Source organism: Veillonella criceti, assembly GCF_900460315.1.
GTDB classification, from domain to species: Bacteria; Bacillota; Negativicutes; order Veillonellales; family Veillonellaceae; genus Veillonella_A; species Veillonella_A criceti.
On the sequence record NZ_UHIO01000001.1, the window covers coordinates 895,172 to 952,842 of the forward strand.

At 37.1% G+C, this 57,671-nt stretch carries 70 protein-coding genes and 1 tRNA gene (2 of these 71 running past the window's edge); 6 read left to right on the top strand and 65 right to left on the bottom strand.

Features of this window, described 5'->3' with window-relative positions; translation table 11 throughout:
* The 48 genes from lpxB to DYE54_RS04215 all read right to left on the bottom strand — a co-directional run.
* Positions 1-170, bottom strand: partial view of a lipid-A-disaccharide synthase gene (gene lpxB / locus DYE54_RS03985; RefSeq protein WP_115310024.1) — the start only. 994 nt of this gene lie to the left of the window's left edge; 170 of the gene's 1,164 nt are visible here — the first part of the coding sequence; the start codon lies at positions 168-170; the stop codon falls past the left edge of the window.
* Between the two features lie 13 nt (positions 171-183).
* A complete protein-coding gene (locus DYE54_RS03990; RefSeq protein ID WP_115310025.1) occupies positions 184-1,005 on the bottom strand; it encodes an LpxI family protein in 822 nt (273 codons plus the stop codon).
* A 241-nt stretch (positions 1,006-1,246) separates the two neighbouring features.
* Complete coding sequence (locus DYE54_RS03995; RefSeq protein ID WP_245935686.1) at positions 1,247-1,756, bottom strand: hypothetical protein; 510 nt, start codon at positions 1,754-1,756, stop codon at positions 1,247-1,249.
* 104 nt (positions 1,757-1,860) lie between these two features.
* Positions 1,861-2,727 (bottom strand): Rha family transcriptional regulator, encoded by an 867-nt coding sequence (locus DYE54_RS04000; RefSeq protein ID WP_115310027.1) that lies wholly within the window; start codon positions 2,725-2,727, stop codon positions 1,861-1,863.
* Between the two features lie 360 nt (positions 2,728-3,087).
* Positions 3,088-3,600, bottom strand: coding sequence for an N-acetylmuramoyl-L-alanine amidase family protein (locus DYE54_RS04010; RefSeq protein WP_115310029.1), 513 nt, complete (start codon positions 3,598-3,600; stop codon positions 3,088-3,090).
* Positions 3,601-3,646: 46 nt separating this feature from the next.
* The gene (locus DYE54_RS04015) at positions 3,647-4,597 is read right to left on the bottom strand and encodes an Abi family protein (RefSeq protein ID WP_218564753.1); all 951 of its coding nucleotides are present in this window, start codon (positions 4,595-4,597) and stop codon (positions 3,647-3,649) included.
* Between the two features lie 183 nt (positions 4,598-4,780).
* Positions 4,781-5,116 carry a hypothetical protein gene (locus DYE54_RS04020; protein WP_115310031.1) on the bottom strand — a complete coding sequence of 112 codons (336 nt, stop codon included), beginning with the start codon at positions 5,114-5,116 and terminating at the stop codon, positions 4,781-4,783.
* A gap of 11 nt (positions 5,117-5,127) precedes the next feature.
* Positions 5,128-5,454 carry a hypothetical protein gene (locus tag DYE54_RS04025; protein WP_115310032.1) on the bottom strand — a complete coding sequence of 109 codons (327 nt, stop codon included), beginning with the start codon at positions 5,452-5,454 and terminating at the stop codon, positions 5,128-5,130.
* A 9-nt stretch (positions 5,455-5,463) separates the two neighbouring features.
* A complete protein-coding gene (locus DYE54_RS10215) occupies positions 5,464-5,727 on the bottom strand; it encodes a hypothetical protein (RefSeq protein WP_174900337.1) in 264 nt (87 codons plus the stop codon).
* A gap of 10 nt (positions 5,728-5,737) precedes the next feature.
* Complete coding sequence (locus tag DYE54_RS04035; protein ID WP_115310033.1) at positions 5,738-6,370, bottom strand: hypothetical protein; 633 nt, start codon at positions 6,368-6,370, stop codon at positions 5,738-5,740.
* The gene (locus DYE54_RS04040) at positions 6,363-6,752 is read right to left on the bottom strand and encodes a hypothetical protein (RefSeq protein ID WP_115310034.1); all 390 of its coding nucleotides are present in this window, start codon (positions 6,750-6,752) and stop codon (positions 6,363-6,365) included. The genes DYE54_RS04035 and DYE54_RS04040 overlap by 8 nt, the downstream gene beginning before the upstream one ends.
* Positions 6,746-11,101, bottom strand: coding sequence for a phage tail protein (locus tag DYE54_RS04045; RefSeq protein WP_115310035.1), 4,356 nt, complete (start codon positions 11,099-11,101; stop codon positions 6,746-6,748). The genes DYE54_RS04040 and DYE54_RS04045 overlap by 7 nt, the downstream gene beginning before the upstream one ends.
* Complete coding sequence (locus DYE54_RS04050; protein ID WP_115310036.1) at positions 11,101-11,550, bottom strand: NlpC/P60 family protein; 450 nt, start codon at positions 11,548-11,550, stop codon at positions 11,101-11,103. Before DYE54_RS04050 ends, DYE54_RS04045 begins: the two co-directional genes overlap by 1 nt.
* Positions 11,550-12,401 (bottom strand): DUF2163 domain-containing protein, encoded by an 852-nt coding sequence (locus DYE54_RS04055; protein WP_115310037.1) that lies wholly within the window; start codon positions 12,399-12,401, stop codon positions 11,550-11,552. The genes DYE54_RS04050 and DYE54_RS04055 overlap by 1 nt, the downstream gene beginning before the upstream one ends.
* Positions 12,398-12,964 (bottom strand): DUF2460 domain-containing protein, encoded by a 567-nt coding sequence (locus DYE54_RS04060; RefSeq protein WP_115310038.1) that lies wholly within the window; start codon positions 12,962-12,964, stop codon positions 12,398-12,400. The genes DYE54_RS04055 and DYE54_RS04060 overlap by 4 nt, the downstream gene beginning before the upstream one ends.
* The gene (locus DYE54_RS04065; RefSeq protein ID WP_115310039.1) at positions 12,964-16,230 is read right to left on the bottom strand and encodes a tape measure protein; all 3,267 of its coding nucleotides are present in this window, start codon (positions 16,228-16,230) and stop codon (positions 12,964-12,966) included. The genes DYE54_RS04060 and DYE54_RS04065 overlap by 1 nt, the downstream gene beginning before the upstream one ends.
* Entirely contained in the window at positions 16,223-16,414 is a 192-nt protein-coding gene (locus DYE54_RS10320; protein WP_245935687.1) for a hypothetical protein, read from the bottom strand. The genes DYE54_RS04065 and DYE54_RS10320 overlap by 8 nt, the downstream gene beginning before the upstream one ends.
* Before the next feature lie 131 nt (positions 16,415-16,545).
* Positions 16,546-17,004 (bottom strand): hypothetical protein, encoded by a 459-nt coding sequence (locus DYE54_RS04075; protein ID WP_115310041.1) that lies wholly within the window; start codon positions 17,002-17,004, stop codon positions 16,546-16,548.
* Positions 16,997-17,509 (bottom strand): phage tail tube protein, encoded by a 513-nt coding sequence (locus DYE54_RS04080; RefSeq protein WP_115310042.1) that lies wholly within the window; start codon positions 17,507-17,509, stop codon positions 16,997-16,999. The genes DYE54_RS04075 and DYE54_RS04080 overlap by 8 nt, the downstream gene beginning before the upstream one ends.
* Positions 17,510-17,520: 11 nt before the next feature.
* On the bottom strand, positions 17,521-17,919 hold the full coding sequence (locus DYE54_RS04085) for a hypothetical protein (RefSeq protein ID WP_115310043.1): 399 nt from the start codon (positions 17,917-17,919) through the stop codon (positions 17,521-17,523).
* Complete coding sequence (locus tag DYE54_RS04090; RefSeq protein WP_115310044.1) at positions 17,916-18,302, bottom strand: hypothetical protein; 387 nt, start codon at positions 18,300-18,302, stop codon at positions 17,916-17,918. Before DYE54_RS04090 ends, DYE54_RS04085 begins: the two co-directional genes overlap by 4 nt.
* Positions 18,303-18,311: 9 nt before the next feature.
* Positions 18,312-18,731 carry a hypothetical protein gene (locus tag DYE54_RS04095; protein ID WP_115310045.1) on the bottom strand — a complete coding sequence of 140 codons (420 nt, stop codon included), beginning with the start codon at positions 18,729-18,731 and terminating at the stop codon, positions 18,312-18,314.
* 18 nt (positions 18,732-18,749) lie between these two features.
* Positions 18,750-19,586, bottom strand: coding sequence for a phage capsid protein (locus DYE54_RS04100; protein ID WP_115310046.1), 837 nt, complete (start codon positions 19,584-19,586; stop codon positions 18,750-18,752).
* The gene (locus DYE54_RS04105; protein ID WP_115310047.1) at positions 19,586-20,266 is read right to left on the bottom strand and encodes a hypothetical protein; all 681 of its coding nucleotides are present in this window, start codon (positions 20,264-20,266) and stop codon (positions 19,586-19,588) included. The genes DYE54_RS04100 and DYE54_RS04105 overlap by 1 nt, the downstream gene beginning before the upstream one ends.
* A 124-nt stretch (positions 20,267-20,390) precedes the next feature.
* Positions 20,391-20,675: a hypothetical protein gene (locus DYE54_RS04110; RefSeq protein ID WP_115310048.1), complete on the bottom strand. Its 285-nt coding sequence runs from the start codon at positions 20,673-20,675 to the stop codon at positions 20,391-20,393.
* Positions 20,675-22,141 (bottom strand): structural protein, encoded by a 1,467-nt coding sequence (locus DYE54_RS04115; protein WP_115310049.1) that lies wholly within the window; start codon positions 22,139-22,141, stop codon positions 20,675-20,677. The genes DYE54_RS04110 and DYE54_RS04115 overlap by 1 nt, the downstream gene beginning before the upstream one ends.
* 3 nt (positions 22,142-22,144) lie before the next feature.
* On the bottom strand, positions 22,145-23,485 hold the full coding sequence (locus tag DYE54_RS04120; protein WP_115310050.1) for a hypothetical protein: 1,341 nt from the start codon (positions 23,483-23,485) through the stop codon (positions 22,145-22,147).
* Positions 23,486-23,496: 11 nt separating this feature from the next.
* Entirely contained in the window at positions 23,497-24,741 is a 1,245-nt protein-coding gene (locus DYE54_RS04125) for a PBSX family phage terminase large subunit (protein WP_115310051.1), read from the bottom strand.
* Positions 24,734-25,162 carry a terminase small subunit gene (locus DYE54_RS04130; protein ID WP_115310052.1) on the bottom strand — a complete coding sequence of 143 codons (429 nt, stop codon included), beginning with the start codon at positions 25,160-25,162 and terminating at the stop codon, positions 24,734-24,736. Before DYE54_RS04130 ends, DYE54_RS04125 begins: the two co-directional genes overlap by 8 nt.
* Positions 25,163-25,193: 31 nt before the next feature.
* A tRNA-Ser gene (locus DYE54_RS04135) sits at positions 25,194-25,281 on the bottom strand.
* 46 nt (positions 25,282-25,327) lie between these two features.
* Positions 25,328-26,185 (bottom strand): LPO_1073/Vpar_1526 family protein, encoded by an 858-nt coding sequence (locus DYE54_RS04140; protein WP_115310053.1) that lies wholly within the window; start codon positions 26,183-26,185, stop codon positions 25,328-25,330.
* Positions 26,154-26,405: a hypothetical protein gene (locus tag DYE54_RS04145; protein ID WP_115310054.1), complete on the bottom strand. Its 252-nt coding sequence runs from the start codon at positions 26,403-26,405 to the stop codon at positions 26,154-26,156. The genes DYE54_RS04140 and DYE54_RS04145 overlap by 32 nt, the downstream gene beginning before the upstream one ends.
* Positions 26,406-26,596: 191 nt before the next feature.
* Positions 26,597-27,034, bottom strand: coding sequence for a hypothetical protein (locus tag DYE54_RS04150; RefSeq protein WP_147285258.1), 438 nt, complete (start codon positions 27,032-27,034; stop codon positions 26,597-26,599).
* Positions 27,035-27,045: 11 nt separating this feature from the next.
* Positions 27,046-27,222, bottom strand: coding sequence for a hypothetical protein (locus DYE54_RS10130; RefSeq protein ID WP_172460552.1), 177 nt, complete (start codon positions 27,220-27,222; stop codon positions 27,046-27,048).
* The gene (locus tag DYE54_RS04155) at positions 27,219-27,671 is read right to left on the bottom strand and encodes a DUF3310 domain-containing protein (RefSeq protein WP_115310056.1); all 453 of its coding nucleotides are present in this window, start codon (positions 27,669-27,671) and stop codon (positions 27,219-27,221) included. The genes DYE54_RS10130 and DYE54_RS04155 overlap by 4 nt, the downstream gene beginning before the upstream one ends.
* 200 nt (positions 27,672-27,871) lie before the next feature.
* The gene (locus DYE54_RS04160; protein WP_115310057.1) at positions 27,872-28,162 is read right to left on the bottom strand and encodes a hypothetical protein; all 291 of its coding nucleotides are present in this window, start codon (positions 28,160-28,162) and stop codon (positions 27,872-27,874) included.
* A gap of 17 nt (positions 28,163-28,179) precedes the next feature.
* The gene (locus DYE54_RS04165; RefSeq protein ID WP_218564754.1) at positions 28,180-28,599 is read right to left on the bottom strand and encodes a dCTP deaminase/dUTPase family protein; all 420 of its coding nucleotides are present in this window, start codon (positions 28,597-28,599) and stop codon (positions 28,180-28,182) included.
* A gap of 10 nt (positions 28,600-28,609) precedes the next feature.
* Positions 28,610-28,780: a hypothetical protein gene (locus DYE54_RS10135; RefSeq protein WP_172460553.1), complete on the bottom strand. Its 171-nt coding sequence runs from the start codon at positions 28,778-28,780 to the stop codon at positions 28,610-28,612.
* Positions 28,767-29,135 carry a RusA family crossover junction endodeoxyribonuclease gene (locus DYE54_RS04170; RefSeq protein WP_115310059.1) on the bottom strand — a complete coding sequence of 123 codons (369 nt, stop codon included), beginning with the start codon at positions 29,133-29,135 and terminating at the stop codon, positions 28,767-28,769. Before DYE54_RS04170 ends, DYE54_RS10135 begins: the two co-directional genes overlap by 14 nt.
* Positions 29,128-29,310, bottom strand: coding sequence for a hypothetical protein (locus DYE54_RS04175; protein WP_115310060.1), 183 nt, complete (start codon positions 29,308-29,310; stop codon positions 29,128-29,130). The genes DYE54_RS04170 and DYE54_RS04175 overlap by 8 nt, the downstream gene beginning before the upstream one ends.
* Positions 29,311-29,319: 9 nt before the next feature.
* Entirely contained in the window at positions 29,320-29,700 is a 381-nt protein-coding gene (locus tag DYE54_RS04180) for a single-stranded DNA-binding protein (protein ID WP_115310061.1), read from the bottom strand.
* Positions 29,697-30,398 (bottom strand): ATP-binding protein, encoded by a 702-nt coding sequence (locus tag DYE54_RS04185; protein ID WP_147285259.1) that lies wholly within the window; start codon positions 30,396-30,398, stop codon positions 29,697-29,699. Before DYE54_RS04185 ends, DYE54_RS04180 begins: the two co-directional genes overlap by 4 nt.
* Positions 30,286-31,188, bottom strand: coding sequence for a Lin1244/Lin1753 domain-containing protein (locus tag DYE54_RS04190; RefSeq protein ID WP_115310063.1), 903 nt, complete (start codon positions 31,186-31,188; stop codon positions 30,286-30,288). The genes DYE54_RS04185 and DYE54_RS04190 overlap by 113 nt, the downstream gene beginning before the upstream one ends.
* A 70-nt stretch (positions 31,189-31,258) precedes the next feature.
* The gene (locus tag DYE54_RS04195; protein ID WP_115310064.1) at positions 31,259-32,134 is read right to left on the bottom strand and encodes a recombinase RecT; all 876 of its coding nucleotides are present in this window, start codon (positions 32,132-32,134) and stop codon (positions 31,259-31,261) included.
* 3 nt (positions 32,135-32,137) lie between these two features.
* On the bottom strand, positions 32,138-33,079 hold the full coding sequence (locus DYE54_RS04200) for a YqaJ viral recombinase family nuclease (protein ID WP_115310065.1): 942 nt from the start codon (positions 33,077-33,079) through the stop codon (positions 32,138-32,140).
* 83 nt (positions 33,080-33,162) lie between these two features.
* Positions 33,163-33,342: a hypothetical protein gene (locus DYE54_RS04205; protein ID WP_115310066.1), complete on the bottom strand. Its 180-nt coding sequence runs from the start codon at positions 33,340-33,342 to the stop codon at positions 33,163-33,165.
* 4 nt (positions 33,343-33,346) lie between these two features.
* On the bottom strand, positions 33,347-33,649 hold the full coding sequence (locus DYE54_RS04210) for a helix-turn-helix domain-containing protein (RefSeq protein ID WP_172460554.1): 303 nt from the start codon (positions 33,647-33,649) through the stop codon (positions 33,347-33,349).
* 107 nt (positions 33,650-33,756) lie between these two features.
* Positions 33,757-33,972, bottom strand: coding sequence for a hypothetical protein (locus DYE54_RS04215; RefSeq protein WP_115310068.1), 216 nt, complete (start codon positions 33,970-33,972; stop codon positions 33,757-33,759).
* A gap of 524 nt (positions 33,973-34,496) precedes the next feature.
* Here DYE54_RS04215 and DYE54_RS04220 point away from each other — a divergent pair.
* Positions 34,497-34,862, top strand: a complete 366-nt coding sequence (locus tag DYE54_RS04220; protein ID WP_172460555.1) for a DUF2513 domain-containing protein — start codon at positions 34,497-34,499, stop codon at positions 34,860-34,862.
* On the opposite strand, the gene DYE54_RS04225 is transcribed toward DYE54_RS04220, so the two are convergent.
* Both DYE54_RS04225 and DYE54_RS04230 read right to left on the bottom strand, forming a co-directional pair.
* Positions 34,837-35,016, bottom strand: coding sequence for a hypothetical protein (locus DYE54_RS04225; RefSeq protein WP_115310070.1), 180 nt, complete (start codon positions 35,014-35,016; stop codon positions 34,837-34,839). The genes DYE54_RS04220 and DYE54_RS04225 overlap by 26 nt on opposite strands.
* A gap of 67 nt (positions 35,017-35,083) precedes the next feature.
* Positions 35,084-35,281 carry a helix-turn-helix domain-containing protein gene (locus DYE54_RS04230; protein ID WP_115310071.1) on the bottom strand — a complete coding sequence of 66 codons (198 nt, stop codon included), beginning with the start codon at positions 35,279-35,281 and terminating at the stop codon, positions 35,084-35,086.
* A gap of 145 nt (positions 35,282-35,426) precedes the next feature.
* Here DYE54_RS04230 and DYE54_RS04235 point away from each other — a divergent pair, with 145 nt between their 5' ends.
* From DYE54_RS04235 to DYE54_RS04255, 5 genes are all read left to right on the top strand, one after another.
* Positions 35,427-35,825: a helix-turn-helix domain-containing protein gene (locus tag DYE54_RS04235; protein ID WP_115310072.1), complete on the top strand. Its 399-nt coding sequence runs from the start codon at positions 35,427-35,429 to the stop codon at positions 35,823-35,825.
* An 11-nt stretch (positions 35,826-35,836) separates the two neighbouring features.
* On the top strand, positions 35,837-36,103 hold the full coding sequence (locus tag DYE54_RS04240) for an ImmA/IrrE family metallo-endopeptidase (protein WP_115310073.1): 267 nt from the start codon (positions 35,837-35,839) through the stop codon (positions 36,101-36,103).
* Between the two features lie 26 nt (positions 36,104-36,129).
* Positions 36,130-36,759 (top strand): hypothetical protein, encoded by a 630-nt coding sequence (locus DYE54_RS04245; protein ID WP_115310074.1) that lies wholly within the window; start codon positions 36,130-36,132, stop codon positions 36,757-36,759.
* Positions 36,760-36,970: 211 nt separating this feature from the next.
* On the top strand, positions 36,971-37,957 hold the full coding sequence (locus DYE54_RS04250; protein WP_115310075.1) for a virulence RhuM family protein: 987 nt from the start codon (positions 36,971-36,973) through the stop codon (positions 37,955-37,957).
* A 134-nt stretch (positions 37,958-38,091) separates the two neighbouring features.
* Complete coding sequence (locus DYE54_RS04255) at positions 38,092-39,174, top strand: tyrosine-type recombinase/integrase (protein ID WP_115310076.1); 1,083 nt, start codon at positions 38,092-38,094, stop codon at positions 39,172-39,174.
* A 171-nt stretch (positions 39,175-39,345) separates the two neighbouring features.
* Here the strand turns inward: DYE54_RS04255 and lpxA are convergent, their stop codons facing one another.
* The 15 genes from lpxA to DYE54_RS04330 all read right to left on the bottom strand — a co-directional run.
* On the bottom strand, positions 39,346-40,158 hold the full coding sequence (gene lpxA / locus DYE54_RS04260; RefSeq protein WP_115310077.1) for an acyl-ACP--UDP-N-acetylglucosamine O-acyltransferase: 813 nt from the start codon (positions 40,156-40,158) through the stop codon (positions 39,346-39,348).
* A 197-nt stretch (positions 40,159-40,355) separates the two neighbouring features.
* On the bottom strand, positions 40,356-40,781 hold the full coding sequence (gene fabZ / locus DYE54_RS04265; RefSeq protein ID WP_115310078.1) for a 3-hydroxyacyl-ACP dehydratase FabZ: 426 nt from the start codon (positions 40,779-40,781) through the stop codon (positions 40,356-40,358).
* Position 40,782: 1 nt separating this feature from the next.
* Entirely contained in the window at positions 40,783-41,619 is an 837-nt protein-coding gene (gene lpxC, locus DYE54_RS04270) for a UDP-3-O-acyl-N-acetylglucosamine deacetylase (protein WP_115310079.1), read from the bottom strand.
* A gap of 134 nt (positions 41,620-41,753) precedes the next feature.
* Complete coding sequence (locus tag DYE54_RS04275; protein ID WP_115310080.1) at positions 41,754-42,659, bottom strand: lysophospholipid acyltransferase family protein; 906 nt, start codon at positions 42,657-42,659, stop codon at positions 41,754-41,756.
* 8 nt (positions 42,660-42,667) lie between these two features.
* A complete protein-coding gene (gene lpxD / locus DYE54_RS04280) occupies positions 42,668-43,699 on the bottom strand; it encodes a UDP-3-O-(3-hydroxymyristoyl)glucosamine N-acyltransferase (RefSeq protein ID WP_115310081.1) in 1,032 nt (343 codons plus the stop codon).
* Positions 43,700-43,736: 37 nt separating this feature from the next.
* A complete protein-coding gene (locus tag DYE54_RS04285; protein WP_115310082.1) occupies positions 43,737-44,234 on the bottom strand; it encodes an OmpH/Skp family outer membrane protein in 498 nt (165 codons plus the stop codon).
* A 15-nt stretch (positions 44,235-44,249) separates the two neighbouring features.
* Entirely contained in the window at positions 44,250-45,236 is a 987-nt protein-coding gene (locus DYE54_RS04290; RefSeq protein WP_115310083.1) for a hypothetical protein, read from the bottom strand.
* Between the two features lie 51 nt (positions 45,237-45,287).
* A complete protein-coding gene (locus tag DYE54_RS04295; RefSeq protein WP_115310084.1) occupies positions 45,288-45,797 on the bottom strand; it encodes an OmpH/Skp family outer membrane protein in 510 nt (169 codons plus the stop codon).
* 58 nt (positions 45,798-45,855) lie between these two features.
* The gene (locus DYE54_RS04300; protein WP_115310085.1) at positions 45,856-47,130 is read right to left on the bottom strand and encodes a hypothetical protein; all 1,275 of its coding nucleotides are present in this window, start codon (positions 47,128-47,130) and stop codon (positions 45,856-45,858) included.
* Between the two features lie 2 nt (positions 47,131-47,132).
* Complete coding sequence (locus DYE54_RS04305) at positions 47,133-49,274, bottom strand: BamA/OMP85 family outer membrane protein (protein WP_115310086.1); 2,142 nt, start codon at positions 49,272-49,274, stop codon at positions 47,133-47,135.
* Positions 49,275-49,360: 86 nt separating this feature from the next.
* A complete protein-coding gene (locus DYE54_RS04310; RefSeq protein WP_115310087.1) occupies positions 49,361-50,038 on the bottom strand; it encodes a hypothetical protein in 678 nt (225 codons plus the stop codon).
* A gap of 291 nt (positions 50,039-50,329) precedes the next feature.
* The gene (locus DYE54_RS04315) at positions 50,330-50,962 is read right to left on the bottom strand and encodes a sigma-70 family RNA polymerase sigma factor (protein WP_115310088.1); all 633 of its coding nucleotides are present in this window, start codon (positions 50,960-50,962) and stop codon (positions 50,330-50,332) included.
* A 19-nt stretch (positions 50,963-50,981) separates the two neighbouring features.
* Complete coding sequence (locus DYE54_RS04320) at positions 50,982-55,292, bottom strand: translocation/assembly module TamB domain-containing protein (protein ID WP_115310089.1); 4,311 nt, start codon at positions 55,290-55,292, stop codon at positions 50,982-50,984.
* 112 nt (positions 55,293-55,404) lie between these two features.
* Entirely contained in the window at positions 55,405-56,856 is a 1,452-nt protein-coding gene (locus DYE54_RS04325) for a TolC family protein (protein WP_115310090.1), read from the bottom strand.
* A gap of 17 nt (positions 56,857-56,873) precedes the next feature.
* A protein-coding gene (locus DYE54_RS04330) for an MlaD family protein (RefSeq protein WP_115310091.1) crosses the window boundary here: on the bottom strand, positions 56,874-57,671 show its 3' portion. 507 nt of this gene lie beyond the right edge of the window; only the last 798 of its 1,305 coding nucleotides appear in the window; the start codon falls outside the window, past its right edge; its stop codon occupies positions 56,874-56,876.

Here is a 57,671-nt window from a genome sequence, read left to right on the forward strand (position 1 = left end):
ATATAGCCTAATTGTTTTATATCATACATAATCTGGACTCCCGCTTCAGCCATGCGCGAACCGCCCATACCAAACATGGAAACCTCAGGATATGCGTTTTTTAACGCCTTCGCTACGCTAGCTGCATGAGTGTCACCTGATGCCTCACCAGCCGAAAACATGACTTTCATCCGAACCTCCAGACTATTCTTCGTCAGGCCCTTCTACGGCACAAATAATCAAACCCTTTTCATTCGCAAGTTTCAACACTTCTTCTTGCTCTACGAAAATAGTGCGTTCTGCTTCCATAGCCAAGACTTTACAATTTCCTTCTAACATAGAGTGAATGGTTTGTAAGCCCACAGCAGGCACATCAAAACGTACATCTTGTCTAGGCTTCGCTGTTTTAACAACAACTGCTTCACCACGACCTAAGGTACCACCGCGTTTAATACAAGCGTCTGTTCCTTCAATGGCTTCAATAGCCATCACAGCCAGGTCTTTCACAACTACGGTTTGCCCTATATCAAGGCCGCCCATCTGTTTAGCTACTTCAAAGCCAAATAGAATATCAGCCATTTGCTCTTTAGAAGGTTTTGCCTTTGTCAATACGCCGGCTTTAGGCATTAACGGTTTCATGTAAATAGTTTGATCCACTACCTGAATTCCTTCTTTAGCCAATTCCTCTACTAGTGTAAGCATAATCGTATCATCTTTACGATTCCGCAATTTTGTCAGTAAACGAATCGTTCGTAAATCAGGCATAACCAAGCCTTTAAACAAAATTTCTTTCGTCACTTTACCAAGCATAGTAACTTCTGTAATACCTTCTTTATGAAGCGTTTTAAATATTTTATCGATTTTAGCTACATTAATCTCATAAAAAGCATGCGCTTCCGTTGCCAAGGCAGGCTCCGTATTTGGAATTACTGCAATGACCACGACTTCATAGCCTTCTGATTGAGCTGCTCGTAAAAATTCCAACGGCAATTTACCTACGCCAGCTAATAATCCGACTTTTGCCATCATTTCCTCCTAGTGTTTTTGGTTCTATTTATAGACACACTACACTATATTATACAACGTACTATGTTTATAGGTCTACTTTTATATAAAAATGAGCAATAATGCGTATTGGCCATCTTTTGTATCTTGAATTTAAGTCTACAAAAAAGACTGTTTTCTGTATATTTTTTGACGTATTTTTGCCGTCAAAGCAAAACAGAGGTAGCACGAATGCCACCTCTGTAGGCTTTTATATTATACATTACCACTGTGTCACTGTATAGAGTACAGTCGCTCCTTTAATCTTACCATCACCTTTAAAGTGCGCCATGCCCTCAAATTTACCCGCCTGATAGCCAACAGTAGCGTACGATTTATCGTCAATCACAGTAAGACCTGCTTTGATTTTGTGAGTTTTATTTAGATTGATTTTATAAACATCAACCTTTTGTTGTTGCTCGTTAGGTGTAATAACCGTCCTGTCACTTTTAGCGGTAACCACAGCAGGCAAGGACTCACTTTTATTATTAATCGCTTGCTGTGTTTGTTTGGTCGCAGTCACAATGTCAGGAGCCTGTACATAATATGTAACTATAGGCTCTTTGACTTGCTGTATCTCACGTTGGATTTGCACTGCCGTCGCAGGTGTAACATCGATGGTTTTAGACAAGGCCTTGGTATCTTGCAATGCAGTAGTAGGTACTACTTGAGGTTGTTGCTTATCAACTTGTAGTTTATATCCAACTGCTAACACAATCAAACCAACTACCACCGCTACACCTATTATATATAATAACCTTTTATTGTTAGCCATTATCTCACCTCATTTTAATTATATGAAAATAAAAGACGCCCCTAAGAGCGCCTTTTATAGATTTAAATTATTTTATTAATACCAAACATATCACTTGACGATGAATATAGTAATTTTAATATATTCTCACCATATCGTTCGTGATCTCTTTTAGTTCTTCTAATATCAATTAACTCATCCAATAATACATCAACAGCAATTAGTTTTCTTTTAAGCTCATTTATCTTTGCTATTATTTTTTCGCTTCGAATAGAAATTAATTCGTCCGTATCTAATGCCAATGCTTCTTGTTTATCAGCAACTATTAAATCTCTATACGGTTTAAAATAATCTCCAAAACTTTTCTGTAATTCTTTAGTCCATAAATCTAATTTTTTGACTAAAATTATTGCGGAATAAGACGGTATCAATGTCATGGATGATGTTACACAATTTTTTAAATTATTAAGTTCTTTATACTTTCTTAAATCTTTTCCCGTCAATATCCAATATTCAAGGTTAAATTTTTTCAAGAACCAATTAACATTACCTTGGGGAACACCTGTTATTTGCCAAAAATCCCTGGTAGTCATTACTTTCTCTTTGCCCCATTTTGTATGACGTAAGGTAATATTAGAAGGTGTATTATTTAATTCTTCTTCCATTTCATGAAAACGATTAATGTATGTGGCGGTAAATATAGCTCCCTTTTTGCCAGTCATCTTATGAGCTAAAAATTCACAGCCCTTCTTGGTGATTTGGTAGCATTTAAGACTTCGCCCAATCTTATCTTTGTAGGTGCTTTCTTGCCAAAAGTCATTGAGGGGAATTTTACCCTCAATAAGATAATCACCATAACGCCTAATATCTTTTAATAAATCATTGTGAGATTTATTAATCATACTAGCAACTTCACGACTGTCTAAAGTTAAAATTTCTGTTAAGTTCATAGTATTCACTCCTTGTTCAAAAGGGTTTCCAACTATGATATAATATTTCATAGAAGGAAACTTCTGCATAAAACACTTACTTTTATCTTTGCGGGATGGGGTAAGTGTTTTTTTTATTTATCGGAAGATAGTACTAAATCAATTCCTCTTCGTATAACCTCTGTACGAGATATAGAGTGTTTATTAGCAAATTCAACTAATTTATCATTAGTGTCTTTATCCACTCTGACTTTAATGTCTATACTTTTAGGATTATCTGACTTAGGTCTCCCTATTTTCGGACTCATTATATCACCTCACTTTATGCGTTCCGATAAATCAATTATATTTTACGGAACACAAAAAGTCAAGAGGATTTATTCATGCAATCCAATAATCGGTAATACCTCGTGCAATTGCTCGTACAATCTTATCTAATTGTTGCTCTAGCAATGCTAAATCATCCATATTGTCTATAAATGCCATCTCAACGAGTACAGCCACCGCATCAGTGTTATTTAATACATATAAATCACCAGTTTTGCAACCACGATCTATTGTAGGCACACTACGTATAATTTGCGATTGGATAAAGCCTGCCAATCGCTGGCCGTTAAATGACTTGTAATAAGTCTCAGTGCCTCTTGCCTCAGTGTTAAACGCATTGCAGTGTAAACTTACAAATAAGTCAGCGCCCCACTCATTACTCTCAGAACAGACTAATGCTAAGCTGTCATCCTGTAGTGACCTAACTTCAAGACCTGCAGTCTGTAAATAGCCAGCTAACAGTTTACCTGCTTTAGCAACAATGTCACATTCACGGACTCCTGTTACCGGGTTGATAGCTCCACTATCATATACTCGGTCGTGGCCGGGGTTTATAAATACTTTCATAGTTTACCTCCTATTAGGGTATAAAAAAAGCACTCTAAAGAGTGCTCTATTCTAAAATATATTTTATTATATTCTTTGCATCTTTCAAACTTCGAAAGCCTAATAAATGGGCCCTTTCTTCTGAGTCTCTACACAAACTAAATATTCCAGACTTTATATTTTTCCACCTATAATTAGGATTAATCGTATTAACCATATGAATTACTATACATAATACTATAGATAATCTATCAGTTGGATATGTTTGTTTTCCGTCTCTCGATGTTCTTAGATATAAATATGACATCCATTTTTTGCGATATTTTGGCTTAGTTTTCAATTTTACATCAATTAAATTTCCGTTATGAGCACATATGTTTCTAATGAAACTCAAACATTTCATCCACGATAAAAATTCTTCCGATGTTGTATTATATTTAGCAACTATATCTGATAATAAGCTAGAATTCAATAAATCTAATATTATAACTAGTTCCCCGAAAGTTAATAAATCAATTCCCAACCAAATAGTTGGAAACCCATCTTTATTTAAATTTTCTTTTCTAGAAAATTCTGGAGAATTTTGTCTTTTCATTGATTTAAGCAAACTAACTTTAAACTTATATTGCTTTTCTTCTACTTCGAATGATGAATACTTTTCTCTATGAACCCATTGATAAAATAATAAATAGCCAAAAGGTCCATATTTTAATCCAAGTTTATGTGACAACTCAGTTTTTACTGAAACTTCTATCTTTTCTATTGCATGTAATAAATGAAGTCTTAAATTCTTATCCTGATAATATCGCATAAGAACTTCACTAAACTTTATTCCCTCATATGATACAAAAACTTTATTCTGTATCTTTTGCGTTTTAGCAAAAGGATGCGCAAATTCTTTTAGTTTATAGTAATTTATATGTTTCAGCTTTTCAATATCTTTATCTAAAACTTCCATGCCTCGCTGTTTAAACAAGTCTGCCAACGCTTCAAATGTCAACGGTTTCGGATATTCCATCATTTTCTCCTATAAAAAAACCCCTACGCTCAGAATAAATCTGCTCACTAGGAGAGGTAGGGGGATTGTCTTTATACATATACTATCATACTACAAATTAAAAGTAAAGTTTATTTAAATATAGGCGCACTTTATTTAAATATAGTTTTACCTCCTTATCTAATAATTAAGCCACTCTAGAAATTAGAGTGGCTTTTTGTCATTATCTTCTAATTTATCGGGTATTCCATTGTGATTTTTATCAATCCAAAGAGCCAAAAATCCTACAATAGCGGTAAGTACCGTCGGGATAAAAAAGTGGTCAACTATTTTAATACCGACATCAATAACTCGCCCTGTGTCATCACTAACAGTACCTTTATAAAACGCCATAACATAAGCCATAATGACTACTAAAATAGGCACTAGCAATAATCCTACTAGTGCCCTTGTTGCTAACACCCCTGTCGGCTTAATATTAGCAATCCGTATGTTGTTGTATACCCTTTTTACTTTATCAATAAGTACCTGTTTATCCATATTAGGTCCCCCTATTGATTTTTAAAAAATACATCTTCAATACGTGTAACACGATGCTCTACGCTATCAATGCGGTGATGCGCTGATTTAGCACTACTATTAATTGACTCCATAGCAATGCGGATTGATTTTACTTCATCGCTCACTTTTGTGACTTCGCTATCAATCTTTTCTAGTTTTTCACCTGTATTTTCAGCTTGAGAGTTTAGCGGATTTACAATAAAATGTCTAATCCCAACCCCTACAATGCCTAACACCGTGACAAGCAATCCAAACATCGATGCATAATAATCGGGTCGTGTAAATACACTAGGTGGTCCAATTGTAATTGTTTCCATAGGCAACTCCTATTCTTCGGTTTCAGTTGTTTCGCTTTCTTCTTTGTGTTCTGTGCCAATCGGTGCTACGACTGGTATAACCTGTGTTTTAGATAGTGGACTAACCTCGATAGTCACCTCTTGCCCGTAATCAATACTATTGGCTTCATTGTCATCATTCGTTGAAATGGTAAACATATCTCCTGTTTCACTGTTAATAAATGTAAATACTGTTAAAGCCTGCCCATTTTGTGGGTATGTAATTTTACCGTTAGTTACAAATGTTCGTTTCATTTTTACCTCCTTAAAATAACTTTCCTACTATCACCGAAGCAGAGTTACTCATTTGTCCCCCAAAATATTCTACAGTTTTTATTGTAGAAATATTAATTTGATTCCCATCAAAAGATATTTTTGGATGATGTGTTCCGTTGCCGTCAACAATCCATCCAGTAGGAATTACTATAATGTCACTACCATCATCTGGCACTTTATAGCTCCCTCCTAAAGAGTCATTATTAAACGCCTTTAATATTTTAAGGCGTTTCCCAATATAATTACTAGAATAAACAATTCGAGTCTCTTTATTATATACTTCTATACCAACGCCTGATTCAGATTTATACGGATACCCAAATACAACTAAGTTTTCTTTATACGATGAACACCCTCCAGTTATAATTTCATTTAACGAAACTGCTCCAGTATAATAATTTCCATAATTAGCAAAACTCCCTTTTTTAGTTTTCTTATTAATTTTATAGCCACAAACCATAGGCAAATCAAAATCATTATGAGTTTTTATATCATGAAAAATTGTACTCCCGCCAATATTAACAGTTCTCCAAATATCAATATCTAGTAAATATAACCCTTGAGTCTCATCATTAATTAAAACTTTATTGTCATCATTAATTATCTCGAAATAATTACTCATAATAGCCTCCTATCAATACGTTAAGTGGAGCTCCCTCATCATTATTAGATGGAGCATTCCACCACTTAAACACAAGACCATCGACACGACAATTTATAGACCGCCCTGCAAAACTAGAGTTTTTCCATTGACCAGAACTCATAACTAAATAAGTCAATCTATTAATCTTATATTTAGAATAAGAATAATCCTTTTGCCCGCTTCCGTAACAAGATAATGTTTCGAAGAAAAATACTTTATTTTCCTCTACTTCTGATTGCAAAACCCCTTGTTCATCAAACACCTGTAACCCCTGTGGCATATCCCGACCTCTCTTTCTTTGTTTTATAAAGTAAATCACAGCAATAATAATAGCGACAATCAAACTAATTGTAATTACCATATGCCCATCCTCACTCTCAATCGATTGTTATCGTCAAATACTTGGATTAAATTATCACTAATCTCAACACGAGCCCCACTAGTTTTAGTCCGTAAAAGACCAATCCTTGCTACAATGGCATCTAATGAGTTAATAGCCAATTTATCCGCTGTAATAGATTTAGCAGCGAGCATACGACCTACAATTACACCATTGGTAAACTCGGTTGTGCCGTCGATTTTTATGTATTTACCTGCTATTTTAATAGTCTCTTGCGATAGATTTATTTGAGATAAGATTTCATTTTTGCCGACTTTACTATCAATCCTAAAGTTAATACTATCACTTAGCTGAGTAAACCTCGATGCGATTTGAGCCACTTTATTAGTTACTGTAGTATTGATTGTATTATCTAGCAATGTTATGCGAGAGTTTACATTAGCTATTTTGTTATCAACACTGGCAGTAATGGAATCTGCTGATTGAGTTACTCGTGTCTCAATCATACTCTTAACACCAAGGTCGTTCGAACTCTTAATCCAACCAGTCCATCCGTTTTCATTGTAATGCCTATGCCAAGAAGTGTTTCCGTGAAACTCCGTGATATCCTGTGCTTTATATACGCCACTATATACTTTTAAGTAAAACGCATTACCTAAATCATCAGGTCTATGCTGTACATTAGGCACTTGTATATTTTGATACACAACATACAATCCGTCATCCATATAATTATTTAAGTCAATCGGTTTAGTTGCATCAATTATTGTAGCTATAACTTGTTTTATTGCTGTGTCAATCAGTCCTGCTTGTTGCGTGATTTGTGACTGTAATCCCTCTTTAGTATTTGCTACCGTAGCATTAATCGTATCATCTAACAACGTTATCCTAGAGTTAACCTCATTGAGTTTATTATCAACACTCGCCGTAATAGAATCTGCTGATTGGGTTACTCGTGTCTCAATCATACTCTTAACACCAAGGTCGTTTGAACTCTTAATCCAATCAGTCCATCCATACTCATTGTAGTATCTGTGCCAGCTTGTATTGCCGTGAAACTCCGTGATATCCTGTGCTTTATATACGCCACTATATACTTTTAAGTAAAATGCATTACCTAAATCATCGGGCCTATGTTGTACATTAGGCACTTGTATATTTTGATACACAACATACAATCCGTCATCCATATAATTATTTAAGTCAATCGGTTTAGTTGCATCAATTATTGTAGCTTTGACTTGTTTTATTGCTGTGTCAATCAGTCCTGCTTGTTGCGTGATTTGTGACTGTAATCCTGCTTTAGTATTTGCTACTGTAGCGTTAATCATATTATCCAACTGAGTTATGCGGGAATTTACATTAGCGATTTTGTTATCAATACGACTATCAACAGCATTATCTAACTGAGTTATACGGGAATTAATTGCGCCTGCTTCAGAACTCACAATTTTTTTAGCGGAAGTTGCGATACGAGAGTCAAGACTATTTAATGCCTGCTCTGTTTCCAAGCTTACAAGACCAACTCTATTATCAATATTAGTAATACGATTATTTATAGCTTGATATTGATTACTACCAGTCTCACTCACTTGACTGACTTTATTATCAATGTCATTAATCGCTGTTTTGATTTTAACCAACCCTAATGCCTCTTGGTCAATATATTTGGCATCGATTTTAAGCTCAACTGTAACCAATTGCTCTACTGTTTGCTCGCCCTCGCCAAACATATCGACATAAGCAACTCTAACGCCATACACACCACCCTCTAAAGCGATAAAGGTGGAGTTAGCAGTAACAAAATGCACCTCATCATCAATATAGATATTAGCCCCCTTACAACTACTTGGTATGGCACTAAATGCAATGGATATACCATTTAATTTAGCCTTAGCTTGTACAAATTGAGGTTGTTGTGGTTTTGGCACATTATACTCAACAATAGCAGGAGCACTATACCCTTTAACCGGATTATGAGCGTATAAATAAATCTTACCTTTACGGTTTGTTAAGGCATCTGTACTAAAGGTTGTATTATTACTACGACCAATTAATCCATCGACTTCGCCAGGATTCATATCGCTACGCACTTCATAGTAATCTACATCAGCATTACGAACTTCTAGCCAATTAAAATATGCCCTGTCGCTGAAAGCCACGGAAAAGCCTTGCGGTGTATTAGGTTTTTCAGACTTCATGACCACTTGAATAGATTTAGTCACGCCTTGTGAGTAATTACCATGGATATCCTTTACCTGGATGCGTACATCATAAGTCTTACCTAGTTCACAACCGCTAATTACGACTTGCCCATTACCTGTGCCGCCATATTTCCAATCTCCGTTACCTTCTCGATACCAACCTTCCGCCGTATCGAAACTACTAATATTAGGCGGGGTATAAGTAGCAATTACATCATAACTCTTAATGCCACGCCCTAAATCGTAATATTTAGTATACAAAGTAAGATTGCTTACCTCTGGTATGTAATAGGATCCAATAACATGCGTATAAACCTGTACATCAGCTAAATCTTGTTCTTGACCCCCAAAGATATTCATAGATGTACATTTAATATAAATCTTTTTACCTATATCCTCTGAGCGATATGGAGCCCTGAATAACGCCTCATCAATTCGGACTATTTCAGCCCCTGCACTATGACTTAATGCTGATGTACCATATTGTCCTCTTACTAAACCAGCTAATACATAAGTGCCATTGGACTGTAAGGTTGCCGTTTCGTATGATAAACATTCGCCATTAAGCCAACATACCGTGTTACCCCGTTCTGCATCTAAATGGGTACCGCTTTTTAATTCGCCGTGCTCCATTTTCACAGTGCATGTCGTACCTGTACTGGTTAATACACTGACTAACTTACCCATGCGCGCTTTTTGATTAATCGTACCAACTTGTTTGTACGCATCACCACTGTCCGACACCCATACATTACAACCACCCCAACCATTAGGAGCCGTAACACCCAGTAAGAGCTCATCACCCGCAATATCTCCAGGCGCTTGGATAATACTCAAATTAATGATACTTGGTGCAGACTGATTATAATCAACAAACGGCCGTTCGTTTTCATGCACGTCATATTTAGCCGGTGCATACGTACCAGGTGGTTTACCCACCGCTGTAATCTCGAGCTGACCGTCATTAGCTTCATTCACCGCTGTAATGACTACAACCTGCTTATTAAGCTGACAAATATCATCAGTAAGGGTAACTAAATCACCTGGTTCGAGTCTGCAAAAAGCCCAATCTAATCTAAAGGTATATTGATTCTTCGCATATAACTGCTTCATAGCTAGCTGTTCTGCTAGATACATAGCCCTTTTCTTAGTATACAAATAATGCGCCTGTTTTACACTAGCCGGACGTAAGCCATTACGTTGTACATCAGCAACTACCTCAAAGGATACAACTTCCTTCTCGTAGCTATTTGCACGGTTGATAAACTCTACACTAGCCTGGTTATAGCACTCACTGCTATCCTTACGGCTATATAAAACGAGTTGGCCATCGCTACCGGGTATCAAATCATCGTGAGTTAGATCATACTTAATTTGTTTATCTGGACTCCATCCACCGATAGCCTCATCAGCCAGTGGCTCAATTTTTAATTTATTATTAGACCAAAATAAATAGGCGTTGGTCATATCCGCAATGTCATTGATAATAGATTGTGCCTTTTCGGCTGACATGCTTGGGGGTGACGATATTAATAAATCGGCTGCTGCACAATATTTACGATAGTTATCCAAACCATCAATCTGCACATCACTCATACCTGCACTTTTTAGCACATGCAAGATATAATCAGCTGGATTAACGTCTACACCATCGCCAGTATTGAGCAACTTACCTCGTACCTCAAAATTGTAATTAGGCAAGCTCCCTCTATCACCTAAATCAACAACGCCGGCCATATAGGCCAGTCCTGAATAAGGTAATGCCTTTTCAGGGTGTTTACCTTGCACGTATGGCCAAGGGGCTTGCCCTGCAGTCCCTCTAAATAGACTCAACTGTATACTAGGATGAGGATAGTCATAGATTTCTTTATCTACCCATACTTTGCCCACCCCGCTAATAGGGCCCTCACATAATGCAAGGGCCGCTGCTACTGTATAGGTGTAAGTAATACTAGTATGCTTTGAGCCACCACCTTTACCAGTCCGTTGTGTTTGACGGTGCTCGTGTGCAGTAAAATCATCCCAGTAAATGACATTGCCTGATACACGGGTAGTCCCTAAAATATCAGGCACCACCTCGCCGTACGAGGCACTATTAATTTGGAAATCACCAATTTTATCAGCTCTAGTAGTCGTACTCTTACCACCACCAAATATAAAGCCCATTAGGGTTCCCCCTTTCCGTTAAATCTATAAATCTTTCGTAATCGGCTCTTACATGCATTATCATAAAACAGCACATCATCAAGTTTAGATAAAATAACACCTTGGTCAACAAAGGCATGTGCTACTACATTAGGACCAACTAAAATAGCACCATGACTTATACATCGCCCATATTGATATAGCAAAAAATCGCCAATCTGAGGTTCAGTTACCTCATAGGCGATTTTCTTAATATGCTTTATAAACTTTTCCTCTGAGCGATGTAAATGCCATTCGTTCGAGTAAGCTTCTATACGCAAATCCCCTTCGTGCAATAGCTTAGCTTCTAGTAACACACCTAAAATAAGATGAGCACAGTCGACACCTCGTCCTTTTACCATCGCATAATTCATGTAAGGGGTCCCAACCCAAGTTAACGCTGTTTTAGCGATTAATTCTCCTTGTCCCATTAGCGTATCGACTCCTTAAGTGGCACGTACGGTGTAGCCCTGTTGCGACTAAAATTGTTAAATTTGCTTTTGCATGTTGCTGGCGTTTTATCGCATCCAGGATAGATATATGCCTCATTATTAACTTGCGGCATAGCATCTGCTGCACTCATGAATATAATCTGATTATTTTGACTCCGCATAATTTGAGTAGATTGGCCAACTAATGGACCGTCAAGCCACTCAATGCCACCTGCATTATAGTATCCATCGGCAAATGTCGTATCAAAACGCACCTCATGAGCGCTAATAACCGTTGTTACCTTAACACGCTTGCGATACCGTTTAATATCTACCCCACAATCGCTGTCATAAATACAATATGGACATTGTGGATAATATCGACGTACTGGATACTCTACATTAAGCTTTTGCACTGTAGATTTAACATCGAGTTGTAAGGTAAGACCTCCACCTTTTTTAACCTCAACAAGCCCCTCAAATAAATCAATCGCATCAATGACTTGGCCATTATCCTCGAAAAAAGCCCTCCTAAGCTTTAATGTAGCCCCGTCAAAACCACCGTTATGAGCCACAGCCATAATTGGCACACCACCAATACGGTCCTCTTGATTACAATTAATCGTGACTGTCAATTTATCTACACTCACAGTAGAGCTTGTTTTAATCTGATTACGAGTAATGATTGGCCCATCAGCACGATACGTCCTACCACCTAGTTTTACGTCTACATCTGTAATTGCCCAATAATATGCTACTCCACTTTTGAGTACCAATTCGTACAAATCGCAACTCAAAAATGATTTTTCTTGATTCAAATGCACTTCTAATGCTTCACTCACTTGTTTCATCGTACCGTCACCAACTTCATTGATTTAGATTTATAAATGTTCTTATATTGCAACTCAGCCGTAAACTCATCACCACTTAACCTAACTTTCCAGTAGTACTTATAATCTGCCGTGATAATAGCGGTAGGTGATACGGTAGCCGTTGTAGTGATTAACCCTTTATCAACCCTTACACTGCCTACTTTTTGCCCATCAGCATATAAAACTACATTTTCAATGTATTCTACTGGTTCTAGGTAATCGCCCATCCTGCGCATGGCTTGCCACCTACCATCACTGCCTACACCAAGCCTAATGCCCTTTTCCTCATAATCTTCTGGATCTAACCATAAAAAGGGTTGATGTCCACCTTTTATACTAGCAAAAAAGCCCATGAGCGTTTTATATTGTGCCGGGGTCAGATAAGCAAAAGCTGTAGTAATTGTATATTGTGGACGTTGCCAGGTTGTTAAGGTGCGGACTTTACCCGCACCGGATGTCTTTACTACCGTATTCCACTTTTGAGATTTGCTACTCTTCCATTCGAGGGTATTAATGTTTGGAAATTTCTTCAATTGTGCCATTACCATACCCCCGTTTCTGCTGTAAACTCTCGATTATTGTCATATAAATATTGTTTAATAGCTTGCCCACCTTTCGAGCCTAACCAAGACATAAAAGATTCAGCATCTATAGCAGATACATTAAATGTAACAGGAGCTTGAGTTGCAATACTACTATCAAAACTACTCGACCGATTAATATCGCCTCCATCTGAAAAAGTAGGGATAACTCCTTGATTAAGCATATTAAGCGTTGGTTGTCCTAACTCTTGTGCTGCTCGAGCATTAATTACATATTCACCATTGGATAGCATAGCAGGAATGCTATCTGATGTACTAGTGCCAGTTCCTTTAACAGCTCCACCACTAGCAAACGCACTAGCTGCGAACAATTTAGCCATTGAAAGCTGTCCTGCAACTAATGCACCTGCACCAGGCGCTGCCCAAGGATTTGATTCAATCACCGCCGCCGTAGCATTAGCTGCCATAGCTCCCGTTTTAGCTGCTTCTGCACTTGCCTCTTGTCTAGCATTTTGAATTGATTGTTGACTTGTTGCTTTATTTAATGCCTGAATTATGCCTAGATTCGCAATCCATTTTTGCAATACACCTTTAATTAATGTAGTCATTAACGACGATGCTAAACTTTTAAAGGTTTCTGACAAACTTTGGCCTTTAATAATACAATCAGTAAGTCCTGCAGCTAAACCATCTTGCAACTGAATGGCCATCTCAGTATATAAGGCTTTCATATAATCGCCCCATTCAACAGCTTGTAACATTAACTGATCATGCCAAATTTGTCGCTGTTGACTTAATAATTCTTCGTTGGCGAGAATGGATGCATAACTTTCACCAGTTACCTCATCTTTTTCAGCCATCATACTCATATAACTAGACAATTCTGTTTTTTGATTTGCAAGCTTCTCTTGTAAATGCGCCTGCTCCAAAACAGTTGCACGGCTGTAATATGTTTTTAACGCGTCACTTTGAATTTGAGCAATTGCAGTTTGTGCAGCTTGTTCAACAGCTACTTTATTATCAGCTACCGATTTAGCTATTGCTAACGCTTCTGCTTTATTTTCCTCATAATTAACTTTAATATTAATAGATTCCTGAGTAAGGCGTTCAATCTTAGCTTGTTTATCTGCTTCAGATAGTTGTGGCTTACCGTATGATTTTCCTGATTCAGGAGCCTGTAATTTAGCAATCTCCTGTTTAATGCTTGTTAACTTTTCTTTCATGGCTATAGTTTTTTCGCCAGTTTTTGCATATTTCTCTGCTTCTTCTGTCGCTTTTTTAGCGTAAGATTGATACTTAGCTAATTCATTCCCTACATCTTCCGCTTGTTGCTTTGCTTTTTCTAATACTTTTGCATACGCACTAATTTCGGATGTATTAGCTTTTGACTTAATTTCAAAAATAATTTTCTGGACTTTATCTTCTTTGCCAGCTTTTGCAACGTTAAAAGCATGTGTAATTTCACTAAATCCACCAGCCGAAAAAGTAGGAACCTGACCTGAGTTAATAGCATTTAACGCTGGAATTCCAATAGTATTAACTGCCTTAGCATTAATTACATATTCACCATTGGATAACATAGCAGGAATGCTATCTGAGCGCCCTGTTCCGTGTCCATTAACACGCCCACCACTCGCAAAACCGACAATTCCGCCATTTTTACGCTTAACAGCACTCGTACTAGCAGAATTACTTTCAATTTTATTAATTATGAAATCAATAGGATGTGCTAATGCTTGTTTTAATGAATTGAATTTATCTGATACCCAATCAATAGCTCCGCCAACTGCATTTCTAATATTTTTAGAAGTATTATCTATCCAGCTATTTATACTGTCCCAACAGCGAATTGCAACTTCCTTCACTTCATCCCAGTGCATATATAACATCACTAATGCTGCTACAATAAGACTTACTGCTAATAATATAGGATTAGCAACTACCGCAGCTTTAAATGCTAACGCGGCCATTTTTGCTGCAATAAAGCCATTCTTTACCGCATTAATTACCGTAACTGTAGTTGCAATACTTGCAATAACTGCAATTAAATCTTTCACAGCCGTCTTATTTTCTTCAACAAATTGCTTTATTTCAACAAAGACTGCAACTACAGTATTAGCCATAGATCCTGCTGCCGGGCTAACAAGAGAAATTTCATTAAGAATGGCATCTCCAATATTAGCATTCGTTGCATTTGCTTTAATATTTTCAATATGCCCCTTAGCTTTTTCTGCTAAATCTGAAAATTCTGCTAAAATACCGGGGACATCAAAAGCCTTACTAATAATATCACCAACACCAGCCATGCTATTAGTAATCGTTTCTTGCAGATTAGAAAATCTACCCATCAAAGAATCACTCAACGAAGCAGCCGCTCCCTCTGTTTTTTCCTTCATTGCATCGAATAAAGTACTCATGGCCTCTCGCGTTAAATCTCCACCTCTAGCCATATCCTGCAAGTCAGCTACTGACACACCCATTTTTTGACTCAATAAATCCCAAGCAGGTAGTCCCGCTTCTGTCAATTGCATCATTTCTTCTGCAGAAATTTTGCCTTTCATTTGCATTTGTGTGAGTGCTGTATTTACCCGGCCTATTTGTTCGGATGTTAACCCCCACGCAGAGCCAGCATCAACTATAGTTTGCATTTTAGCTGCTGCACTCTGTGCAGAATCACCGATATTTACCCAAGCGCGCGCCATTGGCATCAACTCATTAGTATCATAGGCTGATGCCTCTCCAATCGCTTTTATATCGTTAATAAGCTGTTCGGCCCCCGCACTACCAAGATTAAATGCAAGTCCCTTTTTTAATATTTCAAGGTTAGCACTAGCTTGCAGTGCTTCTTTAGCAAATCCAGTAATAGCGCTAACTGCAAAAGCACTCACCACTGCATTTCTAACACTACTTAACACGCTCTTAAGTCCTGACACCTCATATGTAGCATTTTTAGCCTCAGTTGCAATAGGCTTTACAGTATCATTAAGTTTTATCGATTTTAAGGCCTTAATATTCGCTTTTAATTGATCTATTTCACTATTGGCTTTTCCTGCCTCAAGCGTCATTGTTATATTATTGCTTTTGAGATTCTTAATCTCACTTTCCAGATGTTTTATCTTAGTATTGGCCTCTTTAACATCAGCATCAACACGTGGTTTAGATACTTTAGAATCTAGTTTATCTAAGCCTTTTTGCAATCGACTAAGCTCATTATTTATGTTGTTAGCATCTGCAGTTATTTTTACATTTATTTCATGCTTAGCCATGTCTTTTCCTTTCTGCTACTTCAGCAAATCTTCTTAATGATTCTTTTTTAGTATCTGATACTTCGACAGTAAAATCATCAGGCAATAATTTCTTAACAGATACTGCTTGTTTAGGCGCACGGTACGATGTATTAATTAAAGGAGTGGTAATAAACGAACCAATAAAAATACGTTGATTTTTCATGCGTCTAGCATATCCTTCTATTCGCCTATTAATCTCATAAGGAGTTAATTCTAATATTTCACTACCGCTAAGCTGTAATTCTCCGTAACAAATAGGTAAAACAGTGTGAATATAATCGACGATACTTCTAATTACTTTTTCTTCTGCTTTACCTGTACTTCGTTTTTTACAGACGACTCCTTTGGATCTAACACAGAAAGGCCGATTTTATTTAGAAGTTCATTAGAACCTTTAGGACCTAACAATCCACTTGTACCAATAAGTGCAAAAAATAAATTAATTAAACCTGGAATTCCATATCGCTTCAAAAATCCTGCACAAATACTTGAAGCTACACTTTCTTCAATGGCATTTCCGCCTTTTGCCCCATTTAACCCAATACAAAATGCTTTTGTCAAAATCGTTAAATTAGGAGTCTGCCCAGCTCCTGCTAACTCAATAATATTTAACCCAGTAAAGGCTTCTAATTCTAACATGCCTTGCAATGTAAAAAGGAGAGCGTGTTCGCTCCCCCCTATCTGTACAAAAACTTTACGAGATATTACATCATATCGTTTTATAAAATCTATATTTGTTTCATTTTTATGCATTAGCTGTCCCCTTTACATCATCTACAGTCGTTTTACCACTATAAAACTTAGGTTCTCCAATTCCTTTTAATGTGATAGAAAATGTAGCCATATCATCATGTGGAGTCTTATCACTAAATTCTGTAATATTATACCAATTGCGGTCTGCAGTCCCATCAATTGCATACCGGCAAATATCAACTGATTCGCCTTTCAAAAACGCCTCTTTTACTGCCTTAATGCCATCATCAGACTTACAAAGAATACCTTCTAAAGCAAGTTCGGTTGATTTGATACCTGCATATGATTCTCCCCAGCCATTACTAGCTTTATTATTCGCATCAATTTCGTCAGCACTCATAGAAAAATCTGCTGTAGTTTGACCACCGATTAAAGTCCATTTAGGCGAATCCTCAGTTGCACCAACACCAAAATTAATGTATAACAGTACCTCTTTGCCTAACAATTTATCGGCTGTTGCGGTTCGTTTAGCACGTACTTTATTTCCTACTACTGGTTCTGCCATATTAATCACTCCTATTCATCATAATATTCAACTTCTAACGTAATTACAGCTACACCGATAGTAGAAATGCCCGCTGGTGTAGCAAATATTACCTTTTTTACATGGCTATCCATAGCCCAATCATCTAATGTATATTCATTACGTAAAACTTCACACACATCCATAGCATAACCTTCGATTTCATTTGTTATACCTTTTGGGTTTGGACAAATAATTTGAATCGTGTATGTTGCCATGCCTATTTCACAGCCTTTATTTTGTTTCTCATATGAAATAGTGTCACAACAAATGTATGCGGTTAATTCTTTTGGATATGTTGGTCCCAATACCTCTTGTTTAAATGGTATATGAGGTAGTTTTTCTGATAAAATAGCATCTATTGCATCAGAAATGCGCGATATCGGAATCATGCTCTAGTCAGGGATATAACCCCTACACCCCCCTTACCTTGTTGGTTAACACCGTCAATAGCAAAGTCCGTATAACTTAATCGCTTCTCGATGGTTGTTACCATATCAGCATATAATTTATACTTCTGCAAATAGATATCATCTTGACGATGTCCATCTACCATAACAGTCGTATCACTACCAACCATAGCTAATGCTCTTTCTCGACATGCAATCGCAGCCCCTAATCGCACAACAGTAGTTTTAGCTGGTAACATAATTTCATCATCAGATAAACCATATGTTTTTGCTAACCTGTGTAAATATTCATTGGCAAACAGGATATCACTAGGCTCACATACTAAGATATTATCTGTAATATCTGAAAAATCAATGTAATCCATAAGACCCTCCTATACTTTAAAGGCTACACTTACAGATTTATCAAAGCGATTAATAATATCTTCTTTCTTTTCCTGCAATGCATTAGTAATAAAACGGTCTGCAAGGGTGCCTGGATGATTCACACGTTTAGCAAATATAAAACGACCTCCTGCGGTCCACCGTAAGGCCATTTTATGAGTAGGGGTGATAATTCGTTCTTTTGTACCTTCGTGCAAATAAACAGTAATTTCTCTATTAGTGCCAACGATACCCTCCCAATGTCCTCCGCTACCACTTACACTAGAGGTAATAGAACGCTCAGCCTCTCCAGTCCTTGTTTTGAAGTTATGGTTCTGCCGAGCGTATTCTTGTACCTCTTTTACGGATATCTGCATGGCCGATTGCAAGCGACTTTCTAAATTTGACTGAATTCGCTCTAAAAATTCCACCTGATATCACCTCTATGACTATTTATTATTAGCGGTTAAACATGCTAAAGCTTTTGGTTGTACTACTTTAGCCCCAAACACCAATAAGCCACGGATTAAGTCTGCAAATCGCTTTTCTTGTCGTAATGCTTCTGTTTCTACTAATTGCTGTGCAAAAGAGATAGCCGAAGAATTACCTGCCAAGATTTTATATTTACCTCCAGCCGTAGATACAATGTTATTAGAGGTATACAAATCAAACCCTGCTGCTTTACCAATAAAACCATTAGCCAACTTATCATCTGTTGCAGTAGTACCTGCTGCAACAAAACGTGCATCTTTTAACATCATACCTTCAAACCAGGATGGTACTACAGCAAAACGACCAGTACGAGGTACATTTTCATCATCAAGTGCAGTTTTTAAGTCAACTAAATTTTCATAGGCGGATTCTGGAGTAATAACAATTGGTGTTGTATCATCCCCTACTTTGATTTTTGCTTCTTTATGCATGCTTGCAATAAAACGGTCAACAGTATCAGCTAATGCATAAGCTGCACGTTCCATTGCACGATCAACTAATTCAACATTAGCTTGTGCTTTATCAATATCCTCTACACCAAATGCATAATATTTAGATTGGTCAATAATTAATTCAATTTGTTCGCCATCAATTGCTTCTACTGCGATATCCGTATTTTTTTTATAATCTTTTACTGTAATATCGCCAATTTGATTAATTTTAACGCGATCACCCTGTGATGTAATATCGCCTTCATAATCACGATTACACAGGTTAGCGAATACTAGGTTTTTATCTAAGTGTGCTAATAAACGTCCTTCCCATAATGTAGGGATAAAATTAGAAATTGCCATTATTCAGTCACTCCTTTTTTAATAGTCTCCCAATTTGCATTAATTTCAGCTGGAGACATATTTTTTAAATCTTCCATAGAATACATTTTCTTTTGATTAGAACTGCTAGTACTACCAGCGCCCGGCTGAGATGTATTTTTAACAGCCCATAAATTTTCTTTTAACCACGCATTTACACCGTCTTTTACATCGATTTCAGAGTCGCCTTGTTTAAATGCGATACTTTCATCATCTTTTACCACAACATTAGGAATTAATAGACTCGCAAATGTATCTGGTTTTATGGCATGTCCTTCATTAAGTGCAGAAATAAGTTGAGATTTAATCGTTGTTTGGATACGTTTATCTCGTTCCTGTTTAGCTTTTTCTTCCGCTTGGGTCATTTTATCAGTTAACTCTTTAACTTGCTTAGATAACGCCTCAAACTGAGCGCCCATTGTTTCAGGCTTTTGCCCGGCTGCTTTTAATGCAGTTAATGTTTCATTAATCCCCTTAATTGTTTCGGGTGCTTTTGCAGGGTCATCAATCCCTAATAAGCCCAACAATTCTTTTTCTTTATTTCTACGAGCAGCACTTTCAGTTCGTAAATTACCAATCTCCTGCTGTAAATCAGCTACCATTTCAGCACCATTTTCTGTAGCGGCTAACGCTGCAAAAATTTCTTTCAATTGATATGCCATCACATACCTTCCTTTCTGCCATCCTGGGCATAAAAAAAGACCGTTCTTTAACGTCTAACGGCAAGCGTCTAGCTCTAAAGACTATTATTTTGTGTACTAAAAAACCGCCTACATACGTAAGCGGTTATACCATAATGGTTTCATATATTAATTTAATTTTTTCTATAAACTCTTTTTTTAATACTTCACGTTCTAAATCAGTCTTAGCATCGTCCCAATCATCTTCAAAATTAAAGCATAAATCTTCAAAATCAGATTCCCATAGTTGCTTATATTGATAAGGCGTCATAATAGGGTCTTCTTCGCTTTCGTAAGCTAAAACCCCTGGACCATCAAAACAATATTCATATGGATCATATTCACCGGTTAATAAATGCTTAGTCATCACTCTTAAGCCAACTGTCTCCATTAAATCACCTCCCAAGTTTTCTTAACACCTTTTCTTACAACGATAGAAATGACCACTTTATCAGATGCGTTATAAATAATCGCTATATCCTCATAATATTTAACCAATCTATTTTTAGACTCTTTATAATTAGGTTGTCTATTCCAAATAGATACCAATTCTTTTTCAGAGAAATGTCGTTTCCCTTTACCACTTTTTTGACTAATAAATCTAATCACTGCATGGTCTGATAATATTATATCATGCTTTTTACTAAAATGTTTTACAGTAGATATGCATTTTACTTTAAATTCTTTCTTCCAGTCTAATTTATTTTGTATATCCGAATAAATTTCTTTAAGTATTGATCCTTTTAATTTACCCTTGGACAATCTACTCTCTAACTTTACATTGCTATAATTTCTAGCTCTAGCAGTCCACGATACCCCCGATTTTACTTCTCTAGACCCATATACGCCTAATAAACGCTCCTTTTGTTTTTGGGTAAGTGTTGCTATGAATTCTCGTCCACCTTGTTCTACATTATCTTTTTCCTTTTTCCCCTCTAATTCTTCTTTATACATTGGTTCTAAATGACAAAGACAATGTGGATGAGCTGGCAACATGGGTATTTTATCCTTAGGAAATATACCTTTACCCAGTCCGTACAAATCAGCACCTGCATACAAATCACAAATATCATGAATAGGATGTCCACTAGATAAACGCCACCTAAAAGCAACTACACTTTCATCATCAGCATATTGAGCCATAAATCCATCATGATACGCTCTAGCACTCTCAGTTCGCGCAATACGTTCTGCTACATAACGACTCTTTTCTTGCACTGCTACCCACGTTGCATTTTGTATATGCTTATTTTGCCCTTTTTCCAAAGCCTCTATAAGTTGATTATAACTAGCACGTAACGGCGTATCAGGTTTGTTATCTTTAACCCTACGTAATGCATTTCGTTCTAATCGTAATAACTCTATCTTTTCTTTATCTTCTAAATCAAGTTTTCTGGATAATTTAATTAATTCTGAAAGATAATTAGGTAATTTTTGCTTTCTAATAACAGCGTTGCCACTATGATATCCATCATACAACGCCATTTTAATCTTAGACACAGACTCATTAACCTTAAAAGCTTTTTGTAAAGCATCTACAATTCGCTTTCGCATCTCTATATCAGCACCATGTAACTTTGTAGACAAATGCATAGCAGATGCATCCCAAGGTTCCTTTATTTCGTTAGGCAAATACGTAATACTAGCACCTATCCCAAGCTCTATCCCCGTTTTAATACTATTTACAATTTGCTCTTGAATTATGTTAAAAAAATCTGTATCTTTTATCGCTTGAGTTACAGCCATATCAATAGTAAGCCCCTGATTAAATAGTTCAATAATCCGCTCAGATAAAACCTTACCTGCTTTACCATACTCTTTGACAAATTTATTTATAATTTCATTCAGCGATTCCATTTATCAATCGCTCCCCGAATTATTAATTACTATAGGTGGTTCGTTATAAGCGATATCACTTTGGCTATTCTCTACCGATTCAACTAATTCATCAAATCGTTCCGTAGTAATGTCCGGGAATACAGCTGCCAATAAACGTTTAAGCACATCTACTTTTAACTCATCTGTAATATTTAAATCTAAAATAGCCTGTGATTGTGCAATTTTTTCAGTCACATCAACAATACCAAAGTCATTGTCATAAGAAACTGAGTATTCTAGTTCAATACCTTGCCACCGACAAAACAAATCTATTATATCTCGCTCCGCTTTAGCACACTGCGTTGCAAAAGAAGCTAACTGCTGATTTGTTCGTTCGAATTCCCACTGCCTTGCAATGCCAGAACTTGTATTAGTTGATGTACTAATAATAAACGATAAATTAGCTGTCCTATACATGTCCTGAATAATATTAGCAATATGTGTCATATGAATGTTGGCCGGGTCTGAAGGCGGAGCAATAAAAGAAGGAACATGCATTCCATTACCATCATACCCTAATGCATTGTTAGTCCCAATCACGATATCATTTACATCAAGAGATGGTATTGTTAAAACAGGAAATGTTTGATTTCTTAACACCTCTTTTAATTCAGAGCAACTATTATATATTTCCTGTGCCATTCCTGCCAATGATGTAAACTCTGGTGTAGGTAATGCCGTCCTCTGTTCTAATAATCTACTAAACAAAGGGATTACAGGTATTTTTCCAATTGTGTATGTTCCACTTGATACGCCTGCTTCCTCATCATTTATTTCCCAACCATCTAGAGTAAATGTTGTAGTCCTAAAAAGTATTTTATCTTTTTTAATAATTGAAGGTTCTTTGAAAGCAAACGATATTAATTTGCCATTTTTATCAATAGTACAATCTTCAACTATATCTGGGCTTACAATATATGCATATGGCAGCACTCGCTCATCTTTTAAACCTTTTACAGATAAGGCAACTTCATTAGCATTTGAATAATTATCAACAACGATAAACGATACCCCAAAAACTTTAGCTTGAATCGCAGCCTTTTTCATGAACACATCAATATTAGTACCGCTACCATCAACATCACGCAAAAACTCATCTAATAACGCAGCTTGAATTCCTTCATAATCTCTCAAAGGTGCTTTTTTAAAGATTGGATCTACCAAAGCATTTATAATAGGAGCAAAATAGTTGAGATAAAATGCTTGCTTCTTCCGTGCATTAAACGCCTCTCCAGTTTCTCGTTTATGCTTATGCAGATATCCCCCATCATCAAAACCACCAGACCCATAATAAGCATCTTTCAATAACTGATATTTATTCATTCTTACCACCTTTAATAATTAACTCGTTTAGCAACAATACCACTTTCACCTAGCGCATAACGGACAGCGTCAATTGTATGATTATCCTTGTCCGGAAACTCTGATTTAAAATTACCATGCCTATCTTTCTCTAATTCATAGCCAGTGAATTCTCTATAAGCATTTGGACATCTATTAGGGTCAATATATATTGTATTTATATCATCTACTAACATGCGCATAGTGCGAGCAACTGAACCTTTGCCTTTTACACACCCTTGTATTCTAACGCCTTGACTTGCTAAATCTGTTATTGATTTACCTTCTGCGTTATCCGCCTTGACTACTCCATCAATATTGCGAGATAGAATATATCGTGCTATTGCATCATTTGATATCTTCAATCCCACTTTTTCATGATAAATATGAATAACTTTCTTTTTAGCATCATAATTAAATTCAACGTATGCCAATGGGTCAATAGACCATCCCCAGTCAAGACCATAGCGTCTATGGTCAAATTGCTCTATCATTTTGTCATCCATATGTAGTGCTTCTACATTAGTAAATATTTCACCGCCAGTTCCCGTAGGCTTCCCCAAATATTGCCACTCATACTTTAATGGCCGTAAAGCTTTCATAATTTCTGCTTCAATTACAAATGCTTCACCTAACCAATCTTGAGGGACTTCCAAATATGTCGAATGATATAATGCTTTATCTGGTCGTTCAACCACCGATTCCTGATTAACCCATGAGCGAATAGACTCAGGAGGATTATATGAATAAAAACACCAGAACTTTTCACCGCCACGCATAACAGACTGCAAAATTGTATTTATATCATCCATATTAGTAAACTCTGCGAGTTCTTCGAACCAAATATAAGCTATATAGCCTTTCGCAACTTTTATAGATTTAGACTTTAAGGGATCATCTGCTCCACGAAATAAAATTGTATTGCCATTAGGCTTATAAGTAAGCTTTAATGGCGTACGTTTAATATCCCAATAAGCACTTACGCCTAATGTTTCTATAGCCCATATTAATTGTGCATAAACACTATCTGTTAAAGTGTCTTTCACTCGTCTAAATGCAACTGCATGTCGATTAGCTTCGCTCATCAAACCTTTTATAATTTCTATACTTATGAATGAAGATTTAGTGCTACCACGTCCACCTTTAAACCAATAATGAGTATATTTATGATTACGAATATCATTGTGTGCTTTATAAAAACTAGTAGCAATTATAGAAGATAAATTAACTCTACTCATCGTCTATATCATCCACTATAACAGGGATGTCCTCCATAGCTACTTGCAATTTATCTGTAAAGAGTTGATGACGCTTACCCATTAATTCTGCAGCCTTAAGTCTATCTTTAGCTGATATCTGCTTTCGCACTTTTTTAGCTGTACTAATTCCAAGACTACTTTCTACTACAACAACTTCCTCTTCAAGTTCGCCACGCATTGCTGCAGACAACATAGCTTCCACTTCTTCGGCAGTAGCAATGGACGATTTAAACTCTTTTTGCCTTAATTCCTTAATGCGATTTTGAATCTCAAGTTTTCTCAAGTTCTGATTAGCAATTCTATCCGCCGTTTTAGGACTGTACCCAGCCCTAATCGCTGCTTGTGTTCCATTTAAATCAATCAAATATTCTACACAAAACTTATCCTGCTTCGGTGTCACGTCATCACCTCCTTTCTCTCGATAATTTTTATGGCGGAACGTACAGGATTCGAACCTGTGTGCGCGTTAACGCATAATGGTTAGCAACCACTCGCAATAAACCTCTCTGCCAACGTTCCATGTATCAAAAAAGCACCCACTATTGTGAGTGCTTAACTTAGCTATTTATTTAATCCATATAGCATATTCTATACCAAACCCCATATTGCGTAGATATGTAATCGCAATCACTTTACCAACACTAGTTAATTTATAATGGGTTAAAGGTGACTGATCCCAAAAATTTCTTAAAGCCTTAAATGTAGGTACTTCCTCTATTAACTGCATAATAGATTCATAATCATCTAATTCCCTATCAGGAAATAAATTTCTGTTTATTTCCAAAAAATCCTTTATTATAATGCTAAAACCAAGTGTATCAATAACGCATTTAGCGTACGATAAATGGTCAAATATCAACTCATCAGAAAAATCATCATATTTATCCAAAATATTTACCATAAAATTACAAAATACCAAAAAAGTATTATAATCTTGATATCTTACATATCTAACCAGAAAGATTACAGATAAAATAGACAAATGTTTCTCTGTTAACATTCTCATGGTATCCAAAGCTTCATTAAAAATTATTTTACCCTGTTCACTATCATTAGCTAATAATCTTTGAACCATTACATCTGCTAACATCGCCTTTAGTTGTTCATCATTTCTTAGAACATATGATTTTTGCATTTGATATAAACCATATTGTACATCAGGTGCAACAAAAAGATTATAGAGGTGCGGAAACCTTCCTTTTATCTTATTTAATAACAATTCTGTAATTTCATCAGCTCTCTTATCAGCCTCTAATCGCGCTTCATCTTTCATCAATAAAAAGTTGTAACGAAAGACATCTTCAGCTATTTGTTTAACATCCAAATAAGTCATACCATTATTAACTGTACACGAGCCATTAATTTGAACATTGCTAAATCCGTCTCCAGCCTCAATCTTTTGTGTGTTTTTGTCCCCTATCATTATTTCCTCCAATATTAACATCACCGTTAATCTGGAGAAATTTGGAGCCTTTCCCGGCTTTTATATTTTGAGTAGCATGAACCTTAGCATTATTTATTTCGCTCGATTGCGGTTTAAAAAAGAAGGCTTTTATGATCTTATACACAATACCAACCACGCTTCCACCAAAAATCCACGACCAATTATCTTTTAACCAGTCAAAAATACTTAACCAATCCATTGCTCCATCCTCCCCAGAATGAAAAATTATTATCTTAATTATACCCTAATTAAATTCAAAATAAAATAGGAACCCATTATCAAATGAGTTCCTATAACCTTTTCCTTGGGGAGGAAAGTGCAAGTGTAAAACTATCAGCCTTTCAGCTTCTTTCTACACTTTAAATTATACCAATTAAAAAGAATGCCATTCTATGACATCTTTTCTCTTTGAAATTGTTCTAATGCCAATTCTTTAATTCGCATAATATGTCTCCATGAATAATTACATTCCTGTGCAATTTGTTTCCATGTTTTGCAATTAATGTAGTACGCATGTAATAGATACGAAAACTCTGGATTCTCCATGCTATCAATTTCAGCAAGTATATCTTTATATTCATGTAAGACTTCTTTTAATTTAATTAAAAGTTTATCAGTAAGTTTCTGATATTTTACAATCGTATCACCAATGTCTTTCCCCTTAGAACCTCCCCTAGGCTCTGCACTTAACATAGCAGTTAACCTTTGAGGATTATCATTAAAATCATCAACAGTAAGTTGTAATTCTTTAGCTAAACAGCCTAACCCTCTTACTCGAATAAGACGTTCTTTAGCTCTATCGTTTTCATATCCAATAAATTTATCCAAATAAACCTCCATCAATCATAACGCCTACCACTCTTTTTATCCTCTAAGCTAATCCGTTGTATTATCTTAAACCCACCAAGCTTACACACTAGCTTAATTATGCTAATGACTAGTTCTAGCCTAGATTCTTCTTTACAAATTTTCCCTACAGCTTCGTCGGCTGTTGGATCCTTATAGGCTCTCGTCATCTAACCCCCTCCATAGCCTTAATCGCCCAGTTTACATACACATCACATTTACGAAGGTCTTGTAACTCGTCATCTTTTTTACCTGCCCTAAATAAGTACTTTAAAGCGTTGCCTTTGCACCAACCACGATATTCCTCGTCACTTAATACGGATTCAATCACATCTACGCTCTCAATGTCTAAACCTCTTAATTTGTAATGACTAGGATTATGTACCATATCCTCATTAGCCTTATTTTGTGCTATAGCATGGTTATTACAGTTTAAGTAATACTGGTAATAATCTTTAACAGCCTTACTAAGAGTCTCTTTATGGTCTTTAAGTCCCAAAGTAATATCATCACTCAAACTCCTAATAGCCCGTCTTAACTTTAGTGTTTGGCCATTATTAGGCAACTTATCACAATCAATTATCATATCAATAATATCTAATACATCATACTCATACATTAATCATACCTCCGCTCACATTAATGTACTCTGATAAACCATTTTATATACATCCAAAGTAATATCGTCATAATCTCTATCATACTCAATATCTAGGCAATAATATTGCCCTTTGTTGTATAAGCTCTATAATACGTTGCTCTTTATCCATTATTATTACCTTTCTACCATTTTGTTGACGTCAACAAAATCGCAAAACATTAAAATCTACTTGCCACTACCTTATTACTCTCAGGCCACCAAGCAACGCTAAAATAGTAGTAATGATTATAATTATTTAGTGCTGTAACAAAGCCTTTATCGTCTAGCTTATTGCGTATCCGTTGCATATAGCTATCACCAACATCACGTCTTACAGTCATGTCAACAAAATCATGACCAAGATTAGCCTCATCTTTGATACGCTTTAAAATCTTGCGATACTCCATCCATGCTGCCTTGTATTTATATCTAGCTGTAACCTCTTGCATATTGCTAGCATTAATTGTCATCACTATCGCTCCCTTTACTAATTACCCGTACTCCCTAGACCACCTGTACGCTCTACCGTGACATCATCGTCATCAGCGAGTAGATACTCGCAAAATATCCCCTGCATTACACGGTCTCCCTTATCAATTAATACAGGCTCCTCTCCGTTGTTAATCAACATCATCTTGATAGTATTACCAGTATCAAAGTAATCACTATCAATAATCCCTGTGCAGTTAGTAAGTGTAATACCTCGACTGCCTAGGCTCGACCTAATGTGACAAGCAAGATACTCATTTTTGTTGCAATACACTCTTACGCAACTATCAATCATAACCTTATCCCCTGGCTTGATTAGCACCTCGACTGGTGATACAAAATCATAACCTGCACTCCGAGATGTGCTACGTTTAGGTTTACTTACGCTATCATTGGTTACTATAAATCCTCGTTTCACGATATACCTCCTATAACTCAACCATTGCCATAAAAACATCCCGCTCTAACTCTTTTAGGTCTCTATCTAACTGACCACCATTATCTCGGTACTCGTCAATTAAATCACTAGCTAACTTTAACTCTGCATAGGCTTTATCCATATGCCCTCTAACTTTAGCTTTAGTCTCATTTAACGTCATAGCCTTGCTCCTTTATCATCACTATTACATATCCTTGCTTATCCTTAACAACCTCGCTCGATAGTCTGCCTATATACGCTTGATTATCATCAATCAGTACACCTGCTCGTACCAATCCATCAAGTATAAATTTACGGGCAAAATCTAAATTATCTGGGTCAACACGTCTTGATGTGTGCCACTCAAAATGGATATCAGCCTTACTTTTAACCGCCCCCCTATACCGTGCAACCATTAGCTGTGTTGCCTCGGTATAATCCTTTTTAAGTTTAGCGCCCTTATAGCGATTGCTCCGCTCTGCCTGTATGTACTCATTTAAGCTTGGGTATTCTAAATCAAGCTTAATCTTAATCATGCTTAAACTCCTCGCACCGCTCTACACGCCAACTTACAGGCGTTGCACTGCCTCTAAAATTAATGCGTGTGTTAGGTACCTCTTTGCGTTTGCCATCTTTAGTCTGATAGCACTTGTAATCGTCCTTTTTGCGATAACATTTAGTAGGACGTAGCCAATCTGGAAATTTACTCATAGGCACCTCTTAAAACGGCAGATTTTGCTCATCATTACCAAAACTATCAAAATTAGATGGCTCATTTGTCTGAGCCTGCAATGACTGACCTACAAAGTCGGCAATGACTTCTGTAATATAGCGCTTTTGCCCGTCCTTTTCATAAGAACGGGTATTTAAACGACCTTCAACGAAACAACGGCTCCCTTTGCGAAGGTTACCAGCTGCTTCCCCTAACTTACCCCACGCCACACAATTAATGAAGGCTGTTTGTTCCTTCTGTTCATTGGTTGTAGAGTCAAAATACGTGTTTGTCGCAGCCACTGTAAATGTTGCTACGGCTCTACCAGTTTTAGTAAAACGCACTTCAGGGTCACGCGCTAAGTTACCTAAGATTTGTACTGAATTCATAGCTCCCTCCATTCTTCTCTACGTAAACTAGGACCTGATAGCGTAATAATCTGATTAGTACTACCTAATCTATCAATCACACGCTCATCATAACGCTCCTTCAATTCTTTGATTTTTAAATTAGTTGTTATGATAGTCGACTTAGATCGTTGATTTCGTTCAGCAATAATTGACATGATTCGTTTTAACATAAAACTTTCATCCTTGTCCTTACCAATATACTCGCCACCCAAATCATCTAAAACCAACAATGAACAGTTCTTAATCCGTTGTTCAAACTCATACCGTTCTTCTTGGTCGCGTAAACTCATAAGCTTATCTAGTAACGAAATCATCGAAATAAAGTATGGGCTTCGTTTATTCTGAATTGCCTCTTTCATAATGGCTACAGCAGCTGTTGTTTTACCGGTTCCTACAGGTCCCTTAATGATCAAGCCTAAGCCTACATCTAATTTATGTACTACATGTTCTGCATATTCCTTAATAACATCAAACGCCTCTTTATTAACATCTAATACCGTCATATCTTCTAAAGTAACTTTTTGATACCGCTTATAGATGCCGTAATATTCCCAATTAATAGGTTTAAAAATGGTCGGGGTCATTGGCCCAATCAACATATCCCGTTCCATCGCTGTTTGACGATACTGCTCGAGTCGCTGTTTTAAATATCCTAATACTTTGCCTGTGTGTTCCAACGGCTTCCACCTCCCACGGCTTATCTGATAAATTATATTCACTCTGCCAACGTTTCAATATGCCTCTTACATATGACCACGAACGCTTATTTCGAGTAATAGCCACTTCCATAGCAGCTTTACACCATTCAATGCAATATGTATCTACATCATCTAATATCATCTCTTTAGACAATCCTGATACTGTACCAAATCCATTTTCTACATATGCATTAAATAAGTAACTTAGTTCATCCTTAGATGTAGTAGTATATACTTTACTTTCCTTTACTTTCCTTTGTGTACTTTCTCCGGAGTTTATTAGGTTTTCTCCAGAGTTAACTAAGTTTTCTCCGGAGTTAATTATTTTTTCATACGGTTTCATAGAAATGAGCAGAAATCTTGCGTCGTAACATACCTCACTTCTTTTTGACCGTTTACACGTATCAAAATATTGTTCTTGAATAGCTACTGAAGTAAGTATGCCGTCGTAATCTCCTTTAGCCTGACCTTCATCAGTACCAAATAGATTCGCCATATTCGCATTGAAGAACCCCACTTGAATCGCCTTTACGACAATCTCTCGCACAGTGCCAACTTTTAGACAGAGTTCATCCGCCACGAAAGCCAGCGTATCATCATCCCACCGCATGTAATACCCTTTATCCTTGTAGATAGTACATAGCAGGTTGACTAGTACGGAGGTAGCTGTTGCTCCAAATGCTCTAGTAAGTCGCCTTACCTTTTTATTTTCAAAGAAATCCGTATCCAAAGGAAAATAACTAATTCCTGCCTTTCTCGGCCTACTCATAGATACTCCTTATGGATACCAGCAAGTCACCTATAGCAACTCGCTGGTTCATCTAAATTACAAAATTACACTACTGTTCGAGTTGCTCAGCAGCTAAGATTGCTGCCTTTTCCTCTTCGGTTAATTCATTAGTATTGCCTACTTCATCGACAACTTCCCCCGTTTCTGCATTAATATATGTGCCGTCTACTTCGATTGTTTCAAAGTCGGCTTCCAATGTGCCATCATGATCCTTAATAATACCGCCATCTGTTTCAATGGCTTTAGTAAGACCCGCCCGCATTTCAATAGATAAAATCCCATATTTACTAATTAAACGCTTAAGCACCGTTTTAATAGCCATGCTGTGAAAATCAGCAATGCCCCATTTATCAGTACCGCCTTTATACGTTTTGCTATACTTACGGGCATGGGCTTGCATTTCAGCCATAGTCATATAGATATACTTTTCAAAGCCGTTAATAAGTTTGAAATACGCCATATAACCCACAATCTCATCACCAGTTCGTTCTCCAAATTCAAACTCACCAGTAAATCGATTAGTGTTTCTAATTTCACCTTCATATACTTCACAAGCATTAATCGTCTTGTATTGCCCAGTTCTCATAGCAAGCTGAATATATCCCTTATACCCCATCTGAAACTGAGCTTCGTTGCCATAAGGAACAATATAGGCATATCCTAAATTTTGGTTAACAGGTAAATCTAACGCAGCTGCCATAGCCCCTGCTGCAATTACAGTTTTAGGGTCTGCCTTAGCAAGTAGCTTGTTATTATTAGCTACCGACAATAAGCTACTAATAAAACCAGGGGCTTTATTGCCTAATAATTCATTAAATCGTTTTTTTACATCATCCGATGCCAACATCCCGTTTAATGTAGTTGGAGCCTTAGTAGCGGGTTTAAGATGATTATTTTTTAATGCAATACCATTTGTTGTTGCCATAAGTTACATCTCTCCTTTAATATCAAAACGACGACTCGGTTTTCCTTGTACAGTATATGCAGCAGCTAGCTGTGGATGGTCATTTTCAAATCGCTTTGTATCAAACTTTTTACGTCCGGCTACTGGTGACCATATGACTGTATATTGGTCAATAATACCTTTTTCATTAGCACCTAATAAATCAAATAAATGACTTTGTGCTTCCGTTTTACGTGCTTTAGCGGTTACTTCATCAGCTTTAGCTTTGTTATATTGTTCGATATAAATTTTAGCTGTATCAGGCAACTCTATTGATTTACCATTGCTTTTATTATGTAATTCTTTCAATAGCATATTACACCGTTCAGAATCATCAACAGCAGGCATAACTTTTTGCTCTACCATCTTCCAAAACTCATGACCGGCCTCAATAATAGCAACAATGACTTCTTCGTTACGAGGTATTTCCTTATAAAAGAACTCATTACCACCACATAAACAAGCAATCCACCAAGATGAATAACCTGTAACCGCCATATAGTGCTGGCATTGGATATAATATTCATCAGGCACTTGATCACCTTCCCATTCAGCACGTTTAAATGCATTAGCAGTTTTACACTCAAGTCCTGCATCAATTCCAACAATATCACGGTCAATATTGGCCAAAAGAAACGGATATTCAATAGATTGTAAGGTATAGTTATTATTCCGCACACTATATCCGGTCTGAATAGAAAACTCTTCAGCTACTAAAGCTTCCAACTTCGTCCCCCAATATGTGAAACGAGATTCTTGTACATCAACCTCATCACTAGTTTTCTCTAACCATACATCTAATGGCGACTTCCATTTACTAAGCCCCATAATAGCTGCCATATCACTACCACCAATGCCAGTTTTTCTAAAAGCTAACCAATCTTCATGTGTAGCCGTCTTAGCATCAAATACTTTTTTATATATCATTTCTACACCTCATGTGTTATACTAAAAATAGATAATTTTATTGTGCCCCTTTTACCGTGCCAGCGGTTAAGGGGCTTTTAATTTTATACATGACGTTTACCTAGTAGCTCCGCCGCAAAGTAACACGCCGCCGATGTTGCTACTACCGCCCAAATTGTTGCTCCGTCTGCTTGACCTACGTCAACAGTGCCGACTGTAGCTACTAAGCCAAAGCCTGTTACGCTGTACAAGATAGGGCGTACAATATCATCAATGATTCGCATAGTGTCACTCCTCTACTAATCCACTACTCATCAAAAGTAATTCCGCTGTTGCTTTTTTGATGAGTTCTTTTAATTTTTGATTTTCTTTTTTAAGTTTTTCGTTATCCGCTTTAATCGCTCGGTAATTCCAAACATTAAACTCATCTTTAATCCCACATAGAGCATCAATTTCTTTTTGGTTAAATTTAACTTTTGGTACATGTGGTAGACGATGGATTATCTGTTCGTCAGCCATCTTGTACACTGATTTTTGCGATATACCTAAAATTTGTGCTACTTCTGGTACGCCATAAGTTCTACATTCCATAATTTCACCTCTATTCCTATACATTCCACATTTTTTCCATGCTATAATTGAATTCAAAAATTGTAATTATATGAATTCAATTTTTAGTAGCCTACATTGCGACTAAATTATTCTAAATAATTTTCTTTTTTACGTATTTGATAAAATATAGTAAGCTGTAAGTAAGTATGAACTAGTGCTAAGAATAATAATCGCTTTCCTTCTGTTTCTATAAACACAAGACCAAACATAAATGCTATTACTTCTAATTGACCTACTATTCTCCACACATCAACTACTGTTAAGGGCCTCGCAATTCGAGGCTCTTTTTTATTTGGTGGCATTTTCCTCACCCTCTCTTCGTTTTAAGAGCCCTTGATTGGGCGTATGAAGGAGGTGGCTTCATGTTTTTGGGCCAGTTTTTGAATACGCCTTGTTCCTATCAATTTAAATAATTAATAGTTTTACTAACTATCAATGTTTTTATTGGCTAATGCGGAAAGGCGTCTCGTAAGTTTTGGCTGTCCAAACAGCCCTAAGTGATGCGACTCATGAAGAAATAGTTGCTGATAACATCTATGCGTTTAAATTTAGTCGACGGAGGTCAAAAGTTTTGTCGAGAAGCTATACTTCGAAGCTCGACACAAACTTGCTAAGTTTAAACGATGCAATGAGTTATAGGTAAAAAAGTTGGATAAAAAACTCTCGTATTATCAGTGCGAGAGTTTTTTATTTTATGTCCCCCTTAACTTCACCATTTTTTGGCATCATATTCTCCTCTCATTTTTTTATTTGGTGGCATGAACTTATCTCCTTTCATTCCTCATTTCTTAAATGCTATAATCAAATCAAGAAAGGAGGTGTAATTATGAAACGTGATTTAGACTTACTTAGAAACATATTAATCACGATAGAGGGTAGTGATACCGATTTAGATACTAACAGTTTTCTTCATTTATGTGATGATATCGAAACTATCGATTATCATATCTATCTACTTGCAGATGCCGGCTATATCGACTATTATGATATTTCCTGCTGTAATGGTTCTAGATACCCTCAATATTTAGTAAAATACCTTACTAGCGATGGATGTGATTACTTAAGTAGTATAAAAGACGATAATGTATGGTCTCACGTAAAGAAGAAAATAAATAAAGTCGGAGATTCTGTTACACTAGAAACCATTAAAATAATTGGTTCTAAATTCATTCTTCAGTACCTAGGGCTTTAGCCTCTTTTATAATCAACTTATTAATAGCACTTAGAAGCTCTTTATATTGTTCATCAAAAGGAGCTTCTTTTTTATTAAATTCAAATAAATCTGCCTGAAGATTTAAAAGTTTTCTCAACCGTTTAGCAATAATTACTTTTCTTGTATTATCCATCTCATCACCCCCTTTTTTATTTGGTGCATATAATTACCTACTCTTTTAATCTAGAATTATTTTCTAGTTATATTCCAAAAAAAATACAATCAATAGGAATTCTATATGCTTCTGAAATCTTCTTTTGATAAATAGGATTTACATATCCAGGATTTCGTTCCCATTTCATCAATGTATCTTTTCCGATACCTAATGATTTCGCAGCTTCAATCAATGTTAGATTCGCATTAACTCGCGCAGCTTTTAATGAAATCTGAAAGTCCATGTTCTATCACCTCCTCATTTCTTAATGTTATTTTACTAGAATTTACTTCTAGTGTCAAGAATTTTTTTCTAGATTTAAAATATTTATATTGCTTTTATTAGAATTTTATTCTAAAATATAAGTAAAAGAAAAGGTGGTGAAAATAATGCCAACAGAACAAGAAGTGAAAACCTTATTTAGTAAAAGACTTACGGAAATAATGGAAAAACATAATATCAATCAAGTTGAACTTTCAAAAGTTCTTAATGTCAGTGAATCTACTGTAGGCAAATGGCTCTTAATGAAAGCTATGCCTAGAATGGGAGTAATTCAAAAATTGGCTGATTATTTTAATGTTGGAAAAAGTTATTTTCTAGAAGAAACAAATGGCTATTACGAAGATCCCGAGGTAGCCGCCCTTGCAGAAGAAGCTAGGACTAATCCTGACATTCGTATCCTATTTTCCGCTGCTAAAGATATATCTAAAGAGAATATGCAGAAAACCATAGATTTTGTAAAATTTTTAAAGTCACAAGAACGCAGTGACAATGATTTTTCGGAGTGATTTAACTATATATGAATATTAATATTTTAATTGCCCCACTAGAAAGAGGCGTAAATGCATTAACAAAAGAAAACTGTGATGGTTCTTATACTATCCTAGTCAATAATAATCTTTGTGAGGAGAAAGCGCACAAAGCAATATTACACGAGGTATTCCATATCAAGAATGATGATTTTTCTAAATTCGAGCATGTATCATTACTCGAAAAAATGCTTCACGAGTCTAACTATCTCGAGGAAGAATTAGAAGGAATTAACTTTTATTATCATGTTGTATAAAAATTTTTATTTATAAGGAGATTATTATGGGTATGTTTTTAAGTTTTTTAGTGCTTATTATAATTATTTGGTGTATTATCGGAATGTTTATTCCGAAAAAAGTAGCACCATTTTTCAAATTCAACAATAGAAAATGGATAATTTTAACATCATTTATATTAGTTATCATCTGCGTAATATTATTGCCAACTCCAAATACTAGTACTCCCCCAAAGAATACCAATTCAACTACTAAAACAACGCAAGTAGCACAATCTATTCAAGAATCATCAAAGATAAGTTCCTCAGCAGGAATTGGCGCTACTATTTCAGAGTTCAAAGACGATTATGGTGCACCAAATCGTGACAATCATGAAATGAAAAGCTATGACAAAGATAATATTCTTGTAATTTTCTTAAACGATAGAGCTATAAATGTTACACTTCAAAAAAATATAGAATCTAAATTACCATCAATGATTCCTTCTGATGCCAAAGAATTATCAACACAAGAAAAAAGTGACGACTTAGTAAAAACAATAAGCACCCTATACTCAAGTGAACAATTAAAGAAAGTTACACAAAAATTTGAGAAATTTGAAGTAATTAAACAATATGATATTAAGAAAAATGAATTAATAAGTATTATTATTGGAATTGAACTGCCAAAACCATAAGCAGAATCTAATCTCTACTATCGTAACTTATCAAACTAAGAAAACCACAACTACCTTAAGGGGGGTTATTATGGATTACAAAGAAGAAAAAGAACTGTTGAAAGATTTTAGCTGAATTAGTGAAACAAACTATTGATATAAAATTTATTAGAAATTAGAAAAAGACCTTTACGATATCGCAAAGGTATAGGGAGTTTAGAAGGGCAAGTTCATGGATAATATAATTATATATAACACAGAAGACGGAGAAACTAATGTAAAGCTGTATGCCAATGATGGAACTGTATGGATGACACAAAAAAGTATGTCACAATTATTCGAATGTTCTACAGATAATATTTCGCTCCACCTTAAGAATATTTTTTCAGATAATGAACTAGACAAAAAAGCAGTTACCGAGAATTCCTCGGTAACTGCAACTGACGGAAAAACCTATCAAGTAACACTCTACAATCTTAATGCCGTTCTAGCAGTAGGTTTTCGAGTCCGTTCTAAAAGAGGTGTTCAATTTAGAAAATGGGCTAATACCACATTAAAAGAATACATGCAAAAAGGATTTGTTATTGATTCCGAACGCCTTAAAAATCCCGATGGTCGCCCTGATTACTTTGATGAGTTATTAGAACAAATCAGAGATATTAGGGCAAGTGAAAAACGTTTTTACCAAAAATTAAAAGATTTATTCGCCCTATCGTCAGACTACGATAAAACAGATATTGAAACCACAAAATTTTTCACTGAAACACAAAATAAGCTTATTTATGGTGTAACAGGAAAAACAGCTGCTGAACTTATCGTATCACGAGCCGATGCAAACAAACCCAATATGGCATTAACCTCTTGGAAAGGTAAAATTGTACGAAAACAAGATATTACTATCGCCAAAAATTACTTAACTCATAATGAGGTTGATTCCTTAAATAGATTAGTATCCATCTTTTTAGAAAGTGCCGAACTAAGGGTAAAGTTAAAAAAAGACCTGACTCTTACTTATTGGCGAAACAGTGTAAATAAACTGCTAATAGATCATGATATTCCCTTATTAAACACACCTGGTCAAGTATCACATGCCTCTATGGTCAAATTAGTAAATAATACCTATACCGACTTTGATACACGAAGAAAAAAAGAAGATGCTAAACTAGCTGATTTAGAAGACTTAAAAGAACTTGAAGAATTAATATCTAAACATCAATAAAAAATCCCCCACCTGCGCCAACAGATGAGGGACACCAATACAGCACTTAGAGCGCTATATCTACAGTAATTAAATTATAACACGCTCTAAGTCTATTAACCATACCTATTTTTAGACAGGAGCGTGATTTTTTTATGTCGACAAAATATAATACAACCTTACGCAAAAAGGACAACGGTTGGCAAGTTATTGTTAGTTATAAAACGTCATCAGGCAAATGGAGACAAAAATCTAAACAAGGGTTTGACGAAAAATGGAAAGCTAAAAACTACGGCAATGATTTAATTGAGCAAATAAAAAAAGAGCCAGACCTTAATACTGACTACAAAGGGATTACTTTAGAAGAATTTACAGAGATATATAAAGCCGATAATAAAGATAGATTAACCTATAATACACTACAAGCAACAAAATATGCAGTAAAAGCTTTAGGTAATGTAAGATTTAAGTCTATTGAAGAAATAACCCTATTAGATATAAACAAGAAATTTAGAGAATCTAAACTATCAACATCTACTAAAAATTTATATATTCGCTTATTAAAAATAATTTTCAAGCACGCCATATCCCCATATAAAATCATAGCCCACAGTCCACTTAGTGAAGTTAAAGAGCATAAAGAGAAAAAAAATATCACTCAGCACATATCATCTAAGGTTTACACGGCAAATGAGATAGAATCATTATTTACTGGGCTAAAAAATAAAAAGAAAAAGGAATACTATTACCAATGTTGCTTAGCTTATTACTGTGGCCTACGATATGGCGAAATAGTAGGGTTATCTTGGTTCGATATTGATTTTAATGAAAAAACTCTTTCTGTGTCTAGGCAAGTTGCTCGAACAAGTACCAAAAAATATAGCTTAACAGCCCCTAAAACAGCGGGAAGCATTCGAACCATACCGATGCCTCCGAAGTTAATTGAAACGCTCTTAGAGTACAAAAAAATAGCCCCACAGAATGATAAACAACTATTATTTCTCAGAAATTCCAGTACAAACTTTGTAAATGCCTATATCCATACTATCATCAAAGATAAAAATTTTCACGATTTACGGCATACATACGCAACAACACTCTTAGCGAATGGTGTTGATATAAAAACGGTTGCAGCCCTGTTAGGCGATACTGTACAGACTGTAATTAACAACTATATACACTACACCGAAGAGATGAGAAAAAAGGCAGCTATAGATGTTGCTAATATTTTTAAGTAGTTTTTTGACGATTATTTGCCGATTACTTGCAAAACGCCTGTATCTAAGCCTTTTATAAGTTTTATTACACTACACTATATTATATCAAATTTCGCCCTTTTTTTGAATAAAAAGAGCCTTCCCTTTCAGGGTCAAACACATTTTGACCCGTTAAGGCAAGACTCTTACATGTTAATCACGGCGAGTTCGCATAATGCCACGGTCTGCATTGCGTAAGAAGCGCAATAAGTTTTCAATTTCTACTGAGGAATTCAATTGTAATTCCATTTCTTCAATAGCCCGTGATAAGCTATAGCCAGACCGGTAAATAATACGAAATGCTTGTTTTAAATCATGGCGCACATCTTCTGAAATGCCTGCACGAGATAAACCTACTGAATTTAGACCAATAACACGAGCTGGTTGACCATCAGCAATAACATATGGTGGAATATCTTGTACCACCTTAGCCATACCGCCTACCATTGCATTGCGCCCGATTTTAACAAATTGGTGTACACCCGCAATACCACCAATAACTACACGATCTTCCACAACCACATGACCAGCAAGACCAGCGCAATTACTCATGATTACATTATTGCCTACAATACAATTATGAGCAATATGCGTACATGCTTGGAATAGGCAATTATTGCCAACTCGAGTTTCTTCCCCTTCGCCAGTGGCACGACTAATGGTAACACACTCACGAATTACTGTTTCATCACCAATATTACAAAAACTTTTTTCCCCTTTGAACTTTAAGTCCTGTGGTTCTAAGCCTACGGCTGCACCAGGGTAAATTTCACAACGCTGTCCAATGGTAGTCCAACCACCAACTACTACATTAGCGCCAATTTGAGTACCGTCACCAATGGTTACGTTTTCCCCAATTACAGCGCCTGGACCAATAACAACACCTTCACCAATTTTGGCATCTGGATGTACAACAGCTGTGCTATGTATATTGGAGGTAGCATTTTCCATGCCTACTACTATCATCTATGTCACTCCTTGCTCTGTTGAGATTGCGACTTTTGTTTCCCATACTTTCTTTATTAATATTATAATCGTAGCAAAACAAAAATACTGAACTATTATTTTACAGTTTTTTAATCTTTAAACAGAGAATTTTATCTAATAACATGGAGAAAATATACGTTTAACACACTTTCTCTTAATATTTTAACACTTTTCTATCAAACAAGCGCAAACATGTATTCGCCAGTAACGGCTAATTTGTCACCTACATAGGCTTTACCTTCTACTTTGCCCATTTTGCCCTTAATTTTTACTACTTCCACTTCCATACGCACTTGATCGCCTGGTTTTACAGGATGACGGAAACGAACTTTATCAATACCTGTAAACATAGGTGTAAGACCACGATTTTCTTCTGGATATAAAAGCGCAATCCCCCCTACTTGAGCCATTGCTTCAGTCAGCAAAACACCTGGCATTACAGGATTCCCTGGGAAGTGACCTTGGAAGAATAGTTCATTCATAGTCGCATTTTTAATGCCCACAGCTCGTTTCATTGGTTCCAATTCAATAATACGATCTACTAATAAAAATGGATACCGATGTGGTAAAATCTCCATAATGTCTTCAATATTAAGAATCATGTTAATCCTCCTTCATTTCTTGCAAAATTTCACGGGCTAAGCGCGAATTTAATTCATGACTCGATTTTAACGCAATAATATGCCCTTTAATAGGACCAAGGAGAAATAAGTCCCCTAAAATATCAAGTATTTTATGACGCACTAATTCATCGTCATACCGTGGTACAGATAAGCAGGAGGTATCGTCATACACCAATACATTATCAATATTGCCACCTTTAGCAAGTCCCATAGCTTGTAACTGTTCTAATTCTTTCATAAAGCCAATGGTACGGGCTGGTGAAATTTCACGTTCAAATACATCTTCAGAATCTAAATGAATATCCAACTGTTGAGTCCCTAATAAAGAATGATCATTAACCGATGTAAAAGTTACACGCAAGCCATCATAAGGAAGAATCAAAATATAACGATCTCCATCATAAATAGCATGTGATTGCTTCACTGCATATACCGTACGGTCAGCATCCAATTCCTGAATGCCTGCTTGTTTCATTAAATCAACAAATACAGCCGCACTGCCATCACCTACAGGTGGTTCTGGCGAATTAACTTCTACATAACAATTATCAATCCCTAGGCCATAAAAGGCGGCTAATAAATGTTCTACAGTAAATACCTTAGCCTCCCCTGCTTCCAACGTGGTCGCCCGATTAGTATTGGTTACATTGGCAGGACTTGCTTTTACTGAAGGATGTCCTGGTAAGTCAGTACGTACAAATATAATGCCTGTATTAGCTGTTGCAGGACGTAATGTCATGGTAACAGGCAAGCCACTATGTAGTCCTGTCCCTTCATACGTAATGTCTTTAACAAGCGTTTTTTGCTTTAATACCATGAGACTCCTCCTTTCCTCTATTGACGATACAAATACTTATACTACGAAATACACTCACCCTGATTGTTTGCATTCTAAAACGACACTAATATTCATTATATACCATGGAGTAAAGACAAGGCAAGCAAACAGACTTAATCCTTCATAGGATCTGGTGGTACTTCTATTTTGCCACCATAATAACGACGCGTCCATTTCCAACGATTATGAAGCCAGAACCAATCTTCTGGATAACGACGAATATAATCTTCAATCCATTCATTAAGTTGAGTTAAGGTAACTGCCGTATCCCGTTTCTTATCATCCGTGTGCTCTGCATAAAATGGCTTATAAGCGCTAACAATGTATTTTTCTTTGTATTCATCAAAGCGAATGGTCACCGGAACAATTGGCACATCCCGCATACGTCCCATAACAGCAGGCCCTACGGGGGTCAATGTTTCATAGCCAAAGAAAGGTACTAACTGACCTTTATCTCCTGGATCTTGGTCCATAATTAAACCAATCATAGCACCACCATGAAGTTCTTTAATCATTTCACGAACCCCTGTTTTATAGGTCACATGTTGGTGCATAATCGCACGATATTCATTAATAAATTTATCGGCATCGCCATTTTGCTTCATGGCAACTGAAATGAGTGGATACCCTTCGGACGCTAAGATACCGCCTAACAACTCCCAGTTACTACTATGAATCGCCATTAAAACGGCACCTTTCCCACCTTCTTGAGCATCATCCAAATACTCACGGTCTACCCATTCAAACATCTCTTTATATTTGCCATCTTTAATTTCAGGATAGCGCAACACATCAATAATCATCCGCCCAAAACGGGTTGTACTTTTTTTAGCAATTTGCCGTGCTTCCTTCGGGTCATCTGTAATATGACAAAATAAAATCTGTCCAATAGCCAACTTACGGCGCTTAGGTGGTAAAAACAACCAGCACAATTCCCCCAGTACTCGGCCAATGGCATATTGTAAACTATGAGGTAGCGCGCATATTAAGGCGCTAAACAGTTTCATAAATCTATACATAGACGCTCCTACTTAGCTGCTAATTGCTCTTTTAAAGCAGCTAACTCTTTTTCTAATTGCTTAATTGTTTTAGCCATTTCAGGCAATCGATTTTCATAGACCGATTGTTTAAGCCATTCCCTATGAGGCCGTTGCGGGAACCCAGCATAAGTTCCATTAGAAGGAACACTACCAATTATCCCTGTTTTAGCCGCAAAGGTAACATTATCACCAATTGTAATATGGCCGGTACAACCGGTTTGACCTGCAAAAATTACATGGTTACCGCATTTTGTACTTCCTGCAATGCCAACTTGAGCAATAAGGAAACAATCTTCACCAATTTCTACATTATGGCCTAAATGTACTAAATTATCAATTTTAGTACCACGGCGCACTAGCGTAGACCCCATCGTAGCATTATCCACACAGGAACAGGATCCCACTTCTACATCATCCTCCAAAATAACATTGCCTACTTGAGGAATGTGCGTATGCACGCCATTTTCTGTAGCAAATCCGAACCCTTCGCCACCAATAACAGCTTTGGCTCGTAACACAACACGTTTGCCTAAAATACAGTTTTCATGAACAATAGCACCACTATAAATAACTGTATCTTCACCAATCTTAGCGTTGTGTCCAATATATACATAAGGGTGTAGTATAACATTATCACCAATAACTGCATTATCATAAATAACACAGTAAGGGCCTACAGTTACATTCTTACCAATAGTTACATCCTTACCAATAATCGCGGTTTCATGCACACCAGTAGGAAACACTACAGGGGGATGGAATTTTTGTAAAATTTGTGCAAATGCAACTTTCGCATTCGATACTACAATTTGAGGAATGCGCACATCTTTCAGGGGTGCCTCTACAATAACAGCGCCTGCTTTGCTTTGTCCCACATATTCACAATACTCGCCCACTGCAAAGGAAATTGCTTGTGGAGCGGCTTGATCAAGACTCCGTGTTTCAGCAATCTCAATCGATCCATCACCTACTACTTTACCCTGTACACTATTCGCCAGTTCCTCAACTGTATACGTCACTGTGAAAGTCTCCTCTCAATCTATCAATAATAGTTAATTATTTGTTTTCAGTCTGTTGTTCACCATTCGTAGCCTTAGCATCACCAGCTGCAGCTTGGTCTTTATTTTCAACTTTGCCCATCTTAGTTAATACTTCTTCGGTTAAATCAACACCACCGCTAATCAATGCATTTTTTTCTACAACAGCAGTAATATTTTTTTCTTTAGCAATGGCTTGTACATTCGTATCAACTGAATTGCGGAAATCATTGATCATGGCTTGTTGGTAAACTTGCATTTCCTGTTCTGCTTTTTGTTTGCTTTGCATCATAGCATTAGCATCTTGACCAGCACTTTGTTCCTGAGCCAAACGAGTATTAATTTCATTATATTTAGCTTCTAATTTAGAACGTGTATCTTGACCTTTTTGACTATCTGTCATAATTTTTTGCATATCTACATAACCCACTTGTTCAGAGCTGCCACAACCAGCCACTAAACCAACGGATACCATCATAGTTAAGCCTGCTAATACACGTTTTACATTCTTATTCATTACTGAAAACTCCTTTTATTGCGCTGTACTATACGATGCTATAATAGCATCGGTTACATCAACAGCATTTACATTTGAAACTTCATTAATTACGATTAAATCCAAATTTTGTTCTTTAGCAACAACCATGGCGCGCATACGAACATCTTCTAAAATAGCATCATGTAACGCATCCACTTCACTTTGCTTAGCCTTTAAACGACTATCCCAAGCTGTATTCCAATCTGCCGGATTAGGTAAATTATTAGTAGCCAAAATAGAATCAGCTTTTGCTTTCATCATTTCATCGCGACGTGCTAATAGTTCTTTTTGTAAATTAGCTGCATAATCATCTAATTCCTTTTGTCCCGAAGCACGTAAAGCAGCTAATTCACCATCTACTTTTTGTTCTAATTCCTGAATTTCATTTCCTGCAATAGATTGGCTACGTTGCGCTAACAATGTTTTTAATTCTTCTTCCTTAGCGGTCTGTTCAGCTGCAATGGCTGCTTTTTGTTCTTCTGTAATCGCCAACGGTTGCGTTTTACTACTCAATTCTAACTGTAAATTAACAATTCTCAAGTCTGCATCAGTCATATCAGTTTTTAACTCACTGCGATATTTATTGATTAAAGCAATACGCTGTTTCTGATAAGCAATATTTAATTCTTGCTCTTTTGCTTTCACTTTACTCATCAATTCCGTATTAAGTAAATCTGTAATTTCTTTATCAGATCCGAGTGACTGTAATGCTAAAGACTGTTCTTGCGATTTCAAGGTTAACGACTGTTGCTCACTTTTATAGTTAGCTTGCAAATCTTCTAATTCTTTTTTAGCTTTTGTGTATTCTTCATAAGAAGGATTAAAGGAAATAACCTTATCCATTTTTACAAGGCCTACTTTAGGTAAATTAGAAGTGGCAGTCGGTTTCGTCGAATCTAAACGATTATGAATAAATACACCGAGTATTAAGGCGACGATAACAACGGCAGCTACTAAAATCCAACGATAGGTTAGCTTCATTGTAACGCCTCCTTTTCACCTATCAATCCATACATATTAGTCAACACTGTATTATTTTTGAGTATTTGCATCCGTTGTGTCTGCACCACTATTTAATTTCTTCTGTACTTGATCTGTAATATCAACACCACCATATAAAACAGTTCGTTTATCCATAACAATGGATAAGCCCTTAGCATCAGCCACTGCTTTGGATGCTTCCCCTACTTGATCTTGAATTTTCTTCTGAATTTCCATCATTTTGTCTTGTACTTTACTTTGATACTGTGAAGCTAATTCAGCTTTTTGATTATCATCCATATTAGCTGATTTACTATTAAATTCATCACTTAGCTGTTTTTTATACTCATCTAATTCTTTATTAGCAGCTACTACAGCTGGTGAAGCAGCACTCAAAACCTTAGTCGTATCAATAACACCAATATTGCTATTCGTATCAGAAGCCATACTTGGTGTTGCCATCTGTGTATAAGCGATAGCCCCAATCCCTAACAAGAAAATAACAGCAACAAAAAGAGAAACAAATTTTTTATTTTTTTGGTTATTAATTAACCGCATCATAGGCAATATACCTTCTTTCTTACAAATTTCTAATTATATTATAACCTATATTTTTATTTTAAATATAGCCGATTAAACGCAACCATTTATTATCTTCGGTCACTACATACTCTAAGGTTAAATAATTATTTAAGTCATAACCTAAACCAAATTCATTACGATGAACCTCAAAATCTCGTTGCGCTCGCATATGCCAACGTTCGCCAACGGTTTGACGAATCCAAGCACGACTATATTTATCTGAGAGATTATACTGATAGGCAATTGTAGTATCTGGTGTTATATGATATGCATAAGATGGATAAAAGGCCCACTTATACGAATCAGGGAAAAAATTAGTCTCTAAGTACCAATCACCACGACCTTGTTTAACCCCAGTAAATAATTTGAACCCTACATTATGTTCAGTATCTGTCCCCATATCCAAATAGGCTTCACCGCGCACTATATACCGTGATGAGTCAACTTGAATTTTCAAGAGCAAATCTGTACCTAGTTGTAAACTAGGCACCATAGATATGCCGAACCGCTCACTCGCCCGACTTGTATTCAACTCCTCTTGTACTCGACCTAAAATATCGCCTTCATGACGAGCAATAAAAGCCACCGGTACTCCTTCATAACCGACTAAATAATTATCATAATAACGTTTAGTCGTAAAAAAAATACTGGACGGCAATGTATTGGAGGATATTTCAGTACTACTGTGCCTTACTACAGCGCCTTGTGGAATTAAATACACCCGCACTTTGGTACTAGTGCCAGGTGTAATTTCTACTTGAGGAATGAATTCTGGTAAAGCCCCCTCCAATTCATTACGTACTAATTGACTCGTAACAGCCGAAGCCCAATCTAATGAATCTAAAGGTGCACCTAACAAAATTTGCTCAATACGAGGTTCTACAAAGGCTACATCTTGAGCTACTAATTGCTGTGCTACTGAACTTAAGTTACCATATTCGACCGTAACATCAACCGACTGAATGGTTTGTCCATACGGACGTAAACGAACAGCCAATTGACTTGTTTGTCCCGGTATAATTTCCAAGGATTCTACTGTATAACCATATAAAATACGATCAATAATATCACTGGTTACTTTATGATAAGTAGCTTCACCGGCTAGCACAGTATCGGTATCAACTCCAATATACAATTTGTCAGCCGCAGTTTGTACGGCCGCGGTCATACGCTTGGCCAATACGGCGGGTAACGGTTGTCTGGCCCCTTCTAGGTGTACCGTTACAGCCTCAATCGGTGCCGCGTGAGTAATTGATGTGGTAGTAGCGGCCATACAAATGGCCGCCCCCACGCGTAAGCCCCAGCGTTTCATAATTAGAACTGTCCACCAAAGCTGAAGTGGAATTTCTTATCATCTTTACTTACACCATAATCAAGACGAATTGGTCCAATTGGCGTAGTAATACGAACACCAGCACCAACAGAGATGTTAAAGGATTTATCATCATCATACCAAGTCGAACTAATTGTTGGTGCATCCCAAGCATCACCCATATCAGTAAAGAGCACGCCTGTTACTTTATTAAAGATTGGTACGCGGTATTCTAACGTAGCATTGTACATTTTCTTACCACGGAACTGATCATCTTCAAAACCACGAAGTGTATCAGCGCCACCTAATGTATAAAGAGCACTAAATGGTACATCCCCTTGAGCCCAGCCAATACGGCCTCGGAAAGCTAATACTTGATTTTTACCGATTTGTTTATAACTACGATATTCACCAGTGAATTTATAGTAATCAAAGTCACCGCCTAAACCATGACCAGCCCATTGCACCGTCCCAGATAAACGTTGACCACGTTTTGGATCGTAAATATTATCACGGGAATCATAAACTTTCTGCCAAGTTACGCTGTTGGTACGACCGAAGTTATTATCAATGTAATTTTTACCGGCAAAATCTAGTTCTTCTCGCTGTCCATCAGAATTAATTTTTGCATTATCCCATTGATACGAACCATCATGGCCTGGACCGCCACCAGCACTATAGTTATAACCGCTCATTTCATCTTCGTCGAACTTCCAGCCATCTTTACGTGTTTCAAGTGTTACATAGTCACGCGTATATTCACCAGTCTGACGACCTAAGGAAATACTAATCCCTTTTTGTGTTTTAACGTATTCAGAAATATCTTCCCCGTCAGAGTTGTAGTCTGTATAGGTATCTTCACGGTCGAATACAGTTAAGCCAAGGGATGTCCCTTTGTCATCAATCCAAGGGCGTAAGTAAGATACGGAGTAGTTTTTATAACCAGCAGTACCACCGAATTCCCAGTGAACTTTAACTTTATCACCAGTACCACGTAAGTTATCTTCCCCAACTTCTACGATACCTACGAAACCATCGGAATCAGAATAACCAGCCCCTAAGGTAATGGTCCCTGTTTTATGTTCTAGTACATCAATTTCAAGGACTACTTTATCTGGTGTAGACCCTTCTAATAAACGAACATTAACATCATCAAAATAACCTAGGTTATATACTTTTTCAACGGAACGACGAACTAAGAATTTATTAAAAGGCTGACCTTTTTTCTGATTAAATTCACGAAGAATGACATAATCCTTCGTCTTTTTATTACCATGCGGTACAATATCTTCTACAATACCTTCTGTAATAGAGATATGAAGTACCCCATTTTCATCAACCGCTAAATCGTTAACACGTGCTAAGATATAGCCGTCACGGTTATAAGCCGCATTAATCCCTTGAATACGTTCACCTACTTGTACGGTATTAAGTACTGTATCTGGCTGTACATTGAGGTAATTAACAAGCATTTCATTACTATACACGGTATTACCTTCAAATTGTACCGATTTAACCACCGGATTAACCGTCACTTTATAAGCTACTTTAACCCCCTCTGGTACTACTGTAATAACAGGATTAATTTCAGATAAATAACCAGTAGCCCCTAAAGCTGCAATGTCTGCTTTGATAGCTTCAATAGTTAATGTATCGCCAATATGACTCTTTAATAAAGCCACATATTCACCTTGTACTTCAGCGGGCAAACCATCAACGGAGAAACCTGTCATCACTTTGCCTACATAAGGCTGTAAGGCTTCATCAGTTACGCTAGAGAAGTAACGGGCATCTGGTGTAGTAATTTCAGTTTGTACCCCAGCTGCTTGCTGTTCTTCCAATTTTGCCCCTTCCCCTTTAGCTACAGTTAATACGCCTTTATCTTGAGTAGCCAATGATGAGTTATCTAACTCTTGTCGTTTTGCTTCCTTTTCATCAGATTTTTGGGCTTCTTCGATGCCTCCACGAGCCGCACTAATAGCATCTTGTGCTGCGGCATCACTAGCATCCATTGTGCTAGCTACCGTTGCTGTATTCTGCGTGTTTGTAGCAGTTGTTTCATCCGCCGCCCACACCGTAGTGCCACTTAATGCTGCCACTACAGCTACAGCCAACATGTTTTTATAGGCTCTCTTATTCATCATTTACTACATCCTCCTAAAAAATAATGCCTTCATAGTAATAAACATATTGTTCATTTGTGTATTATTAAATATTCTATAAAACCTTGTTATTCTTGTCCTCTCAGACTTCGTCCCCCTTCACGTACAGCCTCTTGAATCTGAGTTGTACTTATAACTGGTGTTGTAACGGTTTCGTTTGTTTGTGTATTAACAGTAGCCGTTGATGCAGAAGCTTCATAAGTACTATTCGCAACCGTTGACGGCGAGTCAACTTGATTTGACTCTATCACTGGCTGTGAAGACTCTACCTCTGATGTAACAATTGGATGAGTCACATTGTCTGAATCTACCGTAGGTATTGCTTTTACTGTAGTTGTAGTATTAGCAGAACTGTTAGTCACACTATCATTTGTAATGTCCTTATCAGAATCACTAGGGGATCCTATAGTTGTTACTGTGTTAGACGTATCACTAAACGCAGGCTCTAACTCCTGTTTTCTTTCCACCGAAGTAGTATTCGGTAACACAGATGCACCAGTACCTTGCCAAGCGAAGTATGTACCGCCTAGCACGATAAGAACGCCCATGACTAATGGCCAATAACCAATGCGCTGCCACCAAGTCACCGTTTGCTTCTCATCAAGATGTTGCATTTCTGCCTTAGCTAGCATTAATTGCAACTGCCCTTTAGTGGTAGAATCATCAGCATATGCCTGTTCTGCCTTGTCAAGCCAAGTCTTCACTGAACGGATGCGTTTCTCCATATTGTCACTTGTCTTATTCATAACGGCCTCCTTTCATACTTACATATTCGTAAGAAAGGATGATTTTGTGAACTACTTATATCACATTAATCTGTTTTATTATAGCATATATATGACATTTTATTAATAATTCCTTGCAACTTCACGGTTAGTTTATAATAATTTTTTAAAAAGTTTAGTTTTTCAGTTATTTTTAATAAAAAAACGAACTGCCGTTAAGACATTTGTCTTTTAACAGTTCGTTACCTATCCCCATATACTATTATATTAAAATGCCTAACACCATAGCACCTAACTTACTAAGCCTACCTGCTACTCATTCCATATCTTACGAGTGCGACTAAGCATGCCCCGTAACCGCTTAATGCCTTGACGGTGAAGTCGGTGTATATAGCTATTACTAGTCGATAATTCGCCGGCTACGGATGCAATCGTACGATCGGCTAAATACACCTGTTCCATAACATGACGTTCCTTTCCTGGTAATCGTTCTAATGCATCAACGACTACCTGTTGAAAAGCTTTAGATTCAACGGCCATTTCAATGGAAGGTCCCTCGTCAGGCAATTGTTCCCACCAATATTCATCCTCTTCGTTAGGCGCGCTTAATACAGTACCACCCTTGCCTTCTTTACGTAGATAGTCAAGAATACGCCCGCGCACGCGATGTACTGCATACAAGGAAAAAGCAACTCCTTTTGTATAATCAAACCGTTCAACCGCTTCAATCAAACCAACTGTGCCTTCTTGTACACAATCCATAACGTCACCAACCATTTGACGATACGTCATGGCTTCGCGAAAGACCAAGGGCTGATAATGTTCAATGAGGGCCGTACGCGCCGTTTCATCATCTTGTTCACGATACGATTGCCAAAGAGCTAGTTCTTCTTCAGGAGATAACAATTTTATTTTTTCTAATTCTACTAAATACGAACTAAACACGACGCCCCTCCTTTCTTAATTAAAACTCATAGGTCCACTGACCACCAATATACGAATGATCATTACTATTCATCCAACCATTAATACTAAAATTGTTATTAATATCATACAAAATCCCATAAGACTGCAAATCATTATTAAGACCTTGACTATACGTTACCATTAAATTTGGTAGTAAGTATTTACCAATTTCAATATTATAATAGCTATTTGTCTCACTATTAATCGGTTCATTAGGGTCAATAGAACCTGTTGTTATATTGATTAAATCAAGGCCAAACGCATCTTTCAACGGGCCTTCAATATATCCCATCAACGCAGAACGCACACCAGCGGCTAACAATGCATTAGCATCCTCAGAAGATACACTACTATCATTGCCAGAACTATAACCAAACGTAAGCAATGATACGATTTGTCGTTCTTCTAAATGAGGATCAGACGTTAACTTCAAATCCATCTGCTCCACAGGACCATTTACATCCATATAAACGCGATAAGAGCGAACACGCGATTCTGCTTTTACATGTAATAATGGCAAGAAAGAGCCTTGCATAAAATCGGCTTTACCTTCCGTAATTTTAAACGTATTGTTTAAATACTTCAATGTACCTTCTTCTACATAAAAAGACCCTTCTACATGAGGGAATGCTGTTGTACCGCCAATATGGGCACCACCGCCAAGAATAAAGTCATATAAACCCCCACTATATAACCGAACTTTCTTACCTACATTAACAGTAAAGTCTAAACCTATAGGGTCGCCCCCTTCAGTCGTAGCAAAAGATAATGGTATTGTTAACGTATCTTTCTCTAAATCTAAATGGCCCACTACAGTTGGCAAGCCATCTTTTAACATAACACCAATTTCACCATTCAATGGCCCAGTAAAGAATTCATGTTCGACTTCAAGATTATTCAATTGAACAACCCCAGCATAGTTAGTAAGGCTTGTGCCCTGCCAGCTTACTTCACCAGATAAACTAGCATTACCTTTCCCCATCGTAGCACCACCAATTAATTCCGCCTTTTGATTCTTAAAAATCATTTGAGCCGATACATCGGTCAAGTCCTTTTTCACGCCATCAAAATGGATCAAGCCATTTTCAACGCTAATCGTACCATTAACTAAAGGCTGATCATAATTGCCTGTAATATGGAGTGCCCCTTTTAATGGCCCCACGCCTTCTGTAACAGCGGGGAACATTAATGGCAATACCGCTAAATCGGCTTCATTCACATCTAAGGTTAAATCCATAGCAGACGTATCACCAGGTGGCAAATACCCGGATGTATAAAAAGCAGCTAATGGCACAATACCACGGAGTTTTGCTTTATATTCACCGCGCTGACCTACTAATTGTTGCAAATGAATAACCTTATCTTCCATGGTCGCCATTGCATATACACGATCAAGACCTACACCATTATAACTAGCGCCGGTTAATTCAGTGGACAATTCAACGTGAGGATTTAATGTCTTACCCGTTACATTAGCAATTAAATGGAGATGACCAGATGCCGGTACTGGCGCTTTCATTAATGGCAGTAACGATTCAATATCTACATTATTCGCTGCAATTTGAATATCACTATCGCCATCTAAGTCCGCCGTTCCTACAGCCGCTAACATACCATCACCAATTGGCAATTGTCCTTTTTTTATCGTAATTTTTTTATCTTGCAAGGTCACATCTAAATTAGCTGTCCCCCACGGATTACCGCCTACTACAATATCATCAATAGTCCCCACTAAGGTCATATCAGGATTTTTAAAAGTCCCACCTAAGTCAAGTCGACCATTAATAAATCCACTAGTATTCGGTACATCTATATTGGCTACGCGTAAAAAGTTTGTTAATTCACCGTTTTCTATCGTAGCATAGCCAAATAGTCGTTGACTACCATCTAAAGACAATCCTCCATCAATCAGGAATTTACCTCGTTCCCCTTCTTCAAAGGATACCTTATCTAAATGTAATACCGTTGGATCTGCATAAATACCACCTGATACATTGTGTAAAAGCATACCGTTAATACCGATTTCACTAGACCCCAATGTACCTTGTACCACTGGTTTATCCAATGTACCCGTAACCGTACCTTCTATTGTCATATAGCCATCAACGGTAGCATAATCCTTAAGCCACGGACGTAAATAAATCGTATCACCTAAGAAGTTAAAATTAAGTTGGCCTTCTTTATAATAACCATGGCCTTTAATCGTAGCACCATAAGCTTGTGCCACTAAATCACGAATACCAAATGCATTATCTCCATAGCGGAAAGCAAAACGTACATCACTGAAAAGTTTACCTTTAACCGAACCATCCCAAGCATGTACAAAGCCACGTACTTGTGGGTTAGACAACGTTCCTTTAATATCTGTACGAACATTTAACCACCCCGTTGCCTCTGCCTCAGGGGCTATGGACTGCGTCACATTTTCAATACGTACTGAATACGCACTAGCCTGTAAATCTAAAGCCTGTGAAGCACCTAAATCAGCCGTACCAGCCAAGTTATAATATCCATGACCATCTTGAACAAATCCATTAGTAATCGTCACTAATTTATTATTCATAGCCAAATCAGCATAGGCATTATCAAAACGTACACCCGCTATGTGACCACCATCAGAGGCCACTTTTGCCGTCACTGTCGGATTACTAATAGCCCCTTCAACACGACCAGTGATGGTCGCCAACCCTTCCATAGGTTGATTTACATAGTCACTAAACATAGCCAATGGTATGTCCTTGGCATTAAAAGTTAAATCTAAACTATCTGTATTAGCTGTTCCATAGGCAGTAAACGTGCCTTCGCCAACCGTGCCATTTAAGTAGTTAATATGATACTGCCCATCACGGCCATCAATCTGCCCGGACAAACTATCAGTCGTGATATTTTCATAGCCAATGCCTTGGCCTTCAAAAGTAGCCGATACCGTAGGTGCTAATGACCCCGTATTTCCTTTCACATAGGCTTTACCGCGCACTGTCCCATGAAGCGGTTCACCCAATGCTTGCCCTACCAGCCCAAGAGGAATCTCAGTTCCGTCTAATGAAAACTCATAATCTTGTGATTTCAAATTAAATTGTCCACGACCACTAGCTTGCCCACCATTTAAAGCTAATTCTACATCAGATATATCCAATATATCCTGATTATAAGCTAGCGTCGCTAATCCCTTTTGCAACACATAGCCTTCATAATTTACATCATTAGCTTCAACGGTAGCATTCACAATAGGATCTGTAAACGTACCATATACATGCGCTACGGCATTAATAGAACCTGTAACGCCCTTATCAATTAAGGATTCAATTTGAACCTCTTGTCCACGCAGCGTTAAGTTTAAGGCAGGATTGTCCGTATCTACAATGTCTACATTTCCATGAGCAAAAAACTGTTGCCCATTAACGGCCACGCGTCCATCAGTAACCGTAATAGTAGTACCATTGAAGTTAACATGGCCGGTTCCTTGACGAAGTTCATATGGTAAAGGACCTATATCAGGATTGCTATAATCAACAGCCATATGTTTAATATCAACGCCACCTTCATAGGTCAAAGCGCCCGCCTTACGATTTATGGTTAATGCAATATTTTCAACCGTACCACCTAAAATTTGAGCCGTTACCTCTTCAGGAATCAAGTCATTTAGATAATCCAAGGTAAGCGATTGTGCTTTTACAAATAATGAAAAATCTGCTGATTCATCATTCGTATAGGAAGCTTTTACTGTAATTGGTTGTGCATCGACATTAGCTGACAAAGCACCCTCAATAACAGGATATTCTCCTAATTTAACAGCCCCATTAATTGCTTCTACCGACGTTTGGCGACCATTTAGCCAAGCTAATTTAGCCACTCCATTGTTTAGAATGATATTCCCACGAAATTCCATAGGTTTATCACTATCACTTTGTTTAACTAATGAAGTAATATTCCATGTATTCTGAGATGTTTCCACAGCATATACGGTAGGATCTGTCAAAGTCACAGAATGAATTAAGCGCAAAGCGGCTGACCCCGTAAATGGCATCTTGACCGCTTCCCATATATCCAATGATACATCCGTGCGTGGTACATCAGCGACTAAAGCACCTCGTTCATCTTTGATTTGCAAGTCATCAATATGAACTGTACCGTCCCATCCAATCTCAAATCGATTGTATGAAGCTGTACCATTAATTGCTGTATTTAATTGTTCTTGTACGATAGGTCCTACTATATCTTCACCTACAGGGCGCAGTAATTGGGCGCCACCGAAGGCTACGGCTAATGCTACGGCTGTAGCTAACCATTTTCGCTGTCCCTTTTTCATTTAAAACTCCTCGCACATAGTTCACTCAGGCTAAACAATAAACGTTTAAACGCTGTATGTATCGTGATTCTATACATGTATTATACAGCAATCCCCACACTAAAAATACATTTTATTTAGTAGCTGTAGCTACTAAAGTTGCCAAAGTTTGACTCGCATTAGCTTCATTAACTAATGGTGCTGCACCGCCAATTGGGGTATCCAATGGCACACCCATAGCGGTTTCTAAGGACGCTACTGCAATATTATAATTGAATAGCGCATCTACATAATTATTACGCGCTGTTGTTAATTTTGTTTCTGCATCAAGAACATCCACATTGGTGCCTACCCCTGCACGATAACGTAACGAAGCAATACGGAAGTTTTCTTGACCTTGTTCTACGGCTACACGAGTACTTTGAATCGTTTGTTCTGCCGCTTTCATATTTAAGTAGGCTTCACGCACTGATAAGTTAACACTATCTACTGCTTGATAATTAGCTTCTTTAGCTTGTTCTAAATCAGCTTCTGCTACCTTAATGCCTTCGCTAGTAGCACCACCATCCCATAAACTCCATGCTACGTTAGCACTAATAGTCCAGCTATTATTATCGGTTCCATCCCAATCACTACCTTTCCAATCTTGAGAGGCTTTCGCACTCAATTTAGGCATATAACCAGCTTTAGCCGATTTAATCTGTTCTTCAGCAGCTTTTACCGCCATAGTGCTCTGTACAAGCTCAGCTCGATGAAGCATAGCATACGCTTGCGCTTCTTCAAGACTTACATTGTATGGAGTATAACCAAGCATAGCGTCAGCTGTTTCAACACTAGTATTCACAGGCAAGGCAATTAAATTATTCAATTTAGCTTCTGCTAAATTCGCTGAGTTCTGAGCTGTTACTAATTCAGTCTGAGCATTCGCTACAGCCGTTTGTGCCGCTAACACATCCGACTTAGCAACTAACCCAACATTATATTGCTGATTAACATTCGTTAGCTGGCTATCATAATCTTTAATTGTTTGATTCGCTACATCCACCTTATTACGTGCTTGAATTAACCCAAAATAACCTTTAGCAGCATCTAATTTTGTCGTTTGACGTTGTACTTCTAAGGCTGCATTAAATCCTTCGCGAGAATAACGGGCTGCATCAATAGCAGATTCTACTTTGCCACCTGTATAAATAGGCACTTCAATTGATATACCATGCCCCGCAGCTGTAACATGAGAAGAATCTGCGGTTGTCCGACTTCCAGAATATCCATACCCAATTGTCGGGTTTTTAGCAGCTGCAGCCACACTTACTTTTGCTTTAGCGGCTTCATAAGCCCAACCAGCTTGACGTACGTCACGATTATTAATAAGTGCTAATTCTACTGTATGAGGCAATGTTAAGGATACTTTATCACCAATCACTTCATCAGTTGCAATTTTATTAGCCACTGTTTGTTGCGTTGTTACCAACGCAGCTTGTTGATATTTTGTTAATTTACTATCTGTCGTCGTATCAGCGGCCCATACGCTAGTAGCCGTTAAAGCCAATACAATGGCCAATGAGAGTGCTTTTTTATTTGCCATGCTATTACCTCCAAAAATTAAAAGACATGTCGAATACCATAGAAATTACCACCATTTTCAGCACTAAACGGTCGAATAAACTGAGCCACTGCATAAGTGTCTTCAAATAAACGAACTTCACTGCGAATACGATAGCGTGTATCATTAAAATCCATAACGGCAGCCGAAATAGAGAATGGACCATTCAAACCATAGTCAACCCCAATCCCTACATCGCCATCAAATAAACCACCACGGAGTAAGAAATCATTAGCTACATACTTACCATAAGTAAGTTCTAACTGACTATTATCACCAATATTTGTTGCCCCTAACGTGAACATACTCTTACCAAATTGCAAACGAAAATCTGCATTAGGATTGTATTTATCACTCGTTGTGTTATATAAAAGCTCTATATTGGCGCTAGCCTTAAAAGGGTACTTTTTTCCGGAATCACTGCTTTCTACATCTCCTCCAGTCAGACGATTTAACTTAGTTGTTAATTGAGCGGTATTATGCAATGTTTCCTTAATATCCTTACTGCTTTGTGGGTCAGTCACAACCCCTTCCATTGAGGAAGCCATATTATTCAAACTATTAGTAGTCGTTCTTAAATTACTCAAAATCGCACGCATATCACTAGCAGCTTGGCCATCACCATTTAATTCTTGAAGTGATGTATCTAACTGATTCGTAATATTTGTCATATTACGTGTAATACCAGCCATATTAGTTGTAATTTCATTTAAATTACCTTCATTAGAGGCTACCATCTGATTCATACGTGCAGTCAGCTCAGCTGTATTATTGGCAATATCTTCAGTCGTACGCAA

Excerpts from the sequence above, each read along its gene's own strand:
- DYE54_RS04295 (WP_115310084.1), bottom strand. The coding sequence starts at position 45,797 with ATGATGCGGTTAATTAATAACCAAAAAAATAAAAAATTTGTTTCTCTT.
- DYE54_RS04055 (WP_115310037.1), bottom strand. The coding sequence starts at position 12,401 with ATGAAACAAGTGAGTGAAGCATTAGAAGTGCATTTGAATCAAGAAAAA.
- DYE54_RS04085 (WP_115310043.1), bottom strand. The coding sequence starts at position 17,919 with ATGATTCCGATATCGCGCATTTCTGATGCAATAGATGCTATTTTATCA.
- DYE54_RS04275 (WP_115310080.1), bottom strand. The coding sequence starts at position 42,659 with ATGTATAGATTTATGAAACTGTTTAGCGCCTTAATATGCGCGCTACCT.
- DYE54_RS04220 (WP_172460555.1), top strand. The coding sequence starts at position 34,497 with ATGAAACGTGATTTAGACTTACTTAGAAACATATTAATCACGATAGAG.
- DYE54_RS04140 (WP_115310053.1), bottom strand. The coding sequence starts at position 26,185 with ATGATAGGGGACAAAAACACACAAAAGATTGAGGCTGGAGACGGATTT.
- DYE54_RS04180 (WP_115310061.1), bottom strand. The coding sequence starts at position 29,700 with ATGAATTCAGTACAAATCTTAGGTAACTTAGCGCGTGACCCTGAAGTG.
- DYE54_RS04310 (WP_115310087.1), bottom strand. The coding sequence starts at position 50,038 with ATGAATAAGACAAGTGACAATATGGAGAAACGCATCCGTTCAGTGAAG.
- DYE54_RS04255 (WP_115310076.1), top strand. The coding sequence starts at position 38,092 with ATGTCGACAAAATATAATACAACCTTACGCAAAAAGGACAACGGTTGG.
- lpxC (WP_115310079.1), bottom strand. The coding sequence starts at position 41,619 with ATGGTATTAAAGCAAAAAACGCTTGTTAAAGACATTACGTATGAAGGG.
- DYE54_RS04035 (WP_115310033.1), bottom strand. The coding sequence starts at position 6,370 with ATGAGTAATTATTTCGAGATAATTAATGATGACAATAAAGTTTTAATT.
- DYE54_RS04120 (WP_115310050.1), bottom strand. The coding sequence starts at position 23,485 with ATGAATAAATATCAGTTATTGAAAGATGCTTATTATGGGTCTGGTGGT.
- DYE54_RS04300 (WP_115310085.1), bottom strand. The coding sequence starts at position 47,130 with ATGAAACGCTGGGGCTTACGCGTGGGGGCGGCCATTTGTATGGCCGCT.
- DYE54_RS04325 (WP_115310090.1), bottom strand. The coding sequence starts at position 56,856 with ATGGCAAATAAAAAAGCACTCTCATTGGCCATTGTATTGGCTTTAACG.
- DYE54_RS04015 (WP_218564753.1), bottom strand. The coding sequence starts at position 4,597 with ATGGAATATCCGAAACCGTTGACATTTGAAGCGTTGGCAGACTTGTTT.
- DYE54_RS04080 (WP_115310042.1), bottom strand. The coding sequence starts at position 17,509 with ATGGCAGAACCAGTAGTAGGAAATAAAGTACGTGCTAAACGAACCGCA.
- DYE54_RS04290 (WP_115310083.1), bottom strand. The coding sequence starts at position 45,236 with ATGAAGCTAACCTATCGTTGGATTTTAGTAGCTGCCGTTGTTATCGTC.
- DYE54_RS04110 (WP_115310048.1), bottom strand. The coding sequence starts at position 20,675 with ATGGAGACAGTTGGCTTAAGAGTGATGACTAAGCATTTATTAACCGGT.
- DYE54_RS04210 (WP_172460554.1), bottom strand. The coding sequence starts at position 33,649 with ATGGAATGTAGAACTTATGGCGTACCAGAAGTAGCACAAATTTTAGGT.
- DYE54_RS04010 (WP_115310029.1), bottom strand. The coding sequence starts at position 3,600 with ATGAAAGTATTTATAAACCCCGGCCACGACCGAGTATATGATAGTGGA.
- DYE54_RS03990 (WP_115310025.1), bottom strand. The coding sequence starts at position 1,005 with ATGGCAAAAGTCGGATTATTAGCTGGCGTAGGTAAATTGCCGTTGGAA.
- DYE54_RS04145 (WP_115310054.1), bottom strand. The coding sequence starts at position 26,405 with ATGGATTGGTTAAGTATTTTTGACTGGTTAAAAGATAATTGGTCGTGG.
- DYE54_RS04205 (WP_115310066.1), bottom strand. The coding sequence starts at position 33,342 with ATGCGAATCATTGATGATATTGTACGCCCTATCTTGTACAGCGTAACA.
- DYE54_RS04050 (WP_115310036.1), bottom strand. The coding sequence starts at position 11,550 with ATGGGACAAGGAGAATTAATCGCTAAAACAGCGTTAACTTGGGTTGGG.
- DYE54_RS04285 (WP_115310082.1), bottom strand. The coding sequence starts at position 44,234 with ATGAATAAGAATGTAAAACGTGTATTAGCAGGCTTAACTATGATGGTA.
- DYE54_RS04115 (WP_115310049.1), bottom strand. The coding sequence starts at position 22,141 with ATGGAATCGCTGAATGAAATTATAAATAAATTTGTCAAAGAGTATGGT.
- DYE54_RS04320 (WP_115310089.1), bottom strand. The coding sequence starts at position 55,292 with ATGAAAAAGGGACAGCGAAAATGGTTAGCTACAGCCGTAGCATTAGCC.
- DYE54_RS04065 (WP_115310039.1), bottom strand. The coding sequence starts at position 16,230 with ATGGCTAAGCATGAAATAAATGTAAAAATAACTGCAGATGCTAACAAC.
- DYE54_RS04155 (WP_115310056.1), bottom strand. The coding sequence starts at position 27,671 with ATGTATGAGTATGATGTATTAGATATTATTGATATGATAATTGATTGT.
- DYE54_RS04250 (WP_115310075.1), top strand. The coding sequence starts at position 36,971 with ATGGATAATATAATTATATATAACACAGAAGACGGAGAAACTAATGTA.
- DYE54_RS10215 (WP_174900337.1), bottom strand. The coding sequence starts at position 5,727 with ATGAAACGAACATTTGTAACTAACGGTAAAATTACATACCCACAAAAT.
- lpxA (WP_115310077.1), bottom strand. The coding sequence starts at position 40,158 with ATGATAGTAGTAGGCATGGAAAATGCTACCTCCAATATACATAGCACA.
- DYE54_RS04040 (WP_115310034.1), bottom strand. The coding sequence starts at position 6,752 with ATGGTAATTACAATTAGTTTGATTGTCGCTATTATTATTGCTGTGATT.
- DYE54_RS04020 (WP_115310031.1), bottom strand. The coding sequence starts at position 5,116 with ATGGATAAACAGGTACTTATTGATAAAGTAAAAAGGGTATACAACAAC.
- fabZ (WP_115310078.1), bottom strand. The coding sequence starts at position 40,781 with ATGATTCTTAATATTGAAGACATTATGGAGATTTTACCACATCGGTAT.
- DYE54_RS04305 (WP_115310086.1), bottom strand. The coding sequence starts at position 49,274 with ATGATGAATAAGAGAGCCTATAAAAACATGTTGGCTGTAGCTGTAGTG.
- DYE54_RS04125 (WP_115310051.1), bottom strand. The coding sequence starts at position 24,741 with ATGAGTAGAGTTAATTTATCTTCTATAATTGCTACTAGTTTTTATAAA.
- DYE54_RS10320 (WP_245935687.1), bottom strand. The coding sequence starts at position 16,414 with ATGAAAAATCAACGTATTTTTATTGGTTCGTTTATTACCACTCCTTTA.
- DYE54_RS10135 (WP_172460553.1), bottom strand. The coding sequence starts at position 28,780 with ATGACGTTAAATGAGACTAAAGCTAAAGTTAGAGGGCATATGGATAAA.
- DYE54_RS04215 (WP_115310068.1), bottom strand. The coding sequence starts at position 33,972 with ATGCCACCAAATAAAAAAGAGCCTCGAATTGCGAGGCCCTTAACAGTA.
- DYE54_RS04240 (WP_115310073.1), top strand. The coding sequence starts at position 35,837 with ATGAATATTAATATTTTAATTGCCCCACTAGAAAGAGGCGTAAATGCA.
- DYE54_RS04225 (WP_115310070.1), bottom strand. The coding sequence starts at position 35,016 with ATGGATAATACAAGAAAAGTAATTATTGCTAAACGGTTGAGAAAACTT.
- DYE54_RS04190 (WP_115310063.1), bottom strand. The coding sequence starts at position 31,188 with ATGAGTAGGCCGAGAAAGGCAGGAATTAGTTATTTTCCTTTGGATACG.
- DYE54_RS04245 (WP_115310074.1), top strand. The coding sequence starts at position 36,130 with ATGGGTATGTTTTTAAGTTTTTTAGTGCTTATTATAATTATTTGGTGT.
- DYE54_RS04230 (WP_115310071.1), bottom strand. The coding sequence starts at position 35,281 with ATGGACTTTCAGATTTCATTAAAAGCTGCGCGAGTTAATGCGAATCTA.
- DYE54_RS04195 (WP_115310064.1), bottom strand. The coding sequence starts at position 32,134 with ATGGCAACAACAAATGGTATTGCATTAAAAAATAATCATCTTAAACCC.
- DYE54_RS04175 (WP_115310060.1), bottom strand. The coding sequence starts at position 29,310 with ATGAGTAAATTTCCAGATTGGCTACGTCCTACTAAATGTTATCGCAAA.
- DYE54_RS04170 (WP_115310059.1), bottom strand. The coding sequence starts at position 29,135 with ATGATTAAGATTAAGCTTGATTTAGAATACCCAAGCTTAAATGAGTAC.
- DYE54_RS04105 (WP_115310047.1), bottom strand. The coding sequence starts at position 20,266 with ATGGCATATCAATTGAAAGAAATTTTTGCAGCGTTAGCCGCTACAGAA.
- DYE54_RS04160 (WP_115310057.1), bottom strand. The coding sequence starts at position 28,162 with ATGACAATTAATGCTAGCAATATGCAAGAGGTTACAGCTAGATATAAA.
- DYE54_RS04000 (WP_115310027.1), bottom strand. The coding sequence starts at position 2,727 with ATGAACTTAACAGAAATTTTAACTTTAGACAGTCGTGAAGTTGCTAGT.
- DYE54_RS04200 (WP_115310065.1), bottom strand. The coding sequence starts at position 33,079 with ATGATATATAAAAAAGTATTTGATGCTAAGACGGCTACACATGAAGAT.
- DYE54_RS04075 (WP_115310041.1), bottom strand. The coding sequence starts at position 17,004 with ATGCATAAAAATGAAACAAATATAGATTTTATAAAACGATATGATGTA.
- DYE54_RS04060 (WP_115310038.1), bottom strand. The coding sequence starts at position 12,964 with ATGGCACAATTGAAGAAATTTCCAAACATTAATACCCTCGAATGGAAG.
- DYE54_RS04045 (WP_115310035.1), bottom strand. The coding sequence starts at position 11,101 with ATGGGCTTTATATTTGGTGGTGGTAAGAGTACGACTACTAGAGCTGAT.
- DYE54_RS10130 (WP_172460552.1), bottom strand. The coding sequence starts at position 27,222 with ATGACGAGAGCCTATAAGGATCCAACAGCCGACGAAGCTGTAGGGAAA.
- DYE54_RS04235 (WP_115310072.1), top strand. The coding sequence starts at position 35,427 with ATGCCAACAGAACAAGAAGTGAAAACCTTATTTAGTAAAAGACTTACG.
- DYE54_RS04090 (WP_115310044.1), bottom strand. The coding sequence starts at position 18,302 with ATGGATTACATTGATTTTTCAGATATTACAGATAATATCTTAGTATGT.
- DYE54_RS04025 (WP_115310032.1), bottom strand. The coding sequence starts at position 5,454 with ATGGAAACAATTACAATTGGACCACCTAGTGTATTTACACGACCCGAT.
- DYE54_RS04100 (WP_115310046.1), bottom strand. The coding sequence starts at position 19,586 with ATGGCAATTTCTAATTTTATCCCTACATTATGGGAAGGACGTTTATTA.